Origin of the sequence: Nocardioides luti (assembly GCF_014212315.1) — a bacterium.
GTDB classification, from domain to species: domain Bacteria; phylum Actinomycetota; class Actinomycetes; order Propionibacteriales; family Nocardioidaceae; genus Nocardioides; species Nocardioides luti.
Map to the genome: position 1 here is coordinate 2256993 of NZ_JACKXE010000001.1, position 54919 is coordinate 2311911.

Annotated in this window: 60 protein-coding genes, 3 tRNA genes and 1 pseudogene (2 of these 64 only partly in view); 25 read left to right on the forward strand and 39 right to left on the reverse strand. The window is 70.3% G+C overall.

The genetic code is table 11. The annotated features are described in order from the left end of the window. Window positions 1-727: the beginning of an MMPL family transporter gene (locus H5V45_RS10730; protein ID WP_185252919.1), read on the reverse strand. Its footprint begins 1520 nt before the window's first position; the window shows 727 of its 2247 coding nt (coding positions 1-727); the start codon lies at window positions 725-727; its stop codon lies beyond the left edge, outside the window. A gap of 112 nt (window positions 728-839) precedes the next feature. Here H5V45_RS10730 and H5V45_RS10735 point away from each other — a divergent pair, with 112 nt between their 5' ends. Continuing rightward, on the forward strand, window positions 840-1454 hold the full coding sequence (locus H5V45_RS10735) for a TetR/AcrR family transcriptional regulator (protein WP_185252920.1): 615 nt from the start codon (window positions 840-842) through the stop codon (window positions 1452-1454). Window positions 1455-1869: 415 nt separating this feature from the next. Here H5V45_RS10735 and H5V45_RS10740 read toward each other — a convergent pair whose 3' ends face one another. The 12 genes from H5V45_RS10740 to H5V45_RS10795 form a co-directional block, all read right to left on the reverse strand. Next, a complete protein-coding gene (locus H5V45_RS10740; protein ID WP_185252921.1) occupies window positions 1870-2241 on the reverse strand; it encodes a nuclear transport factor 2 family protein in 372 nt (123 codons plus the stop codon). Window positions 2242-2473: 232 nt separating this feature from the next. After that, window positions 2474-3331 carry a 3-hydroxybutyryl-CoA dehydrogenase gene (locus H5V45_RS10745; protein ID WP_425491462.1) on the reverse strand — a complete coding sequence of 286 codons (858 nt, stop codon included), beginning with the start codon at window positions 3329-3331 and terminating at the stop codon, window positions 2474-2476. Window positions 3332-3336: 5 nt separating this feature from the next. Then, window positions 3337-4527: an acyl-CoA dehydrogenase family protein gene (locus H5V45_RS10750; protein WP_185252923.1), complete on the reverse strand. Its 1191-nt coding sequence runs from the start codon at window positions 4525-4527 to the stop codon at window positions 3337-3339. Further along, window positions 4524-5666 carry a CaiB/BaiF CoA transferase family protein gene (locus H5V45_RS10755; RefSeq protein ID WP_185252924.1) on the reverse strand — a complete coding sequence of 381 codons (1143 nt, stop codon included), beginning with the start codon at window positions 5664-5666 and terminating at the stop codon, window positions 4524-4526. The genes H5V45_RS10750 and H5V45_RS10755 overlap by 4 nt, the downstream gene beginning before the upstream one ends. A 178-nt stretch (window positions 5667-5844) precedes the next feature. Further along, window positions 5845-6981, reverse strand: a complete 1137-nt coding sequence (locus tag H5V45_RS10760; protein WP_185252925.1) for a sugar ABC transporter substrate-binding protein — start codon at window positions 6979-6981, stop codon at window positions 5845-5847. Window positions 6982-7070: 89 nt separating this feature from the next. Next, window positions 7071-8090: an ABC transporter permease gene (locus H5V45_RS10765; RefSeq protein WP_185252926.1), complete on the reverse strand. Its 1020-nt coding sequence runs from the start codon at window positions 8088-8090 to the stop codon at window positions 7071-7073. Then, window positions 8087-9613 carry a sugar ABC transporter ATP-binding protein gene (locus tag H5V45_RS10770; RefSeq protein ID WP_185252927.1) on the reverse strand — a complete coding sequence of 509 codons (1527 nt, stop codon included), beginning with the start codon at window positions 9611-9613 and terminating at the stop codon, window positions 8087-8089. The genes H5V45_RS10765 and H5V45_RS10770 overlap by 4 nt, the downstream gene beginning before the upstream one ends. After that, window positions 9610-10218, reverse strand: coding sequence for an amino acid synthesis family protein (locus tag H5V45_RS10775; protein ID WP_185252928.1), 609 nt, complete (start codon window positions 10216-10218; stop codon window positions 9610-9612). Before H5V45_RS10775 ends, H5V45_RS10770 begins: the two co-directional genes overlap by 4 nt. Window positions 10219-10594: 376 nt before the next feature. Beyond that, window positions 10595-11293, reverse strand: a complete 699-nt coding sequence (locus H5V45_RS10780) for a GntR family transcriptional regulator (RefSeq protein WP_221633981.1) — start codon at window positions 11291-11293, stop codon at window positions 10595-10597. 56 nt (window positions 11294-11349) lie between these two features. Continuing rightward, entirely contained in the window at window positions 11350-12951 is a 1602-nt protein-coding gene (locus H5V45_RS10785) for a bifunctional 3-(3-hydroxy-phenyl)propionate/3-hydroxycinnamic acid hydroxylase (RefSeq protein ID WP_185252929.1), read from the reverse strand. Continuing rightward, window positions 12948-13478 (reverse strand): VOC family protein, encoded by a 531-nt coding sequence (locus H5V45_RS10790; protein WP_185252930.1) that lies wholly within the window; start codon window positions 13476-13478, stop codon window positions 12948-12950. The genes H5V45_RS10785 and H5V45_RS10790 overlap by 4 nt, the downstream gene beginning before the upstream one ends. Window positions 13479-13588: 110 nt before the next feature. Then, on the reverse strand, window positions 13589-14446 hold the full coding sequence (locus H5V45_RS10795; RefSeq protein ID WP_185252931.1) for a fumarylacetoacetate hydrolase family protein: 858 nt from the start codon (window positions 14444-14446) through the stop codon (window positions 13589-13591). Between the two features lie 160 nt (window positions 14447-14606). On the opposite strand from H5V45_RS10795, the gene H5V45_RS10800 reads away from it, so the two are divergent. Then, complete coding sequence (locus H5V45_RS10800) at window positions 14607-16037, forward strand: aldehyde dehydrogenase family protein (protein WP_185252932.1); 1431 nt, start codon at window positions 14607-14609, stop codon at window positions 16035-16037. A gap of 89 nt (window positions 16038-16126) precedes the next feature. On the opposite strand, the gene H5V45_RS10805 is transcribed toward H5V45_RS10800, so the two are convergent. From H5V45_RS10805 to H5V45_RS10825, 5 genes are read right to left on the reverse strand one after another with little or no spacing between them, the layout of a single operon-like run. Then, a complete protein-coding gene (locus H5V45_RS10805; protein WP_185252933.1) occupies window positions 16127-17239 on the reverse strand; it encodes an alcohol dehydrogenase catalytic domain-containing protein in 1113 nt (370 codons plus the stop codon). Further along, window positions 17236-18486 (reverse strand): NAD(P)/FAD-dependent oxidoreductase, encoded by a 1251-nt coding sequence (locus tag H5V45_RS10810; RefSeq protein ID WP_185252934.1) that lies wholly within the window; start codon window positions 18484-18486, stop codon window positions 17236-17238. Before H5V45_RS10810 ends, H5V45_RS10805 begins: the two co-directional genes overlap by 4 nt. Further along, window positions 18483-18806, reverse strand: a complete 324-nt coding sequence (locus tag H5V45_RS10815; RefSeq protein ID WP_185252935.1) for a 2Fe-2S iron-sulfur cluster-binding protein — start codon at window positions 18804-18806, stop codon at window positions 18483-18485. Before H5V45_RS10815 ends, H5V45_RS10810 begins: the two co-directional genes overlap by 4 nt. Before the next feature lie 3 nt (window positions 18807-18809). Beyond that, window positions 18810-19976 (reverse strand): cytochrome P450, encoded by a 1167-nt coding sequence (locus tag H5V45_RS10820; RefSeq protein ID WP_221633982.1) that lies wholly within the window; start codon window positions 19974-19976, stop codon window positions 18810-18812. 14 nt (window positions 19977-19990) lie between these two features. Then, entirely contained in the window at window positions 19991-20518 is a 528-nt protein-coding gene (locus H5V45_RS10825) for a cupin domain-containing protein (RefSeq protein WP_185252936.1), read from the reverse strand. Window positions 20519-20868: 350 nt separating this feature from the next. Here H5V45_RS10825 and H5V45_RS21535 point away from each other — a divergent pair, with 350 nt between their 5' ends. From H5V45_RS21535 to H5V45_RS21885, 3 genes and pseudogenes are all read left to right on the forward strand, one after another. Then, the gene (locus tag H5V45_RS21535) at window positions 20869-21507 is read left to right on the forward strand and encodes an aldehyde dehydrogenase family protein (RefSeq protein ID WP_343061510.1); all 639 of its coding nucleotides are present in this window, start codon (window positions 20869-20871) and stop codon (window positions 21505-21507) included. A 22-nt stretch (window positions 21508-21529) separates the two neighbouring features. Further along, window positions 21530-21715, forward strand: a pseudogene (locus H5V45_RS22875) (hypothetical protein); the annotation flags it as partial. 58 nt (window positions 21716-21773) lie between these two features. Beyond that, window positions 21774-22031 (forward strand): aldehyde dehydrogenase family protein, encoded by a 258-nt coding sequence (locus H5V45_RS21885; protein ID WP_246415893.1) that lies wholly within the window; start codon window positions 21774-21776, stop codon window positions 22029-22031. An 81-nt stretch (window positions 22032-22112) separates the two neighbouring features. On the opposite strand, the gene H5V45_RS10835 is transcribed toward H5V45_RS21885, so the two are convergent. Then, window positions 22113-22185: transfer RNA gene (locus H5V45_RS10835), tRNA-Arg, on the reverse strand. A gap of 368 nt (window positions 22186-22553) precedes the next feature. Between H5V45_RS10835 and H5V45_RS10840 the strand changes: the two genes are divergently transcribed. Then, complete coding sequence (locus H5V45_RS10840; protein WP_185252937.1) at window positions 22554-24395, forward strand: phosphoenolpyruvate carboxykinase (GTP); 1842 nt, start codon at window positions 22554-22556, stop codon at window positions 24393-24395. 125 nt (window positions 24396-24520) lie between these two features. Continuing rightward, a complete protein-coding gene (locus H5V45_RS10845; RefSeq protein ID WP_185252938.1) occupies window positions 24521-25531 on the forward strand; it encodes a LuxR family transcriptional regulator in 1011 nt (336 codons plus the stop codon). Between the two features lie 217 nt (window positions 25532-25748). Here the strand turns inward: H5V45_RS10845 and H5V45_RS22385 are convergent, their stop codons facing one another. The 3 genes from H5V45_RS22385 to H5V45_RS10855 all read right to left on the reverse strand — a co-directional run bounded on the left by H5V45_RS22385 (window position 25749) and on the right by H5V45_RS10855 (window position 26736). Further along, a complete protein-coding gene (locus H5V45_RS22385; RefSeq protein ID WP_281385830.1) occupies window positions 25749-25883 on the reverse strand; it encodes a hypothetical protein in 135 nt (44 codons plus the stop codon). Window positions 25884-26075: 192 nt separating this feature from the next. Continuing rightward, window positions 26076-26169 (reverse strand) — tRNA-Ser (locus H5V45_RS10850). Between the two features lie 105 nt (window positions 26170-26274). Beyond that, a complete protein-coding gene (locus H5V45_RS10855; RefSeq protein ID WP_185252939.1) occupies window positions 26275-26736 on the reverse strand; it encodes a hypothetical protein in 462 nt (153 codons plus the stop codon). A gap of 109 nt (window positions 26737-26845) precedes the next feature. Here H5V45_RS10855 and H5V45_RS10860 point away from each other — a divergent pair, with 109 nt between their 5' ends. From H5V45_RS10860 to H5V45_RS10870, 3 genes are all read left to right on the forward strand, one after another. Then, a complete protein-coding gene (locus H5V45_RS10860; RefSeq protein WP_185252940.1) occupies window positions 26846-27241 on the forward strand; it encodes a hypothetical protein in 396 nt (131 codons plus the stop codon). Between the two features lie 72 nt (window positions 27242-27313). Further along, window positions 27314-27398 (forward strand) — tRNA-Ser (locus H5V45_RS10865). A gap of 106 nt (window positions 27399-27504) precedes the next feature. Beyond that, window positions 27505-28686, forward strand: coding sequence for an AAA family ATPase (locus H5V45_RS10870; RefSeq protein WP_185252941.1), 1182 nt, complete (start codon window positions 27505-27507; stop codon window positions 28684-28686). A 34-nt stretch (window positions 28687-28720) separates the two neighbouring features. Here the strand turns inward: H5V45_RS10870 and H5V45_RS10875 are convergent, their stop codons facing one another. From H5V45_RS10875 to H5V45_RS10885, 3 genes are read right to left on the reverse strand one after another with little or no spacing between them, the layout of a single operon-like run. Continuing rightward, window positions 28721-28951: a biotin/lipoyl-binding carrier protein gene (locus H5V45_RS10875; RefSeq protein ID WP_185252942.1), complete on the reverse strand. Its 231-nt coding sequence runs from the start codon at window positions 28949-28951 to the stop codon at window positions 28721-28723. Between the two features lie 59 nt (window positions 28952-29010). Then, complete coding sequence (locus H5V45_RS10880; RefSeq protein WP_185252943.1) at window positions 29011-30060, reverse strand: hypothetical protein; 1050 nt, start codon at window positions 30058-30060, stop codon at window positions 29011-29013. Window positions 30061-30071: 11 nt separating this feature from the next. Beyond that, window positions 30072-30836 (reverse strand): carbon-nitrogen hydrolase family protein, encoded by a 765-nt coding sequence (locus tag H5V45_RS10885; protein WP_343061511.1) that lies wholly within the window; start codon window positions 30834-30836, stop codon window positions 30072-30074. A 61-nt stretch (window positions 30837-30897) separates the two neighbouring features. On the opposite strand from H5V45_RS10885, the gene mobA reads away from it, so the two are divergent. The 4 genes from mobA (at window position 30898) to H5V45_RS10905 (ending at window position 33557) form a co-directional block, all read left to right on the forward strand. Next, window positions 30898-31467, forward strand: a complete 570-nt coding sequence (gene mobA / locus H5V45_RS10890) for an NTP transferase domain-containing protein (RefSeq protein WP_185252944.1) — start codon at window positions 30898-30900, stop codon at window positions 31465-31467. Between the two features lie 97 nt (window positions 31468-31564). Continuing rightward, complete coding sequence (locus H5V45_RS10895) at window positions 31565-31888, forward strand: DUF6457 domain-containing protein (RefSeq protein WP_185252945.1); 324 nt, start codon at window positions 31565-31567, stop codon at window positions 31886-31888. A 53-nt stretch (window positions 31889-31941) separates the two neighbouring features. Next, entirely contained in the window at window positions 31942-32916 is a 975-nt protein-coding gene (locus H5V45_RS10900; protein WP_185252946.1) for an NAD(P)H-quinone oxidoreductase, read from the forward strand. Between the two features lie 41 nt (window positions 32917-32957). Then, window positions 32958-33557, forward strand: coding sequence for a bacterial proteasome activator family protein (locus H5V45_RS10905; RefSeq protein WP_246415894.1), 600 nt, complete (start codon window positions 32958-32960; stop codon window positions 33555-33557). Between the two features lie 27 nt (window positions 33558-33584). Here the strand turns inward: H5V45_RS10905 and H5V45_RS10910 are convergent, their stop codons facing one another. From H5V45_RS10910 to serS, 5 genes are read right to left on the reverse strand one after another with little or no spacing between them, the layout of a single operon-like run. Continuing rightward, window positions 33585-34181 carry a hypothetical protein gene (locus tag H5V45_RS10910; RefSeq protein WP_185252947.1) on the reverse strand — a complete coding sequence of 199 codons (597 nt, stop codon included), beginning with the start codon at window positions 34179-34181 and terminating at the stop codon, window positions 33585-33587. A gap of 17 nt (window positions 34182-34198) precedes the next feature. Further along, window positions 34199-35020 carry a Cof-type HAD-IIB family hydrolase gene (locus H5V45_RS10915; protein ID WP_343061512.1) on the reverse strand — a complete coding sequence of 274 codons (822 nt, stop codon included), beginning with the start codon at window positions 35018-35020 and terminating at the stop codon, window positions 34199-34201. Beyond that, on the reverse strand, window positions 35013-35513 hold the full coding sequence (locus H5V45_RS10920) for a GNAT family N-acetyltransferase (protein ID WP_185252948.1): 501 nt from the start codon (window positions 35511-35513) through the stop codon (window positions 35013-35015). Before H5V45_RS10920 ends, H5V45_RS10915 begins: the two co-directional genes overlap by 8 nt. Beyond that, a complete protein-coding gene (locus tag H5V45_RS10925; RefSeq protein ID WP_343061513.1) occupies window positions 35510-36355 on the reverse strand; it encodes an HAD family hydrolase in 846 nt (281 codons plus the stop codon). Before H5V45_RS10925 ends, H5V45_RS10920 begins: the two co-directional genes overlap by 4 nt. Continuing rightward, window positions 36352-37623 carry a serine--tRNA ligase gene (gene serS / locus H5V45_RS10930; RefSeq protein WP_185252949.1) on the reverse strand — a complete coding sequence of 424 codons (1272 nt, stop codon included), beginning with the start codon at window positions 37621-37623 and terminating at the stop codon, window positions 36352-36354. The genes H5V45_RS10925 and serS overlap by 4 nt, the downstream gene beginning before the upstream one ends. Before the next feature lie 135 nt (window positions 37624-37758). Here serS and H5V45_RS10935 point away from each other — a divergent pair, with 135 nt between their 5' ends. Next, a complete protein-coding gene (locus H5V45_RS10935) occupies window positions 37759-39333 on the forward strand; it encodes a bifunctional phosphatase PAP2/diacylglycerol kinase family protein (RefSeq protein ID WP_343061514.1) in 1575 nt (524 codons plus the stop codon). Window positions 39334-39404: 71 nt separating this feature from the next. Here the strand turns inward: H5V45_RS10935 and H5V45_RS10940 are convergent, their stop codons facing one another. After that, window positions 39405-39803, reverse strand: a complete 399-nt coding sequence (locus H5V45_RS10940; protein WP_343061515.1) for a DUF4446 family protein — start codon at window positions 39801-39803, stop codon at window positions 39405-39407. 117 nt (window positions 39804-39920) lie between these two features. On the opposite strand from H5V45_RS10940, the gene H5V45_RS10945 reads away from it, so the two are divergent. After that, the gene (locus H5V45_RS10945) at window positions 39921-40766 is read left to right on the forward strand and encodes a prephenate dehydratase (RefSeq protein WP_185252950.1); all 846 of its coding nucleotides are present in this window, start codon (window positions 39921-39923) and stop codon (window positions 40764-40766) included. Window positions 40767-40778: 12 nt separating this feature from the next. On the opposite strand, the gene H5V45_RS10950 is transcribed toward H5V45_RS10945, so the two are convergent. After that, entirely contained in the window at window positions 40779-41561 is a 783-nt protein-coding gene (locus H5V45_RS10950) for a VOC family protein (RefSeq protein WP_185252951.1), read from the reverse strand. Between the two features lie 97 nt (window positions 41562-41658). Between H5V45_RS10950 and larB the strand changes: the two genes are divergently transcribed. The 6 genes from larB to H5V45_RS10980 all read left to right on the forward strand — a co-directional run bounded on the left by larB (window position 41659) and on the right by H5V45_RS10980 (window position 47073). Continuing rightward, window positions 41659-42372, forward strand: a complete 714-nt coding sequence (larB, locus tag H5V45_RS10955; protein WP_185252952.1) for a nickel pincer cofactor biosynthesis protein LarB — start codon at window positions 41659-41661, stop codon at window positions 42370-42372. Beyond that, a complete protein-coding gene (gene larC / locus H5V45_RS10960; RefSeq protein WP_185252953.1) occupies window positions 42369-43571 on the forward strand; it encodes a nickel pincer cofactor biosynthesis protein LarC in 1203 nt (400 codons plus the stop codon). Before larB ends, larC begins: the two co-directional genes overlap by 4 nt. Next, window positions 43571-44167: a TMEM165/GDT1 family protein gene (locus tag H5V45_RS10965; protein WP_185252954.1), complete on the forward strand. Its 597-nt coding sequence runs from the start codon at window positions 43571-43573 to the stop codon at window positions 44165-44167. The genes larC and H5V45_RS10965 overlap by 1 nt, the downstream gene beginning before the upstream one ends. A 62-nt stretch (window positions 44168-44229) precedes the next feature. Then, window positions 44230-45462: an arginine deiminase gene (locus H5V45_RS10970; RefSeq protein WP_185252955.1), complete on the forward strand. Its 1233-nt coding sequence runs from the start codon at window positions 44230-44232 to the stop codon at window positions 45460-45462. A 111-nt stretch (window positions 45463-45573) separates the two neighbouring features. Beyond that, window positions 45574-45948, forward strand: a complete 375-nt coding sequence (locus H5V45_RS10975; protein WP_185252956.1) for a Crp/Fnr family transcriptional regulator — start codon at window positions 45574-45576, stop codon at window positions 45946-45948. Beyond that, window positions 45949-47073, forward strand: a complete 1125-nt coding sequence (locus tag H5V45_RS10980; RefSeq protein ID WP_343061516.1) for an adenylate/guanylate cyclase domain-containing protein — start codon at window positions 45949-45951, stop codon at window positions 47071-47073. 3 nt (window positions 47074-47076) lie between these two features. On the opposite strand, the gene H5V45_RS10985 is transcribed toward H5V45_RS10980, so the two are convergent. Then, a complete protein-coding gene (locus H5V45_RS10985) occupies window positions 47077-47709 on the reverse strand; it encodes a hypothetical protein (RefSeq protein ID WP_185252957.1) in 633 nt (210 codons plus the stop codon). A 116-nt stretch (window positions 47710-47825) separates the two neighbouring features. Here H5V45_RS10985 and H5V45_RS21890 point away from each other — a divergent pair, with 116 nt between their 5' ends. Next, window positions 47826-48308: a GNAT family N-acetyltransferase gene (locus H5V45_RS21890; RefSeq protein WP_185252958.1), complete on the forward strand. Its 483-nt coding sequence runs from the start codon at window positions 47826-47828 to the stop codon at window positions 48306-48308. Window positions 48309-48453: 145 nt separating this feature from the next. Here H5V45_RS21890 and H5V45_RS10995 read toward each other — a convergent pair whose 3' ends face one another. The 3 genes from H5V45_RS10995 to H5V45_RS11005 are packed head-to-tail and all read right to left on the reverse strand — an operon-like array spanning window position 48454 to window position 50569. Then, window positions 48454-49383, reverse strand: a complete 930-nt coding sequence (locus tag H5V45_RS10995) for a DUF5926 family protein (RefSeq protein WP_185252959.1) — start codon at window positions 49381-49383, stop codon at window positions 48454-48456. A gap of 9 nt (window positions 49384-49392) precedes the next feature. Next, on the reverse strand, window positions 49393-50172 hold the full coding sequence (locus H5V45_RS11000; protein ID WP_185252960.1) for a glycerophosphodiester phosphodiesterase family protein: 780 nt from the start codon (window positions 50170-50172) through the stop codon (window positions 49393-49395). 25 nt (window positions 50173-50197) lie between these two features. Beyond that, entirely contained in the window at window positions 50198-50569 is a 372-nt protein-coding gene (locus H5V45_RS11005) for a VOC family protein (protein ID WP_185252961.1), read from the reverse strand. A gap of 92 nt (window positions 50570-50661) precedes the next feature. On the opposite strand from H5V45_RS11005, the gene H5V45_RS11010 reads away from it, so the two are divergent. Then, entirely contained in the window at window positions 50662-51150 is a 489-nt protein-coding gene (locus H5V45_RS11010) for a GNAT family N-acetyltransferase (protein WP_185254602.1), read from the forward strand. 2 nt (window positions 51151-51152) lie between these two features. Here the strand turns inward: H5V45_RS11010 and H5V45_RS11015 are convergent, their stop codons facing one another. Then, window positions 51153-51794, reverse strand: a complete 642-nt coding sequence (locus H5V45_RS11015) for an HAD family hydrolase (protein ID WP_185252962.1) — start codon at window positions 51792-51794, stop codon at window positions 51153-51155. Window positions 51795-52129: 335 nt separating this feature from the next. On the opposite strand from H5V45_RS11015, the gene H5V45_RS11020 reads away from it, so the two are divergent. Further along, window positions 52130-53380, forward strand: a complete 1251-nt coding sequence (locus H5V45_RS11020) for an HNH endonuclease signature motif containing protein (RefSeq protein WP_185252963.1) — start codon at window positions 52130-52132, stop codon at window positions 53378-53380. A 38-nt stretch (window positions 53381-53418) separates the two neighbouring features. Here H5V45_RS11020 and H5V45_RS11025 read toward each other — a convergent pair whose 3' ends face one another. Beyond that, window positions 53419-54288 carry an alpha/beta fold hydrolase gene (locus H5V45_RS11025; protein ID WP_343061517.1) on the reverse strand — a complete coding sequence of 290 codons (870 nt, stop codon included), beginning with the start codon at window positions 54286-54288 and terminating at the stop codon, window positions 53419-53421. A gap of 45 nt (window positions 54289-54333) precedes the next feature. Continuing rightward, window positions 54334-54919, reverse strand: the 3' portion of a protein-coding gene (locus H5V45_RS11030) for an AAA family ATPase (RefSeq protein WP_185252964.1). It continues 629 nt past the right edge of the window; 586 of the gene's 1215 nt are visible here — the last part of the coding sequence; the start codon falls outside the window, past its right edge; the stop codon is at window positions 54334-54336.

Here is a 54919-nt window from a genome sequence, read left to right on the forward strand (position 1 = left end):
CGATCCCCACGGCCAGCCCGAGCATCGAGCCCAGGGCGGGCGTCACCGAGCTCAGCGAGACGAAGCCGCTCAGCGTCGTGATGCCGGTGATGCCGATGCCGACGCCCAGGATGGCCGTGAGCAGCGGCATCCCGGCCGCGACCAGCGAGCCGAAGGTGATCGCCAGCACCAGCAGCGCCACGACGACGCCGATGATCTCGGCGGTCGGCGGCGCGGTCTCGACGGGCAGCGCGTCACCACCGACGGCGACCTGGAGTCCGCTGCCCTCGGCGGCGGTGCGGACGCCCTCGAGCGCGTCGACGTCACCGGACGTCAGCTCGACCGACGGCCTGGCGTAGGTGACCACGGCGTACGCCACGGTGCCGTCGGGCGACACGGTGCCGGTCGTGAACGGGTCGGTCACGGACACGACGTCCGCGGTCCGGACGCCGGCGAGGGCGGCGGCGACCGCCTTCCGGTTCGGCGCGCTCGTGAGCTGTTCCCCGTCCGGCGCCTCGAAGACGACCTGCGCCGTCGCGCCGTCGGTCGTCGCCTGCGGCGTGCGCGCCTTGATGAGGTCGAAGGCCTGCGTCGACTCGACCCCCTTCAGGTCGAAGGTGTCCTTGGTCGGGGCGGACAGGGTCGCTGCGCCCACCCCGCCGAGCAGCAGCAGTCCCACCCAGACCAGGGCGACCAGCCGTCGGTGCACGAAGGACCAGCGGCCGAGCCGGAAGAGGTGCCACGCCATGGAAGGGCCTTTCGCGAGGGGCCGGACGAGCCCCCCGTGGGCCGTCGACCACGACACTGTAGCCCGAAGTGGAAGTCACTTTCATATTGACAGCGACTGTTAGGGTCGTCACATGGGGTTGAGAGAGCGCCACGCCGCGCAGACGCGCGAGCTGATCCTGGGCACCGCGCTGACGCTGTTCACGGAGCAGGGCTACGAAGCCACGACCATGGAGGAGATCGCCGAGCGGGCCGACATCGGCACCTCGACGCTGTATCGCTACTTCCCCACCAAGGACCAGCTGGTCATCGAGCCGCTCGCGCTGCGCGGCCAGATGGCCGCCGAGGTGCGGGCCCGGCCGGCGGACGAGCCGCTCGACCTGGCCCTGGGCCACGCGCTGACCGCACTCCTGTCGACCCCGCGGCCCGACACCGAGCGGCTCGACCAGCTCGGCGCGATCATGGCGAGCACCCCGGTCGTCCAGGCCCGGCTCCGCGAGGAGTTCGAGAAGGAGCGGGTGATGCTCGGCCAGGCGATCGCCGAGCGCCTCGGCCGGCCCGAGGACGACCTGTTCTGCCTGATGACCGCCCGCTTCACCACGTCCGTGCTCGAGCTGGTCGGCAGCCGCGACTCGGCCGGCGCCGCGGCCGACAACCGGACCGCGATCCACGAGACCCTCGACTTCCTGCGCGACCTGCTCGGCCGGCTGCACGCCGAGCCCCCCGTGCTGCCGCGGCTGGGGGGCTGAGCCGTCCGGAAATGCACGAAGCCGCAGGTCCATGACCTGCGGCTTCCGTGTCTTGCGCGCCTGTAGGGATTCGAACCCCAAACCTTCTGATCCGTAGTCAGCATGGAGGCTTTCGTAACGATCCAGCGGAGTTCATGAGGGCCCCAGATCATGCTCCGATCGCGACCGGCGAGTCCTGCAGCGTCCACCACCCACCGCGTCGGTGCGACGGTGTCTGTTAGCAGACTGATAGCAGGCCGCCCCCTTGCCGCAGCTATCGCTCGGCTTCGCCGGAGAACCCGATCCCAGGTCAGATGCCGTTGCTGTCTCTGGGTTGCATGCGCGGTCCATTCGCCTGCCTCGGTGACGTCTAAGTCTCGAGCGCGTTGAACGCGGGCAGCGAGCCACCCCTCCAAGGACGACCACCGCTTGGGATCTACCGGAGGGAGGTGGACTGCCAGTTCACAACACACCACGAGCCGTCGACCTGAGACCACACGATCGTGAAGCGGTTGTGGAGATCGCGCCTCTCGCCCTTGATCTCAGCCTCCATGATCGCGATGCCGCTGAGGAGCGCCGTGCCATTGAAGGTCCGCACCGTCTCGTCCTCAACCCGGATGGAGAGATACCTGGTTGTGCCTCCACCGATGGACGAGAGGAGGTCCTTCTTCGTGTCGACCCGGGCCGTCGCGTGGATCCACGTCAGATCGTCGCTGAACAGCTCGCCCAAAAGGTCGACGTCGGCCGCCACCATGGCCTCACGACGTTTCGCGTCGAGCTCGCGGATGAGGGAAGCGGTGTCTGTCATCGTGCACTCCTGAACAATTGATGGGCGGTGCCTGGGCGCGTCGGGCGAAGTGCTGTCGGTACGTGCGGTGGGTCAGCAGTTCGTGCTGGATGAATGACTCAGGTGGAGTCGAGTTGATCTACAGGCAGAGCCACGTGGCTGGTCGGGCAACGCGGTCGGCCTACTCGGCAGGTCTGAACCGGACTATCGGGTCGTGCGCTTCGGCGAACGACCCGTCCGATCGCTGACGTAGTCACGAGTAGGTGTAGAACCCGCGTCCGCTCTTGCGGCCCAACAGCCCGGCGTCGACCATCCGGGCCAGCAGCGGTGGTGCTGCATAGAGGGGCTCCTTGAATTCCGCGTACAGGGACTCCGCCACCGCTCTCGTGGTGTCGAGCCCGATCAGGTCAGCCAAGGCGAGCGGGCCCTGCGGGTGCGCGGCGCCCTGGACCAGGCCTTGGTCGATGTCCTCGGCGGACGCGAAGCCAGACTCGAACATCCGGATCGCGGACAGGATGAACGGAATGAGCAGCGCGTTCACCACGAATCCAGCCCGGTCCTGGCAGTCGATGGCGTGCTTGTGCAGCGACTGCTCCACCCAGGCCCGCGAGCGTGCCGTGGTGTCCGCCGACGTCAGAAGCGACGGGACCAGCTCGACCAGCCCGAGCACCGGCACAGGATTGAAGAAGTGGATCCCGATCACATGGGCCGGGCGGGAGGTGGCGACACCTAATTTCATGATGGGGATTGAGGAGGTGTTACTGGCCAGGATCGCGTCGGGCGCTAGAACGATCGCGTCCAGCCGGCGGAACAGCTCAACCTTGGTTGCCTCGTCCTCGACGATCGCCTCGACAACCACGTCGCGGTCGGCCATCGCGCTCAGGTCGGTCTCGAACGTGATCCGGGAAAATACCTTGGCAGCGTTGCCGTGAGCCGGGTCGAGTCTGCCCTTGGCCTCGGCACGCTGGAGCGAATGCTCGAGACGCCCCCGCGCAGCCGTTGCTACCGCCTCCGTGGACTCCACGACCACTACGTCATGTCCGGCGCGGGCGCTGACCTCGGCGATTCCGGTCCCCATCAGGCCGGCACCGACGACGCCCACCTTGTGCACGGTGCTCATCGGAAGGCGGAATGGCCGGTCATGGCCTGCCCGACGATCAGGGTGTGCATCTCGACGGTGCCCTCGTAGGTCAGCACGGACTCCAGGTTGCTCATGTGCCGGATCACCGGATATTCCAGCGAGATCCCGTTGGCTCCGAGGATCGTGCGTGCGGTCCGGCAGATGTCCAGCGCTTCGCGCACGTTGTTGAGCTTGCCCAGGCTGACCTGCTCCGGGCGCAATGCCCCAGCGTCTTTGCGCCGGCCCAGGTGCAACGCCAACAACAGACCCTTCGTGTACTCCAGGTTCATGTCGACCAACTTGGCCTGCGTCAGCTGGAAAGCCGAGATCGGCTTGTCGAAAGCGATCCGGGTCCCGGCGTAGTCCAGCGAGGCCTCCAACGACGATCGGGCCGCCCCCAACGCACCCCAGACGATCCCGTACCGCGCCTCGTTCAAGCAGCTCAGCGGACCCCGCAGGCCCCGTACCTCCGGCAGCATCGCCGAATCCGGCAAGCGCACCGAGTCCATCACCAGCTCACTGGTCACCGAGGCCCGCAACGACTGCTTGTGATGAATCTCCGGGGCACTGAACCCTGATGTCGCAGTTGGTATGACGAACCCGCGAATCCCGTCCTCGGTCTGGGCCCAGACCACCGCCACGTCCGCGATCGTGCCGTTGGTGATCCACATCTTGCGACCATCCAGCACCCAGTCGCTGCCGTCCCGGCGGGCCCGGGTCCGCATGTTCGCCGGATCCGAACCCGCATCCGGCTCGGTCAACCCGAAACACCCGATCGCCTCGCCCGACGCCATCGCTGGCAACCACTCGTTCTTCTGCTCCTCGGAGCCGAACTTCCAGATCGCGAACATCGCCAACGACCCCTGCACCGAGACCATCGACCGAATCCCGGAGTCTGACGCCTCGAGCTCCAGGCATGCGATCCCGTACTCGGTCGCACTCATCCCGGCGCACCCGTAGCCCTCCAGATGCATGCCCAACAGCCCCAGGGAGCCGAACTGCTTGATCAACCCACGGATGTCATCAACCTGGCCGCGCTCGAACCAGTCCGCCACGTACGGATCCACATGCTCCACACACAACTGCCGCACCGACGACCGGACCGCCTTCTCGTCCTCGGTCAACAGGTCATCGATACCAGCAAGGTCCATCGGCTGGAGCCGGGGAGGCGTGGTGTCCATACTCATGAGGGGTTCTCCTTGGTGAGCCACTGACGGATGTCGTGGGTGTGTTCTCCGAGTCGCGGAGGGGCTGAGTACTGCGTGATCGGTGTGGCACTGAAGGTGATGGGGTTGCGCACCTGGGGTGGCGCCCCCGGGCCGACATCAACGGTCGGCTTCAGTCCGAGGCGCTCGGCAAGCGCGAAGGCATCGGAGATGGATCCGATCGCCCCAGCGGGAACACCGACGGCCGTGAGCCGGTCCACCCAATCGGTCACCGGCCCGGTCGCCAAGCGGCTCTCCAGGAGGGCGGCAAGCTCGAGCCGGTTCTGGACCCGGGCAGCATTGGTGGCGAAGAGCGCGTCGTCCGCCGCTTCGGGCACACCGAGGACTTCGGCCAGCTTGCGGAACTGCCCGTCGTTGCCGCAGCTGACGGCCAAGGAGCCGTCGGCCGCCGTCAGCGTTTCGTACGGAGCGATGGATGGATGTCGGTTGCCCATCTGGATGGGCGATTCGCCAGTGGCGAGGTACGCCGATGCCTGGTTCGCCAGTGAACCGAGCAGGCTGGACAGCAGGTTCACCTCCACCCGCTGGCCCCTGCCGGTGGACTCCCGGGTGCGAAGCGCTGCGAGAATGCCGACAACCGCATCCTTGGCAGTGAGGATGTCGACCAGCGCCACACCGACCTTGGTCGGTTGGCCGGGCTCGCCGGTGATGCTCATGAGCCCCCCGACCGCTTGTACCAGGAAGTCGTATCCCGCCAGATCGCGGCCGCGGTGGCTCCCGAAGCCGGTGATGGAGGCGTAGACGACGCCCGGGTTGCTCGCGCTGACCTGCTCGTAGGACAGACCCCGCCGCGCAAGGGCTCCGTCGCGGTAGTTCTCCAGCACGACATCGGCACGCCGAGCCAGCTCGATGGCCAGCGCCCGATCTGTCTCGTCTCCGAGGTCGAGCTCCACCGACTGCTTGCTCCGGTTGGCGCACTCGAAGTAGGAGCTGGAGTTGTCTGTCCACGGCGGACCCCAGTGCCGAGTGTCGTCACCGACCCCGGGGCGCTCCACCTTGATGACGGTGGCGCCGAGGTCGGCCAAGGTCACTCCGGCCAGAGGACCGGCGAGGACGCGGCTGAAGTCAGCCACGACCAAGCCGTGCAGTGGGGCGGTCATCGACCGCCGACCAGTGCGCTCAACGCGAGGGCAAGATGCGGAGCAACGACCATGGCCGTCGTACCGTCAGAGTTCCGGTGACGGGGTGGGCCGGGACAGGAGCTGTGGGCGGTGCCCACCACCCTGCCACCGGAGCTGGTGACGATAAGACGGAGCATGGTGTGTGGCCGGTCTTCGTTCAGTTGCCGGACTCGAGGAACGACGTCCAAGAACCTGCGAGGTCGTACTGCGGCTCCGTCGGGTCACCATCGGTGCCGATGTTTTCCGAGTCGATCAACTGCACCGGAGCAGCCATCGGAGGAACCTCGAGGCCGTTCATGGCGGCGATCGTCGCATAGACACCGATCCAGGCTGTCGCCTCGATGTTGGGGCCGGCGGCGACGAGGTTGGGGTTCTCGCGCATCAGGTCGATGACCCACTTGGAGTCCGCGAAGAGGCCCGTGACGTCGTCACGACCGACGCTCTTGAGGCCCTGCACGAAGGCCGGCGCCCAGTCAGCCTGCATGGTGAAGAAGTAGTGCGCGTCGGGGTGCTTGCGCAGGAGGCCTGCCACCTTCTGCACCGCGGCCGTACCGGCCTGGTCAGCCGGCGTCGCTTCAGTCTCTTCGACCACCTTGAAAGCCGCACCGCCCTTGGCGAGCTCGGCCTTGAAGGCCTCAACTTCGCCCGCGAGGCAGAAGAACTGGGCATTGGTCTGCACGATGACCTCGGCGCCTTCAGGGGAATCCGCCATCACCCAGTCGGCGAGGAGCTTGCCCTCGGCCTCACGAGTCTCCGGAACCTCCATGCTGACTCCGTCCGGCTTGGGCGTCTCGCAACCGAACACGGTGGTGAATGGCACATCCTGTGCCGCCGCTGCCTGCGCTGCCTCGGGAACCAGGGACGGTTCAGCAGCAGACATCACGATCGCCTTCGCGTTGGCGTTGAGTGCCGTGCGTACCGCCTTGTCCCAGCCAGCCGGGCTGCCCTGACCGTCCAGGACGTCGGCCTTGAGGCCGAGTGACTCGAAGGCTGCCTTCGAGATCATCCCGACGTCGTACGGCAGGGGCGCCGCGTTGAGGGCCGTGACGATGGAGACGAGTTCGCCCGTCGGGATGGGGCCAGCAGGAGCAGAAGGTGCGGTGAAGTCGGTGATGGGTTCGCGTGCGGCCTTGACAGCCGCGGTAGCGGCGTCGATCACGGCCTGGTCCACAGGGGCCCCTGCCGCTGCGTCGCTGCTTGCGGTGTCCGTCGAGGAACCGCAGGCGCTCAGAGTCAACGCAAGCAGGGTTCCCGCGGCGATTGCCGCCGCGGGCCGGAGGCGGGTCGGTGTCATGGCTTTTCCTTTCGAGCATTCTTGGTCACTTCTTGCGCGGGTGCGCTGAGCTCCGAGACGAGAGGCACTGCAGGGTGAAGCGTCGAGAATCAGCCCGACCGCTTGCGAGCGAGTTGAGACAGGAGAACGGCGGCGAGAAGCACCACCCCGTTGAAGAAGTTCGTCACCCAAGAGGCTGCGCCCATCAGCTGCAGCCCGGTGACGCCGACCGCGACCAGGAGGATCGCCAGAATCGTGCCGGGAACGCTGTAGGTACTGGACTTGCTCCCGGTCGCACCGAGGAAGGCGGCCGCGTATGCCGGCAGGAGGTACATCGGGCCCGACGTGGAGTCGCTGGTACCAGTCCGCGCAGCATCGAGCAGCCCGGCGAAGGCCGCCAGCACGCTGGCCACGAGCAGGGCGACCACCAGGGCCCGCGTCGTCCGCAGCCCGCTGAGGCGAGCGGCCACCCGATTCGCTCCGGTGGCACGCATGGTGCGGCCAAACGACGTGTAGTCGAGCACGACCCACAGCAATGCGGCGACCACCAGGGCGACCCACACCGACAGTGGAATGGTCAGTATCTGGTTGTTGCCGATGGACGTGAACGATTCGGGCGCGCCCGCAAAGATGGGCTGATTACCGTTCGAGACCAAGGTGGCCAACCCGATCAGTGCGGTCTGGACACCGATCGTGGCGATGAACGAGTTGACCTTCGCACCCACGATGAGCGCGACGTTGATCAGTCCTACCAGCGCACCCAGCACCAGCGATAAGAGCATGGCAGCGACCACCGAGACACCGTGGTCGATCATCATCTGCAGGGCTATGTACTGCGTGATTCCGAATGTGGCACCGAGGGAAAGGTCGAACTCGCCGACCACCAGTACCAGCACCGCGGCGAGGGCGAGAACCAGGCTGGGCGCTTGCCCGGCGATCAGGTCATGAAAGGTGGACCACTGCAAAAAGGTGTCTGGCAGCCTGATGGAGAAGAACACGATGGCCAAGATCAGGACCAGCAGCAGACCCCAGCGGTGCAAGAACTCGGCATAGTGAAGATGAGAAGCCCTCGCGTGAGCGACCGGCGTGGTGGCGGGTTCGGACGACGTGGCCGTGTCAAGGGAATTCATCGAGCTGCCTCCGGCTCTGAGGGGACACTGGTCTTCATGGATTCGGCGGCCACCCGGGCCTCCGTGATGTCTGCACCGGTGAGCTCGACGGCAGAACGGCCGCCACGGAAGACCACCACGCGGTCGCAGAGCTCAGCGATCTCCTCGGAGTCCGTGGAGGTGATGATCACGGAGGTTCCGGGTCCGACTGCATCGCGCAGGCGCTGGTGAATAGTGCGCCGAGCGCCGACATCCACTCCCGCGGTCGGCTCCTCGGCGACGAAGACCAGCGGGCCGCTGTTGAGCCACTTGGCCACCAACAGCTTCTGCTGGTTGCCCCCGCTCAACGATGACATGGGTACACGCGCGGACTTCGCGACCACTCCCCACTCGTCGATGACCGAGGAGGTCTCACGACCCTCAGAGCTGTGGCGGATCAACGGACGCGTGCCGTCAGCGCGCAGGTGGTAGTTCTCGACACACGTGAACGGCATGACGGCCGACTCGCGAACCCGGTCCCCGGCCAGGAAGACAACCTTGCTGTCGTGTGCTCGGCCGGGAGAGCGAGGGTCGTACGTCTCGCCGGCCAGAGTCATGCTGCCCCCGCGTGCGCGGTCGATGCCGGCGATGATCCGTCCGACCTCCTGATGCCCTGCACCTTCGAGGCCGACCAGTCCCAGGATCTCGCCGGCGCGAACCTCGATGGTGGCGTCCGAGAGGGCCCGCCCGGCAAGGTTCTGCAGAGACAGAATGCCCGCTGTGCCTGCGCGACGCGCGACAGCAGCCGGCCGTTCCGCCGGTTCCTCGCCGACGACAAACCGGACCAGGTCCGCGTGCGGCGTCGCGACCACGGATCCCTGTTCCGCGACCGAACCATTGCGCAGCACGACGAAATCGTCGGCAACGCGGACGATCTCGGAGAGGCGGTGCGTGACATAGATGATGGCGACGCCGCTCTCGCGGACACCCGCCACAGCGGCGAGCAGTCGGTCCACCTCGGGTGCGGGGAGCGAGGCGGTGGGCTCGTCGAGCACCACACAGCTGGCCTGCGTCGAGAGCGCCCGGGCAATGGCTACCAGCGAACGGTTCACCTGGGAGAGCCCGCTCACCTGCTCGGTGGCACTCAGTTGCAGGTCCCACTCGTCGAGAAGTTCCTGGGTCTGCCGGTGGAGTCTTGACCAGGAGATGAGGTACTTGCCACGAGTCGGGTAGCCGCGGTCGAACGCGATGTTCTCCGCCACGGTCATCGAGTCGATGAGGCCGAGGTCCTGGTGGATGAACGCAAGACCGGTCCGGACACCGGGCCCCGGCGTGATCGCGTTCCCGGCAACTTCCATGCTGCCGGAGTCCGGGCGCTCCACACCGGCGAGAAGCTTGATCAGGGTGGACTTGCCAGCGCCGTTGCGTCCGAGCAGTGCAAGTCCGCCGGCGGGCGGCACCTCGAGGCTGACGTCGCGAAGTGCAACGGTGGGCCCGTACGCCTTGGTCAGGTTGCGGACGACCAGTGCGGGCGCTCGGAGCGCCTCTGGCCGGGTGAGGCTCATCGCTGACCGTCGTGGTCGTGGATCGCATCGGCGCGGAGGCCACCGAGGCGCTCATGGATCCTGCCGCCGTCGGCCATGGCCAAGCCGAACACGATCTCGTCGGGTCGGGGTGCGTCCTGAACGCCGATCTCGGCCACGTTGAAGTGGCTGCGGACATACGCAGCGTGGATGTGGCCGATCGGGAACACCAGTCGGAAACCCGTGGCCGCGACCGCCTTGCTCGAAGGCACGATGGCTTTCGGCTCGCCCAGCACGTGGCGCATGGCCCAGCCACCGGCTTCGTGCCACACCGCGCCGTGCTCGAGTTCGCCCTCGGTGCCGACGATGGCGGCCTTGCCGTAGGCCTGGATCTGCTCAACCCCACCCAAGGCTGCGACCAGTTCGGTCGCCAGTTCCTCACCGAGAGCGCGGAGCGCGGACATGAACGGCGTCAGGTCCTGCTCGTAGCGCCCGGCATAGGGGTTCGCCACCACGGCGCAGACGGTGGCGACACGCAACGGAGTGGCTGCCACTGGTCCGTTCTCGTGCAGCACCGTCTCGATGCTGAGCACCCGCTTGCGGACGCGCACCGGACCGTCGGTTCCAGTGTTGCTGAGTGCACTCATCCTGGCGCCACCACCTGATCCCTCGAAGACAGCCCCACCGAAAGGTGGTGCTCGTCACGTCCTGCAGGATGCTGCCACACTTTTACGCACAAAACAACCGTTTCCGCACGAACGACGCCTAATGCACAACGCACTTGACCGTCGCCAGGCCCGGGGCCACGCCTGAGTGAACCGACGTACGCAATCGCCGGTCCGGGCAGTCACCTGCTTCCGCATCCTCGCCACCACTGATGGAGAGGGCCGACCCGCCGGCTCCTGACAGGTCTTGGGCGCGCCAGCCCGAGTCCGCACCCTGAGCGAGGGCGGGGCCACTCAGCTCAGCGACAGGGGAACTCCCCGGTCAGTGGACTGTCACGAGATTTCAGCCGGCGCACGCCTAGATAGCGTTTGACTCCAGCAGGACGCCCTGCTCGAAGAGGTCGGCGATGTTCGTCTGGGTCCGTGAGATGTGGGCGGTCAGCAGCCTGATCGCCTCGGGCTTGTCGCGCTGCATCGTTGCTTCCAGGATCGCCTTGTGCTCGTCCGACTTCGAACGGGTCTGGGAGCGATACTTGGCCGAGTAGCGCCGATAGCGCTCCGCCTGGTCGAAGAGGTTGGAGCAGATCCCCATCAGCCGCGGGGACGGCGTCCCCGAGAGCAAGGCCATGTGGAATTCTTTGTGGCGCGCACTCCACTCCGCATTCAGGACGAGGGGCCCTTCGGGGAAGCGGGCCTCGACCTTCTGCAAGCGGTGGAAGGCCGCCACGGAGCGAACCTCCCACTCGTCGTCACCGTGCTCCATGGCCTCTTCGAGTGCCTGCAGGTCGACGAACAGTCGAAGGCGGGTGATGTCGGCGAAGTCCTCGGCAGACATCCCGGCGACCCGAAAGCCCCGTCGCTGGTCGACAGCGACCAGGCCCTCCTGCGTGAGCCGGTTGAGCGCCTCGCGCAGAGGGCTACTGGAATAGCCGTACTGGGCGCGCAGCATGTCGACCTTCAGCTTCGTCCCGGGGCCGTGCACGCCGGACAGCAAGTCCTGGCGCAGCTGGTCCACCGCCTGGTCAACGAGCGGCTCCGGAACAGCGATGACGGTCACCCCCACATTCTATGCACAAATTGGTCCCGGTGGAGATGGACGTCGGGGCGGCCACTTCAATCGCCGCGCTTCGGCCGGCCACAGGTAGCCACCAGGTCGTCCAGCAGCGCCACCGCTTCAGCCGTGGAACTCGCCGTCGCGTAGATGTAGTGGTCCGGACGGGCGATCGCGATCGTGCTGCCCACGGCCTCCAGCCACCTGGTGAGCACGCCGTCGCACTCGATGAAGCTGCCCGGCTGCCCGGCTGCGGCTTCGGCGAGCGCGGTTTCCCCGATCCGGATCACAGACCCCCCGAGTGGCGCCACGGCGGTGCGCAACCGGTTCAGCTCCACCTCGGCTGCCGCCGCCACTACCACCCGGAAGCCAGGGCTCACGAGGTCGTCGAGGCGAACCGCGGCCTCGCCCCGCTGAACGAACGGCTGAGGAAGGACCTGACCGGCGCCGGGCGTGTCCCGGGCGATGAGCCCATCGACCAGAGGCGGCAGGAACTCAGTGCGATACGTAACCGGCACCTCACCCCCGTGCTCGGCGAACAGTTGCGCGTCCCTGGCTCGTGCAGCCGCTTCGTCCCGCTCCCCGATGACCCGGCCGAGCGAGATCGTGTACTGCGTCGTGGTGATGACGTGGGGGCGGCGCTCCAGCTGGTAGGTGTCCAGCAGGGTCTCGGGGGCTCCTCCGTCCAGCACGGAATTCAACTTCCAGGCCAGGTTCTGAACGTCGCGCATACCCGCCGCCATCCCTTGGGCACTGAACGGCGGGGTCATGTGCACCGCATCACCGGCCAGCAGGATGCGTCCACGACGCCACTCGTCGGCGACCAAGCCATGGAACAGGTACGCGGCCGCGCGCCAGAGACGCGCTTCGCCCGGCTTGACCCATCGATCCAGCCACGGCCAGACATCCTCGACATCGACGGGGCCGACGGGAAGCTCACCCGGCTCCAGGGAGATTTCCCAGCGCCGGTGTCGATCCACCAGGTTCACGAACGTGGCGGGGCGCTGAGGATCGCAGTACTGCACGTGCGTCTGGGGCAGCCGGGCCAGGACGTCGTCATCCTCGATGATGGCGTCCACGACCAGCCAGTTCTCGTGAAACTCCAGATCGGTCATGGTGATGCCCAAGTTCGTCCGAACCGGACTGCTACCCCCGTCACAGGCCACGAGGTAGTCGCCGCGGATGCGGCGGAGCGCTGCCGCATCCGGCTGCACCAGATCCACCCACACCCCGTTTGCGTCCTGACCGACCGCTGCAACAGTCGTCTCCAGCTCGACGCTCACCGAGGGCAGTTCAGCGATGCGGTCGCGCAGAGCAGTCTCGAAGGCGGGTTGGTTGAAGGCGAACATGGGGTCCCAGCCCAGCCGGTGCGGCGGCGGCGGGGAATCGAAACGTTTGATGACCTGACCGTCGACACCGTGATACACACTCGGACGATAGGGCGCCACGTGACCGTCCAGTCGCGAGGTCACGGTCAGCTCCTGAGCGATCCGCATGACCTCCTGGTCCATCCCGATGGCACGTGGCAGCGGGTATAGCGAGGGCTGCTTGTCCAGGACGGCGCAACGCACGCCGCGTTGTCCCAGCAGGCCGGCCAGGGCGGCCCCCGTGGGTCCCATCCCGACGATCAGGACCTGCACGTCGGGGCCGGTTTCGGTGCTCACGCCTCCGAGAACTTCCGCTGCCACTCCTCGACCGTCATGAAGCTGGGATCCCGGCGGCACATCGCTTCGGTCTCCATCCAGAGCTCTTCGTCAGGACGCGAGAGGTCGAGGGGATCAGCGTGAGGCTGGCTGACGTACCACGGGGTGTCGAGGTAGACCTCCACCGTGTTGTCCTCGATGTCGGAGAAGTAGATCGACAACGCGTTGCCGTGGTTGAGCGCGCGCAGAGCGGGCGCCTGGCGCGCCTGCGCCCGTCCCTGGATCTCGCGAAGCCCATCGAGGTTCTTGACCTTGAAAGAGATCTGCATGACCGTGCTGGGGTCGTTGGCTCCCCGACCCGACGCGAGGGCGAGCTGGTGGTGCTGATCGGGAACGCTGGACATGAAGGCGATCGTGAAGGGCATCGTGTGCCCCTGGCCGCGATCGGTCATGGTCATGCCGAAGACCTCGGAGTAGTACGCGACCATCGCGTCCAGATCACGACAGAACACCCCGAAGTGGGAGAGGACCGGCCTGGTTTCACTCATGCGCATGTGCTCCTTTCAGGGGCGTCGAGCTGTGGGGTAAGAGCGACGAACTCGCGAACGTCTGCATGGCAGGGGTCGGGGCCGACCGTTCCCGCACGGTCCCGATCAACTCAGGCCTGTTGTTCGACGGGATTGCGCAGCACTCCGACGGCCTCGATCTCGACCTCGACGATGTCACCCGGCTTCATGAAGACCGGGGGCTTGCGGCTGAAGCCGACACCGGACGGGGTGCCGGTGAGAATGACGTCTCCGGGCGCGAGCGTGAAGACCGTGGACGCGTAGTTGATCAGCGCTGGAATGTCGAAGATCATCTGCCCGGTGTCGCCGGACTGGACGACCTCACCGTTCAAACGGGTCTCCAGCTTGAGGTTCTGACCGGGTGCTATCTGGTCGCTCGTCACCATCCACGGGCCGAACCCACCGGTCGACTCGAAGTTCTTCCCAGCCGCGATCTGCTTGGCGTGGAACTGGAACTCGCGCACCGAGGCGTCGTTGTAGCAGGCATAGCCAGCGACGTGGTCGAAGGCCGATTCGACCGGGATGTCGCGACCGCCTTCTCCAATAATGACCGCAAGCTCGCCCTCCCAGTCCAGGGACTCCGAGGCGTTGGGCCGGACGATCGGCGCCTCGTGCGCCACTTGAGAGCGCCAGACCCGCAGGAAGATCGGCGGGAAGTCGGACAGCTCTCGATTCAGCCCCGAGGCCAACGCCTCTTGGTGGTGGTCCATGTAGTTGCGCACACTGCAGACGATTTTCTCTGGCTGCGGAATGACAGGAAGCCAGGTGATGTCGCTGAGCGGCGTGGCACTGCCCTCGGCCACGAGGGCGTCCCGGTCAGCCCACTCGGGACTGCCCAGGAAGGAGGCCAGCGTCTGGTGGCCACTCACGTCGGTGAGGTCGACGACGGTGTCGTCGACCACGGCGCCGAACAGGGCACGACCGCCGTGGCGGTAGGACGCTAGCTTCATTGGTGCTCCTCAATTGTTGACCGCGGAAAGGGCGGTGGACCGCCAGGTCCGACTCTACCTATTTTGTGCATAAGATGGAACCCTTGCACAATTAGTCGCCCCTGCTCGGCCCCTGCACTTGGCTCAGCACCCCGTCTCGCGCACCTTCAACGGAGGCCCCATGTCCTACCTCAACTTCATCGACGGAACGTGGCGCGAGGGCGTGACCATGGCACCGAACATCAGTCCCTCGGATCTCTCGGACGTGATCGGAGAGTTCGCGCGCGCCGATGCCGCCCAGGCCGAGGAGGCCATCGGGGCCGCGGCCGCAGCCCAACCCGGGTGGGCAAGCCTGCCCCCGGGTGAGCGGTTCGCCGTCCTGGATCGCGCCGGGGACGAGTTGCAGGCGCGCGCCGACGAGCTCGGCGAACTTCTGGCGCGCGAAGAGGGCAAGACCCGGACGGAAGGCACCGCAGAGGTGAAGCGCGCCTCCCAGATCCTGAAGTTCCAGGCCGGGGAGACGCTGCGCAATCCTGGCGAGGTGCTGCCCTCGGTGCGTCCGGGCGTGGAAGTCCTGGTCAGCCGTGAGCCGGTGGGCGTGGTCAGCATCATCACTCCGTGGAACTTTCCCATCGCCATCCCGGCGTGGAAGATCGCACCCGCGCTGGCGTACGGCAATTGCGTGGTGTTCAAGCCCGCTGAGCTGGTGCCCGCTTCTGCGTGGCACCTGGTGGACATCCTGCACCGGGCCGGCCTGCCCGCCGGAGTCCTGAACCTTGTCATGGGGCGTGGTCGGGACATCGGCGACATCCTGGTCGGAGATCCCCGGGTCGACGCGGTGTCCTTCACAGGCTCGGTCGACACTGGGCACCGCGTGCTCGCCACCGCCCAGGCACACGGCGCCCGGGTCCAACTCGAGATGGGCGGGAAGAACCCGTTGGTGATCTGTGACGACGCCGACTTGGACGCTGCTGTCGCGGGCGCCAGGGAGGGAGCATTCGGCTCCACCGGGCAACGCTGCACCGCATCCTCGCGACTGATCGTCACCGCCGGCGTGCATGACGCGTTCGTGGACAGGCTGAGCAAGGCCGTCGACCAGATCACGGTCGGCCACGCCCTGGATGCCGAGACCACGATGGGCCCGGTCGTGGACGAGAGTCAGCTGGCCCAAGACCTGCGCTACATCGAGTTGGCGACCCAGCAGGGCGCGACCCTGGTCGGCGGTGACCTGGTGGAGGGACGGACCAAGGGCCACTACCTGAGTCCGGCGCTGGCGCTGGACACGCGCAACACCGACACGATCAACCGTGAGGAAGTCTTCGGCCCCGTCGCGTCGGTCATCCGGGTCGACGACCTCGATGAGGCCATCGAGGTGGCCAACGACACGGAGTTCGGGCTGACCTCGGGCGTCTACACCAGCTCGTTGTCGACCTCGACACGATTCCGCCAGCAGTCAACGGCAGGGATGGTCATGGTGAATCTCCCGACTGCGGGCGTGGACTTCCACGTTCCATTCGGTGGACGCCGGGGCTCCTCCTATGGGCCACGCGAGCAGGGGCGCGGAGCTCGGGATTTTTACACCACGACGAAGACCACGTACGTCGCCAGCTGACTCGCTCATGCAAAGCCGGTGCGGCTGCCCCCTGGCAGCCGCACCGCGCTGGGCTTGTTCGCGGTGACCCTTGACGGCCGGTGGGCCCGTCAGCTCTGCGGGTCGATGATGAAGTTCGAGAAACCGCCGTTGCGCTCCGCGATGCCGCTGATCGCTTCGTTGACGTCAGTCAGCGGGTAGACCTTGTGCTCCAGCCACGACAGGTCGAAGTCGCCGGAGGCCACCATGTCGGCCATGTTCTGACCGTCACCGGCGGTGAACCACGCGGAACCGATGAGGGTCTGTTGCTGGTTCATCATGCGATGGATGTCGATGGGAAGGTCGCCCATGGCGGCACCGATGTCGACGGCGACGGCGCCACGGGCAAGGGAGCGCAGCCCTTGACGGAAGGTCTCGTGCTGCGCGCCCGGACCCAAGGCATCGACATAGATGTCCACGCCGTGGCCGTTGGTGCGCTCGTGGATCCACTCGTCGACGGGCCCGTCCTCCAGGGAGTGGACCTCGATGCGCTCGGGGCAGATCTTCTTGACCTGCTCCAGCAGGCCCTTGTCACGCCCGGTGCCGTAGAGCTTGGTGATGCCGAACCCCCGCGCGAAGAGCGCCGCGCTGATCCCCAGCGTTCCGCTGATGCCATTGACCAGCACCGACTTGCCGGGGCCGGCCTGGGCCTTGCGGAGCGCCGAGTACATGGTGCCGAGGTAGCCGAACCGGGCGGCCGAGTTGAAGTCCAAGTTGTCCGGGATACGCACCAAGGAATACGCAGGCGCGAGCATTTGCTCCGACAGGCCGCCAGGGTAGCGGTCCAGCAGGTCCAGTGCGGTGGCTGAGAATCCGAAGTAGCCGGAGAACGCGTAGCTGGCGCAGTTGATCAGGTCGCCGTTGCGGCAGGCACGGCAGGAGAGGCAGTAGCGCCCAGGGTTGACGTACACGCGGTCACCCACGGCGAAGTCCTGGACGCCCTCGCCAACGGCGTCCACGACGCCGGCCGGGTCGAGCCCGAACACTGCCGGCAGGGTAGGCAGTGGGTCTTCGGGGAACCACGTGGTCCACATGTTCAGGATGTTGCCCAGGTTAGGCACGATGTTGACGGCGTGGACCTGGACCCTGACCTCGCCGAGGCCCGGGGTGGGCAGTTCGATCTGCTCCAGCCGCATCGGCTCGCCGATGGCGTGCATCCGCGCAGCGCGCATGGTGGTGCTCATGATTCCTCCGGGTGATGTGAACGCGCAGGGGCACTTCGACGTGCCCTCAGCAGGTCGCTCAGGGTTGATTTCTGGATGACAGCTGTGGGGATGTGCTCATCGCTCGACAACACCCGTCGAGCGGCTAGGTGCTCAGCGGCCCAATCAAGGGTCTCGACGGCGACGACGTGGCCGTCGCGGGTGGCGTAGACGACGTGGCGTCCGGTGCCGTCGGTGTGGTGGTGCAGATCGTCGTCCGGCAGCCGCAATCCGGCGACTTGAATCTTCAGGTCTCCCTGGTCGCTCCAGAACCACGGCAGGTCGGTGTACGGCGAGGCGTTGCCCATGATGGCGCGGGCCACCGCAGCACCCTGATCGCAAGCGTTCTGGACCGACTCCAACCGCATCTGGGCCCCACTGCGAGAGTCGGGGAAGCGGGCGCAGTCACCGGCAGCGTAGATGTCGTCATGCCCAAGCACCCGCAGCTGATCGTCAACCACGATGCCGTTGTCGGTCAGGATTCCGGCCTCGTGAGCGAGCTCGTCGCGAGCCAGTGCGCCGATCCCGATCAGCACGCAGTCCGCTTCGAACCGCCCAGAATCGGTGACGACCGCGGTCACGTGGCCATCGCCTTCCAGTGCTTGGACCGCTGTGCCCGTCACGACACGAACGCCCCTGATTCGATGACGTGCCGCGACCGCCAGCGCGAGTGGCTGCGAGAGCACCCGGCCCAGTAGCGTGTCGGCTGCTTCGAGGACAGTGACCTCGCAGCCCGCGGCGTATGCAGCACTGGCAATCTCCAAGCCGACAAAACCGCCACCAACCACGACCAGGCGACGCCCGGGCTGAAGTGCCGCCCTGAGGCAATCTGCGTCCTGGCGGGTGCGAAGCGAGTGCACGCCGGACAGATTGGCCTCAGCCCAGTCCGGTGTCCGGTTCCGCGAGCCCGTCGCGAAGACCAGCGCCTCGTACGAGACGACGTCGCCCGCGGACGTGGTCACCCTGCGCTGTGCCGCGTCGACTCGGACGGCCACGACACCGTTGCGAACGTCGATGTGCTGGGTGATGTACACGTCGGAGTCATGGAGGACAACCGTCGACGACGGGTCTGTCAGGTATCCCTTGGACAGAGGGGGCCGCTGATACGGCAGGGCACTTTCCTCAGCCAGGATCGTGATCGGCTGCTCGCAACCGAGTTGACGCAAGGTCACGGCAGTGCTGACCGCAGCCTGGCCGCCACCAATGATCACCGTCCGGCCCCGGCTCATACCTGAGCCCCGGGGACCTCGACGGTCAGCCCTTCGAGCTGGTCGCCAACCTGCACCTGACAGCTCAAGCGGCTGTTGGCCCGCCGTGGCGAAGCGGTGAAGTCCAGCATCTCGTCCTCGACGCTGCCGTCCGGACAGGCCAGGGCCACGTCCTCGGTCTCGAGGTAGACGTGACAGGTGGCGCAGGAGGCGTTGCCCCCGCACTCGGCCACGATGCCCGGGACCAGGTGGCTTGTCGCCGCCTTCATGAGCGAGCCACCCGGCGCTGCGTCAATGGCGCGGGTGCTCCCGTCCGGCAGCGTGAAGTTGATCTTGACCACTGGTCAGCCCACCGCTTCCCACTCGACCGGAAGCGACTTCAGACCGCGGAAGACCCAGCCGCTGATCTCCGGCTCGAAGCCCTCCACCAAACGCAGGCCGCGCAGTCGATCGAAGACCGCGGGCCAGGCCAGCGCGCCGATCTGATGGCGGGCTACCCAAGCGCCCATGCAGAAGTGCGGTCCGCCACCGAAAGCGAGGTGCGCGACCGGTTCCCGATCGATGTCGAAAACATCTGCGTTCTGGATGACGGCGGAGTCGCGATTGCCGGACCCGATGACCAACGCAACCCGGGACCCTGCCGGCAGGCGGATGCCAGCCACCTCGTACTCACTCAGGACCTGGCGCGGATAGAGGCCGATCGGCGAGATCCACCGTGCCGACTCCTCGAAGACCTTGCGCCACAACGCAGGGTCATCGACCAGCCTCGCGCGCAGTGCTGGGTCGGTCAGCGCCTGCCAGGCTCCTGTGCCGAACACGTGCAGGGGCTCGTTGATACCCCCTCCGATGATCACCTTGACGTTGTTCTGCACTTCATCAAGGGGAAGCGGATCGTCGGCGTGCACCATCGCCGAGATGATCGAATCGTCGGCACTTCCCTGAACTCGATCCACGGCCAGTCGCACGTACTCATCGATCTCGGCCGTTGCCGCCTTTGCACGGGCCCAAATCTCCTGGTCGTCGGCGTAATTGCCGTTGCCTGCCATCATGTGCGCCGACCACTGGGTCATGGTCCCGCGGGGCACCCCACCGATGCCCAGCACCGCAGCGAGGTTGAGCTCGACCAGCGGGGAGATGAAGTCGGCGATGAGATCGCCCCGACCTCGAGGCGCCAAGTCCTCGAGCACGCGCCCACAGTTGGTGGCGAACGCCGTGCTCCAGATGTCTCGAACCTGGCGGGGCCGCGTCGGCGGCTCCGCCGCACTCCGAATCCGATGGTGAGGCGCGTTGTCCTCCCGCAGCATGTTGTGCCCGACGACACGAGTGAGAAGTGAGTCCTCCTCGCGAGAGCTGAACACCTCGGGCGTCTTCTCCAGCTCGACGATGTCCGCGTAACGCGTGACCAAGTACCGCTCCAGCGACGGTGAGTACGCGACCGGCGCTTCCGCCCGCAGGCGGGCCCACATGGGGTAGGGGTCCCGAGACATGTCGTCGAGCGACAGCTCGACCACAGGTGCCACAGAAGTCACACCCGGGCTCCCATCAGGGACACGAAGATGGTGACCGGCTTGTCGCCTGGGTTGCGCCAGGCGTGCCGCGTGGCGTTCTGCACCACGATGTCGCCCGCGTTGAGCTGCACGGTCCGACCGTTGTCCAGCTCGAGGACCAAGGTGCCATCCAGGACCACCACGTAGTCAACGGTGGGGGTGGTGTGCATGCCGGGGGCGTCGGGCTCGAAGAGCTCTGCCAAGCCTGGGGTGTTGGCCAAGTTCTCCGGCACAGCCTTCATGGGGTCCCAGCTGGGGTCACCGAAGACGCTGTCGGGAGGGAAGGTCACGGTGAGCGCGATGGTCTCGCCTGGGCCAGGCACGTAGCTGGTGACGTCGGTGGCTACGGCCTCGTTGACCGGCTCAGGAGTCTGGCCCGTTCTCCAGACCAGGGCAGCGGCAAATCCGGGGGTGTGCGCGTACTCCTTGCTGACGGGAGACTCTCCGTCACTCACGACGCACGCGGTGCCTGCTTCATCAAGACCGGTGACGATTCGACGGACCATGACGTACTCCTCCACGCAGTGTGACGCGCGTCTCGCGCCTCTCGAAGTTTATGCACAAAACGCGGGTCTTGCATAGACCTGCGCATCGCCAACTGTGCCGGGGGGTCCGATCCCGCCGAGCAGCGGCCGTTGGAGTCGAAGCCGTACCCGACCCCGGGGCTCGCCGTACCAGCAGTCCATGTGTAGAAGTCGATGCACGCGTTGCTCCTGGTCCGCGTCCCTCAACGACTTGTGGGAGCAGTCGGACACGCACCAGCGGGAGGGCCCGAAGGCGTCACTGGCATCGCGGCGGCGAAGAACTGAGCAACGCTTCCCCGTGACCAGTTCGAACCATCCGTCGGGCGACACGGGTGGGGCTGTTGCAGACGAGAGCGGGGCAGCGTCTCCTGAACCGCTTGGCCGACCTGATGGAGGCCAACGCCGACGAGCTCGCCGCGGCCGATTCGCGGGACATGGGCAAGCCCCTGAACCTGTGCCACCACGACGTCGCACGGGCAGCGCTCCACTCCGGCTTCTTCGCCGACCACGCCAAGATGGCGACCGCGGAGTCGTTCACGATGGACACCGGGCACCACGCCTACTCCAGCTTCGAACCGGCCAGCGTCGTCTTCGCGATCGCACCGTGGAACTTCCCGCTCATGCTCGAGTCCTGGAAGGTCGCCCCTGCCCTCGCCTGGGGCAACACCGTGGCGCTCAAGCCGGCCGAGGACGCACCTGCCAGCGCGACGGTGATGGCGCGGCTGGCGACCGAGGCAGGGTTGCCGGACGGTGTCTTCAACGTCGTGCACGGCTACGGCGCCGACTTGGTGGGGTCGGAGCTCACCGAGGACCCCCGGGTGGACCGGATCACCTTCACCGGCGAGACCGGGACCGGGAAGATCATCAGCCGGGCGGCCTCCGCGAACCTCACCCCCGTCTCGCTCGAGCTCGGCGGCAAGAACTGCAACCTCGTCTTCGCGGATGCCGACCTCGAGAACGCCGTCCACTAGTCGATCCAGTCGATCTTCCGCAATGCCGGGCAGATCTGGAGACCGACTTCGGACCGCTGGCCCCGAGGAGCACTTCCACAAGGTGAGGGGCTACATCGACACGGTCGGTGAGTACGGCGGTCGCATACTCAGCGGCGGCGTCGGTGAGGGGTGGCAGGTCAAGCCGACCATCCTGGTCGACATGCCGCTGGACAGTCCGCACGTGACGGAGGAGATCCTCGGACCGGTCGTGGTGATCCACCCGTTCGACACCGAGGACGAGGTGGTTGCGTGCGCTGGCCAACGAGAGCGACTACGGCCTCGACGCGCAGCTCTTCACCGAGAACCTCCACACAGCCCATCGCGTCTCTGCGCGACTCCAAGCCGGCACCGTCTGGGTCAACTGCTTCTTCATCCGGGACCTGCGGGCCCCCTTCGGCGGGGTCGGGAGCTCCGGCGTGGGCCGCGAGGGCGGGCACTTCTCCCGTGAGTTCTTCACCGAGCCCAAGGCCGTGATCATGCAGATCAACGACCGCTCGGCCTGACGGGCCGACCGGGCGCCGCCGTCTGGAAACGCTTCAGGCCTCTCCCCCGCGCGTCCGCGGGTGAGAGGCCTGAAGCATCTGCGCGCCTGTAGGGATTCGAACCCCAAACCTTCTGATCCGTAGTCAGATGCTCTATCCGTTGAGCTACAGGCGCCCGTGGCCCGGCTTGCTTCGCAGCGCGCCGAACGACTGGTCGAGGATAGCGGACCGCACCGGCGATGCCGAAATCAGTGCCTCCCGGCCCGGGCGGAACACCCCTGCGGGTGGGGCTGTGACGACGCACACCCACCGTTGAACGATCCAATAGGACGCCCCGGCGCGCCAGAGTAGCCTCAGCGCAACCTCGGGGGTGCCACCCCCGTTCGAGCACGGCCTCGAGCAACTTTCGGGGACTGCACACGTCGCCGCCAACGAAGCCGAGCGATCCACACACAACTCCACGACAGCTCCGTCGACACGCTCGACGGCTCGGCCCGCGGCCCACCCGGCAGCACCGTGAATGCGCGAGAGGGAACACGAACGATGGCAGACGTTGACGCAGCACTGGACGCAGCAGGGGTCACCAACCCGCAGGTCCGCGAGTACGTCCACTACTACGCCGAGCTCACGGGCGCCGAGCGCATCGAGGTGGTCAGCGCCGCGGACGACGCACGCCTGATCCAGGAGGCGCTCGACGCGGGCGAGCTCGAGCCGGCCGGCGAGGGACGCTACTACTCCCGCAGCTACCACAAGGACACCGCGCGCTCCGAGGAGCGCACGATCGTGGCCACGAGCAACCCCGAGGACAAGGGCGTCTACAACAACTGGCGCCCCGCCTCGGAGATGAAGCCGCTGCTCCACGACCGGATGCGCGGCGCGTCGGCGGGCAAGACGATGTACGTCATCCCCTACCTGATGTCGCCCCCCGGCAACGAGCTGGCGCCCTGGGCCGCCGGCGTCGAGCTGACCGACACCCGCACCGTCGTGCTCCACATGATCCGGATGTCCCGCGTCGGCGTCGAGTTCGTCAACGACCTCGAGGACCCCAACAGCTTCGTCCGCGCCGTGCACGTCACCGGCGACCTGGAGAACCTCGGCCAGGGCACCCCGGACGACCAGCGCTACTTCGTGACCGTCGCCGACGAGCGCACGATCCTGCACTTCGGGTCGTCGTACGGCGGCAACGCGCTGCTCGGCAAGATCGCCCACGGCCTGCGCCAGGCGGCGTACGACGGGTGGGCGTCGAAGAAGTTCCTCGCCGAGCAGTACATGCTCATCGGGATCCACGACAAGGAGACCGACAAGACGTACCACATCTGCGGCGGCTTCCCGAGCGCCTCGGGCAAGACCAACCTGGCGATGATGCTGGCCCCCGACGCGCTCGGCGACCGCTACCACGTCTCCTTCTACGGCGACGACATCGCGTGGCTGTGGGTCGACGAGAACGACGGCAAGCTCTACGGGATGAACCCGGAGTACGGCGTCTTCGGCGTCGCCAAGGACACCAACGAGGTCACCAACCCGACCGCGCTGCACTCCGTGGACGACGGCACCGGCACGATCTTCACGAACATCGCCTACAACCCGAAGACCCAGGAGGTCTGGTGGGAGGGCAAGACGCCCGAGCCGCCGGCCGACACCGACGGGTGGCTGGACTGGATGGGCTCGCCCATCGCGGACCGCAAGGACAGCGACACCTCGCCGTGGGCGCACCCGAACAGCCGCTTCACCACCACGCTCGACAACATCCCGAACATCGCGCCGGACTACAACGCCGCCAAGGGCGTCCCGATCGACGCGATCATCTTCGGCGGCCGCACCCGCGACCGTGAGCCGCTGATCCGCGCGATCACCGACCTCGCCGAGGGCGTGTACGACGGACTGACGCTCGGCGCCGAGGCCACGGCCGCGGCCGAGGGCGTCGAGGGCCAGCTGCGCTACGACCCCATGTCGAACCGCCCCTTCATGGCGTACGGCGAGGGCGACTACGCCGCGCACTACCTCAAGATCGTGGGCGCCGCGAAGGACCAGCCGATCTTTGCCCACGTCAACTGGTTCCAGCGCGACCCGGAGGACGGCCACTTCCTGTGGCACGGCTACCGCGACAACCTCCGCCCGCTCCTGTGGCTGCTCCAGCTCAAGAACGGCGAGGTCAAGGGTCGCCAGACCCCGGTCGGCATCATCCCGACCGAGGAGGAGCTGCAGCTCTCGGGCATGAGCACCACGCCCGAGGACCTGGAGACCATCCTGTCGATCGACGTGCCCCGCTGGCAGCAGGAGATGGGCTTCCGCGAGGAGCACCTCAAGCAGTTCGACCGGCTCCCGGAGGAGATCTGGGAGGCGCACCGCCGCGTCGCCGCCGCACTCGACGCCGACGAGGGCTGAGCGACCCGCCCACCACGCAGCAACGAAGGCCCGTCCGACACCGTCGGACGGGCCTTCTGCGCGCCTGGCGTGTGGAATCATCTGCCACGACATCGACTCGGGGTGGTCGGGAGGAGAACGCACGCGTGGACACCTACGGTCCGGACGACCGTGCCCTGTTCGAGACGGTGGCGACGACGCTCTACGAGGAGATCGTCGCCGCGGGTGAGCTCTCGGCGACCGACCCCCGCATCGTCCCCGGCGGCGAGCTGGAGCGGGCCTTCGCGCTCCTCGTCGAGGTCGGGCTGGTCACCGCCGGCGCCGCGCCCGAGACCTTCACCCCCGTGGACCCGACGAGCGTCCAGTCCCGCGTGGTCGCGCCGCTCGGCCAGGAGGGCGCCCGCCTGATCGATGAGTCCTCGCAGTGGGCGCGCGCCTTCGGCAACCTCGCGCACGCGTGGCGCCGGGCGCCGCAGACCACCGAGCGAGGCCCGTTCACCTACATCCGCAACGAGGGCATCGACCCCTTCATCGCCGGGCTGGTGTCCGACTGCGAGGAGGAGATGCTGACCGCCCAGCCCCAGGCCGGGCGTGACCCGCGCACCCTCGCCGCGGCCGCGCTGCGCGACACCGCGATGCTGGAGCGCGGGACGAAGATGCGTACGCTCTACCAGCACAGCGCGCGCCGTTCGGCAGTCACCCACAAGTACGTCACCGCCGTCACCGAGCGCGGCGCCGAGGTCCGCACCCTCGACGAGTTCTTCAACCGGATGATCGTCATCGACCGCCGGGTCGCGGTCATCCCGGCGCAGGAGGACCTCAAGTCGGCCATCGCCATCCGCGAGCCGTCGGTCGTGGAGTACCTCGTCGACATCTTCGAGCGCACCTGGGAGCGGGCCCGCCCGTTCACGAACCGCGAGACCTCGATGATGAAGGACATCGCCGCCGAGCAGCGCGCGATGACGATCCGGATGCTCATCGAGGGCCACGCGGACCCGGTCAGCGCGAAGCGCCTCGGCGTCAGCCCGCGGACGTACGCCGGCTACGTGGCCGACCTCAAGGAGGAGTACGAGTCGGAGACGCGCTTCCAGCTCGGCTACACGATGGGCAGCCAGGGCGTCTCGGGCAACGAGCAGCCGCCGCCCGACGAGGACTGAGCGCGCCGGACCGACCCGGCGCTGCCGGCGGGCCGGCTGCAGGAACCTGCAGGCGGAGCCTGGCGGAGGCGAAACATTCACGAGGGCAGCGACCTGGCGGTCACTGCCCTCGTGTGATTGAGACGGGCCGGGGGGTGGCACTGGGACCGGACAATGTGGGGGGGTGGTCGGGTCCCCGTCTCAAGCTCTCTTCAGTTGGTGCAGGCGTGGCGCTGGGTCAGCGACCGACGCGCACGCAGCCGCCGCAGCCCCAGCTGCTGTCCAACGCCTGCGCAGGCGCGGAGATGCCGAGGAGGCCGAGGCTCAGTCCGGTGGCGGCCAGCGCGATGGCCACCTTGCGTCCAATGTTCATGATGGTCCCACCTTCGTTGTCCTAGACCCACGGAAAGGTCTCTACGAGGAGTGTGGGCGAGTTCCGGAAGAACTGCGCCCGCTTTGTTGGCTCATAAATCTGCATTGCACAATCCTGCAGTCCTGCTGCCGGACGGACGTCTCCGGAAAACGGACGGTCCCTCCCGAAAACTCTCCCGGGAGGGACCGACGCTGGCGGAGGCGGAGGGATTTGAACCCTCGATGGGGTTGTAGCCCCAAACCCGCTTAGCAGGCGGGCGCCATAGACCGGACTAGGCGACGCCTCCCCGACAGCGGACACAGGTTACAAGGCCACCCGGGTCGCGCACGAATCAGGGTTCGACACGCCGGAGCCGGCCCGAACGGGTGGGTCCGGGCCGTGGGCCGGCGGTTCAGAGCGGGGTCAGGCCCTGGCCGTGCTGCAGGTGGGCCTGCAGGTCGCGCACGAAGTCCTCGCGGTCGGCGGCGAGGGCCGCGACCGGGATCGTCGTGGTGCGGCCGTCGACCAGCGTCAGCACCACGCACGGGATCCCGTGGGGAGTGCCGGTCGAGGCGTCCTCGACGTCCTTCCAGGCGGCCCCGCTCACGCCCGCGCCCCGGATCAGGCGCACCCGGTAGCCGGCCTCGTCCAGGCGGACGACGTACGCCCGGCGCGTCAGGAGGTAGCCGGTGCCGAACACCCCGACCAGGCCGAGCAGCACCGTCACGACCAGCACGTCGGGCGGCAGGTGCAGCAGCGCGACCACCGCGGTGACCGCGAACAGCAGCACCGCGAGCACGACCAGCAGCAACCCCATCAGCCGGGCGTTCATCGACGGGGAGAGCCGATAGTCGGACGGGGTGGGGACAGCCATGCAGATGATTGAACAAGACACCGGATTGGGGCGCCAATCGGGCTTGTCGCCGGGGCTCCCGCGGGGTCATGCTCGAAGGCCCACCCCACCCGGGATGCCGGAGGTTGCCATGACCGCGACGCCGTCGAGGAGCACCACGGGGATGCCCGGCGCCCTGCACGCCCTGGCCCTGGTCCTGGACGCGTCGCCGACCGCCGGGGTCCCGCTCGGCAACTGGCGCTGGGTGGTGCGCCAGCGGCTGGCCGTGCTGCGCGACCTGCTCGTCGTCGAGGGCGAGCATCCCGAGGACGGCTGGCTGGCCGCGCGCGGCGGCGCCGCGCTCCGCGAGCGCAACACGCTGCTGACCCGGATGAGCCGCCTGGCGCCCCGCGTCCTCGAGGACCCCGACCTCGGGGCGGTGCGCGCCGACCTGCGTCGGCTGCTGCTCGACGTGACGCACCACGTGCAGCGCCTGCACGACCTGGCGTACGACGCCGTCGAGCTCGAGCTGGGCGGCTCGGAGTAGCCGCACCGGCCGCGAGGAGACGTGGGCGGCCAGCGAATACACTGCGTCCGTGCTCGCCCCACGGGGCGACACGGAGGGGTGCCGGAGCGGCCGATCGGAACCGCCTTGAAAGCGGTCGTAGGGAGACCTACCGCGGGTTCGAATCCCGCCCCCTCTGCTGACGGGTCGCACGACTCCGACGCCGGATCTCGCGGCTTCTCCGCGATCATTAGGAATACTAGCTGCTACTTATCTTTCTACAAGTATGGGCTAGCATTCGCTAGGTGAGAGCGGCACTCAACCCCTTCAGCCCCGGCTCCGGGCTCCGCCCTCCTGCCCTCGTGGGACGCGACACAGAGCTGGAGGCCCTCGACGTACTGATCGAACGAACGCGCAACGGCCTGGACGGACGAGGCATCATCCTCAGCGGCCTCCGAGGCGTGGGCAAGACCGTGCTGCTGAACGAGATGCGCTTTCGTGCCGAGGACGCGGGTTGGTTCGCGGTCAATCTCGAAGCCCGTCCCGACAACGCTGGAGCGCAGAACGCCCGGCGCATCCTGGCACGCGAGATCACCACGCAGGCACGTCAACTCAGCCGCCGCAAGGCGATCAGTGACCGGGTTCGCACCGCTTTGCAGTCAGTGACCGCGTTCAACGTGAAGATCGGCGCTGCCGGAATCGACCTCGGCGTCGAGATCGAACCCGGTCGAGCCGACTCCGGTGACATCGAGATCGACCTTCCCGAGCTCGTCCACGACCTCTGCGCGGCGCTGCAGGAAGAAGGCAACGCCTTCGGGCTCTTCATCGACGAACTTCAAGACCTCGACCCCCTACTGCTCCGTGCCCTCCTCGTGACTCAACATCAAGCCGGGCAACGTGGCTGGCCCTTCTTCCTCGTCGGCGCCGGACTGCCCCATCTGCCGGGCATCCTCGCTGAGACCCGCTCCTACGCCGAGCGCCTCTGCGACTACCGCACGATCGCGCGGCTTCCCGACCCGGAAGCGCGCGCAGCCTTGGAAGATCCGGTCGCCAAGCACGACGTGTCCTTCGACCCAACCGCCTTGCAGCTGCTCCTCGATGCCTCAGGCGGCTACCCCTACTTCTTGCAGGAGTACGGTCGATCGGCCTGGGAAGTCGCGGCAGGACCAGTCATCACCCTCGGCGATGCCCAGGCCAGCGCCGTCATCGGCCTCGAACGCCTTGATGCCGGATTCTTCCGCTCACGATGGAACCGAGCCACCCCCGCCGAACGCCGACTGCTCGTCGCTATGGCCGAAGACGGCTTCGGGCCCTCCGCCTCCAGTGAGATCGCCCGCCGGATGGACCTCAAGCCGAACAGCCTTGGTCCTTACCGCGCCAACCTCATCAGCAAGGGCCTCGTCTACGCCCCGGACCACGGACAGCTGGCCTACACCGTCCCCGGCATGGACGCCTACGTGCGCCGCCATCGCGAAGACCTCACCTAGGGGCCGCCCTCCGACGACGGAGAGGGCTCCGGGCTCAGCCGGTGAGCTCGACGAGCACGTCGCCCTCCTGGACGACGTCGCCGGACGCGACCTTGACGGCGCGGACCGTGCCGGGGTGCTCGGCGATGACGGGGATCTCCATCTTCATCGACTCGAGCAGCACCACGGTGTCACCCGCCGCGACGGCGTCCCCCGGGGCCACGGCCACGCTCAGGACGTTCGCCACCATCTCGGCGACGATCTCGTTCACCAGTTCACGGGCCATGCCTGCGAACCTAGTCGTTACCGGTGCGTACCCCGAACCAGCACGTCGGCCGGGGTGCCTCAGAGCAGCGGGCTGGTCCGCGCCGGCTCGGGGCGTACGGCGCCCGCCTCCTCGGCCCGGCGCCCGCGCCGGCCGCGGGGGGCCGTGAAGGCGAGGTCGACGCGGATCACCACGAACCCGATCACCAGGCCGGCCACGAGGCCGTAGGCGACCGACAGGCCGACCTCGAGCAGCGAGATCGCGGGGTTGAGCAGGCTCTGGGCGACGGGCGCGGTGGCGGCGACGCCGAAGGCGCAGACCCACCAGCCCTGGCGGCGCCGGGCCCGCATGTGGGTGCCCCAGGCGAGCGCCGGGACGCCGAGGACGGTCTCGATCGGGCGGGGGAAGGCGCCGAGGTGGTCGCGGCTCCAGTGCACGGCGTCGAGGAGCGAGGTGACCAGCCCCGGCGAGCCGTAGCGGCGCAGGAGCTCGGCGTACGCCAGCGTCAGCGCGAGCACCCCGGTCCCGACCAGCACGGTGAGCACGCCGCGGCGACCGAGGCCGTGCAGGCCGGCGCCGAGGCGGTAGACGACGCCGAAGGCGCCGAGCAGGGCCAGGCCGAGGGTGGCGTACTCGAAGCGCGGCAGCGTGATGACCGGCTCGAAGCCCACCGTGGCGAGCCCGCCCACGGCCGCGACGAGGACGGCGATCGCCGACTCGCGCGCGGCGTGCACGAAGCGGACCGCGGGCACCGTGGCCATCACCGCGAGCACGGCCGTGACCACGCAGGTCAGGACGGCGGCGCCGGTGCGGAGGCGGGCGTCGTCGACGACGAGCACCCCGACCCCCATGGCGACGGCCAGCGCGCCGAAGACGACGGGGCGGCCGCCCGAGCGGGCCGCGAGCGCCCACGCGTAGCCGCTCGAGACCGCCACGCTGCCGGCGCCGGGCAGCCAGTCGGGGCCGACCGGCACCATCGCCGCGACGAGCGCGGCCAGGCCGGCGAGGACGAGCACCGTCCACAGTGCGAGCGGGACGCGGGAGTCCGCGACCGTGCGCGCGCGGGTGCCAAGCCGCGACCACCGCGACGGCGGGCGTTCCGCTCGGCGGCGCGGGACAGGCGTGGACACGGGGAGGAAGGCTACAGACGTCGGTTGGCGAGCGACGGGTTGGTCCTGCGGGCCTCGTCGAGCACCGCCCGGTCCAGCGTCGCGGTCAGCACCTCGGGCCCGTCGCCGGCCTCCGCGAGCACGTCCCCGAGCGGGTCGACGACGAGCGAGTGGCCGGCGTAGCGCGGCGCGGGCTGGCCGGCCGCCGCCACGAAGACGGTGTTCTCGATCGCGCGGGCGCGCACGAGCGTGCGCCAGTGGTCGACCTTGCGCGGGCCGGCGACCCAGGCCGCCGGGACGACGAGCACCTCGGCGCCGGCGTCGACCAGCGCACGGGCCAGCTCGGGGAAGCGCAGGTCGTAGCACGTCATCAGGCCGACGGCGAAGCCCGCGACCTGCACCACGACGGGCTCGGTCGGGCCGGCCGTGAGCCGGTCGGACTCGCGGTAGCCGAACGAGTCGTAGAGGTGGATCTTGCGGTACGCCGCCTCCGCAGCGCCCCGCAGCAGCAGGGTGTTGAACGGCCGCTCGGGATCGGGCCCGGCCTCGAACATGCCGGCCACGACGGTCGTGACGTGCCCGCTCGCGGCTCGCGTGACCTCGGCGTCGAACGGACCGCCCGGCTCCTCGGCGTACGCACTGACGTCGGAGCCGGCCTCGCCGAAGTCCCGCGCGAACGCCTCCGGGAAGACCACGAGGTCGGTGCCGTCGGGCGTCAGGTCGGCCACCCGGGCGCGGTTGTCGGCCGGCTCCAGGCCGGACGCCTCCTGGACCAGGGCGATGCGCAGCGTGTCCACGCCCCCAGAGTGCCAGCCCCCGGCCCGGCACGCAGGTCCGGACCGGTGGGAGACTCGGGGGGTGGACCTCCCTCCCGGCACGACCGGCTTCTGCGCGGTGATCCTGGCCGGCGGCACCGGCGCCCGCCTCGGCGGCGTCGACAAGGCCTCGGTCGAGCACCGCGGCCGGACCCTGCTGGCGCACGCGATCGACGCGTTGGTCGACGCCTCGGAGGTCGTGGTCGTCGGCGAGGCCGTTCCGACCGAGCGTCCGGTGACCTTCACCCGCGAGAGCCCCCGCTTCGGCGGCCCGGTGGCCGGGCTGCTGACCGGCCGCGACGCTCTCCTGCGCGCGCCCGGGACGCTCGGGGTGCTGGCGGTCGACATGCCGTTCGTCTCGCCGTGGACCTTCCGGCGCCTGCACGAGGCGGCGCTCGGGCACGACGGCGCCTTCCTGACCGACGCGGAGGGCCGCCGGCAGCTCGCGGGCGTGCTCGACGCGGCCCGGCTCGACGCCGTACGCCCCGACCTCGAGGGGCAGCACGGGATGCCCCTGCACCGGCTGCTGGCCGACCTCGACCTCGCGCTCGTCGCGCCCGAGGGCAACGAGGCGCGCGACGTCGACACGTGGGCGGACCTGCGCGACCTCTAGCCGCGTGCGCCGGGGTCCGGGAGGCGTCGGAGAAATCGCCGCCGGACCGCGCGTCGGGGGTTGCGGGGGCGGCCCCGGTGGGGCAAATGTGGGCTCCGTGAACCTGCACGACTGGATCGACGAGCTGTGCGACGTCCTCGACCTCGACGTGGAGGTCGACGAGGCACTGGTGCTCGACCTCGCCCGCGCGGCGGCCCACAACGTGACCCGGCCGGCCGCGCCCATCACGACGTACCTCCTCGGGTACGCCGCCGGCTCCCAGGGAGCCGACCTGGAGGGCATCGAGGCCCTCGCCGCGCGCGCCCAGAGGCTCGCCGAGGGCTGGGACCGGCCGGCGGACGCCCCGGACCCGCTCGACGTCGACGACGAGGTGCCCGACGACAGCGTGGTCGACCACACCGCAGACGCCTACGAGGCCTGAGCCGACGCCCCGCTGCCTCGCGGGCCGAGGGGACCACCCCTAGGGTGGCCAGCATGCGTGCCGTCATCGCCTCCGGGGCCGGAGGGCCCGACGTCCTGTCCGTCGCCGAGGTCCCCGACCCGATCCCCGCTCCCGGTGAGCTGGTGCTCGACGTCGCCGCCGCGGGCCTGAACCGGGCGGACCTCCTGCAGCGGCAGGGCTTCTACCCGCCGCCGCCAGGTGCGTCCGACGTGATCGGCATGGAGTGCAGCGGCACCGTCCGCGCCGTCGGCGAGGGCGTCGAGGGCTGGGCCGTGGGCGACCACGCCTGCGCGCTCCTCGCGGGGGGCGGGTACGCCGCCCAGGTGGCCGTGCCGGCCGGGCAGGTCATGCCGGTGCCGGACGGGGTCGACCTGGTCACCGCGGCCGCACTGCCCGAGGTCGCCTGCACCGTCTGGTCCAACGTGTTCATGGTCGCCGGGCTGCAGCCGGGCGAGTCCCTGCTCGTGCACGGCGGGGCCGGCGGGATCGGCACCATGGCGATCCAGCTCGCCCACGCGCTCGGCGCCACCGTCCTCACCACCGGCGGGACGGCCGAGAAGCTCGCGGCCTGCGCGGCGCTCGGCGCCGACGTCACGATCAACTACCGCGACGAGGACTTCGTCGAGGTCGTGAAGGAGCGCACCGAGGGCGGCGCCGACGTCATCCTGGACAACATGGGGGCGTCGTACCTCTCCCGCAACGTCGCCGCGCTCGCCACCGAGGGCCGGCTGGTCATCATCGGCATGCAGGGCGGCACCAAGGCCGAGCTCGACATCAACGCCCTGCTCCGCAAGCGCGGCGCGGTCATCGCCACGTCGCTCCGCGCCCGGCCCACCGAGGAGAAGGCCGCGATCTGCGCGGCGGTCGTCGAGCACGTGTGGCCGCTCGTCGCCGCGGGGCTCGTGCAGCCGATCGTGCACGGCACCATGCCGCTCGAGGAGGCGCGCGCCGCGCACGAGCTGATGGAGTCCGGCGACCACACCGGCAAGATCCTGCTCACCGTCTGAGGGCCGGCGGGGCGCTTCGCCCGGCCCTCTAGGGTTGGCGCATGAGTGAGTCGTCCGAGCAGGAGCAGCAGGTCCTCGTCATCGGCCCCGACGGGCAGCCGATGGGGCACGTCCCCGCGTCCGCGATCCGGCCGGCGGCCGACGCCGCCGGTGCCGGCGCGGCCAGCCCCGGGAGCGACGACGCCGACGGCGACGAGCGCGCGATCACCGACCTGGTCGAGCAGCCCGCCAAGGTGATGCGGATCGGCAGCATGATCCGCCAGCTGCTCGAGGAGGTGAAGGCCGCGCCGCTCGACGAGGCCAGCCGCAACCGCCTCAAGGAGATCCACCAGGCGTCGATCAAGGAGCTCGAGGCCGGGCTCGCCCCCGAGCTGGTCGAGGAGCTCGACCGCCTGACGCTGCCGTTCACCGAGGACAGCACGCCGTCCGAGGGCGAGCTCCGGATCGCTCAGGCGCAGCTGGTCGGCTGGCTCGAGGGTCTCTTCCACGGGCTGCAGACGGCGATCTACGCCCAGCAGATGGCCGCGCGGGCGCAGTTCGAGCAGATCCGCAAGGCGCTGCCGCCCGGGATGATGCACCAGCCCGAGGGCGAGGACGAGGGGCAGCAGCGGCCGGGCGAGTCCGGCGGCATGTACCTCTGAGAGCCCCTGCAGGTCGGGGCCCGCTGCTCAGGAGTGGCGGCCCACCCGGCGTACGACGACGAGGCCGAGCAGCCCGACCAGCGTGAGCGCCGCCCCCGGGGCGGCGAGGCGGGTGAGCGACGTGGTCGTCGCGTCGCCGACGCGGGTGAAGACCGCCTTGTCGGGCTCCGGCGGCACCGGGGCGCGACCGCTGCCGAGCAGCTTCTCGACCTCGGCGCGGAAGTCGCCGCTGGCCCGGGCCGTGCCGTCGGCGCGGGTGATCGACAGGTCGTCGCCGGACTGGTCACCGGCCTGGGCGAAGAAGACGTAGGTGCGGCCGACGGTCAGCTCGACGCCGGTGCAGGAGCGGGCCGCGGCCGACGTCGTGACCTGCACGTCCTCCGAGGCGACACCGCCCTTGTAGACCCGGTCCACCGTCACGTCGTACGTCACGAGCTCGTCGGTGCGCGACTGGGCGGTGACGTCGCCGAGGAAGACGTCGCTCGCGTCCTTGGTGTGGTCCTGGGTGCTGCCGTTCGAGCCGCCCGAGGCCGGGCAGGCCGACGCCGGGCCGGAGCCGAGCAGGACCAGGCCGAGACCGGCCAGGAGGAGCGCCGCGAGCAGGCGGCCGACAGAGGCGAGCACCCGCCCATCGAAACAGATCACAGGCCGAACACACCAGCCAGCACGCGCGCCACCCCGTCGTCGTCGTGACCGGGCGCGACGTGGTCCGCGGTGGCGGTCACGGTGGGGTGGGCGTCGGCCATGGCGTACGACGTCCCCGCCCACCCGAGCATCGGGAGGTCGTTGGGCATGTCGCCGAACGCGATGACGTCCGCCGCGTCGACGCCGAGGTCGGCGCAGAGCAGCGCGAGGGTCGAGGCCTTCGTGACGTCGGCGGCGCTGATCTCCAGCAGCGTCGAGGACGACGACCAGGTGATCGTGACGCGGTCGCCGACGGCGGCCTCGGCGGCGTCCCAGTACTCCTGCGGGGCGAGCTCCTCGTGGCGCGCCAGCAGCTTGACGGCCGGGGCGTCGAAGAGCTCCTCGAGCGCACCGCGGTGGCTGTCGGGCGGCGGCGGGAAGCGCTCCATGAAGCCGGGCTCGAGGCCGATGCCGGTCACGGTCTCGACGGCGAACGCCGAGCCGGGCACCGCCTCCCGGATCAGGCGGCAGGTCTCCAGCGCGACGGCCTGGTCGATCGGGCGCACCAGGTGCGGCGCGGACCGCTCGACGTCCCACACCAGGCCGCCGTTCGAGACGATCGCGAGACCGTGCTCCCCGACGTAGCCGAAGACCTCCTCGGCCCAGCGCAGCGGCCGGCCGGTGACGAAGACGACCGGGACGCCGCGGCGCTCGACCTCGAGCAGCACGTCACGGGTGTAGTCCGACACGCTGCCGTCGGAGCGGACCAGGGTGCCGTCGAGGTCGGTGGCGACGAGCCGCGGTTTCGAGACGGGCGCCAGGGCGCCCTCCTCAACCACCGGTGGGACCGGTCAGCGGACGGGCCATCACGAGGTTGCCGTCCTCGTCGGAGCCGCGGAGCTCGGTGAAGCCGCACTTGGCCAGGACCCGGATGCTGGGCTTGTTGGCCGGCTCGACGCTGGCGCGCACCCGGACGCCGGCCCGGTCGGTCTCGGCGAGCAGCGCGCGCAGGGCCTCGGTCGCGAAGCCCCAGCCCCGCGCCTCCCCGACCAGGCCGTAGCCGACCTCGGCCTCGGGGACGTCGCCCTCGGCCGGCTCGTCCGGTGGGCCGAAGAAGCCGATGGTGCCGAGCACGGTCACCCCGCGCACGATCGTGCGGGAGCCCCACGGGTCGCCGGCACGGTGCATCGACACCCCGTCGCGGTCGTCCTGGCGCGGGAAGTCGGGGTGCCACCCCGGGCGCCGGCGGCCGGCGACGATGTCGGCGGCCTCGTCGGGCGCCAGCAGCGCCAGCCGGAGGCGCTCGGTCGTGACCACCTGGGGCAGCGTCATCCGAAGTGCCGATCGATCTCGAGGGCGGCCCCGTCGTCGTACACCGAGGCGGTGACGTCGTCGGCGGCGTCGAGGACCTCCTGGACGGCCTGGCCCATCGCGACCCCGCGGCCGGCCCACTGGAGCATCTCGATGTCGTTGCGGCCGTCGCCGATCGCGAGCGCGTCCGCGGCGGTGACGCCGAGCTCGTCGGCGACGTGCTGCAGGCCGGAGGCCTTGGAGACGCCCACGGGGGCGAGGTCGAGCCAGGCGGTCCAGCCGACGACGTAGTTCGTGCCGTGCAGGCCGAGCCGCTCGGCCAGCGCGACGAAGTCCTCGGCCGTGGCGTCGGGGTCGCGGATGATCACGCGGCTGACCGGTCCCGCGACGATGTCCTCGACCTCGGTCAGCGTCATCTCGCCGGACAGCTCGCCGTCGGGGAAGTGCCGGTTGACCCGGTAGCCCACGCCGCGCTCCTCCACCGCCACCAGCGCGGTCGGGTGGTGCTCCAGCACCTGCGCCACGGCCTCGCGGGCGTCGAAGGTCTCCTCGTGCACGACCTCGAGCGGCGGGTAGCGGAACACCACGGCCCCGTTGCTGGCCACGATCCACAGCGGCTCGGCGCCCTCGCGGTGCAGGCCGAGGAGGTCGGCGATGCCGGTCATGCCGTGCGGCGAGCGACCACTGGCGAGGACGACGTGCGCGCCGGCGTCCTGCGCCCGGCGTACGGCGTCGCGCACCGCCGGCGCGACCTCCTCGTGCGTGGTGCCGGCTCCCTCGACCCACTTGAGCAGGGTGCCGTCGATGTCGAGGGCGACCAGGCGCGGGCGCCGAGCGGCGCCCGCCTCCACGGCACCGGTCACGGGGCGACGACCGGCTTCAGCACCTCGCGGCCCTGCAGCCACGGCTGCAGCGCCTTCGGGACCCGGATCGAGCCGTCCGCCTGCTGGTGCGTCTCCAGGATGGCCACGATCGTGCGGGTCATCGCGCACAGCGTGCCGTTGAGCGTCGCGACCGGCTTGACGTCGCTGCCGTGCCGGGCGCGGGTGTCGAGGCGACGGGTCTGGAACTCGGTGCAGTTGGAGGTCGAGGTGAGCTCGCGGTACTTCCCCTGGGTGGGGATCCACGCCTCGCAGTCGAACTTGCGCTTCGCCGACAGGCCGAGGTCGCCGGCCGCGACGTCGATGACGCGGTAGGCCAGCTCGAGGCTGTCGAGGAACTGCTTCTCCCAGCCCAGCAGGCGCAGGTGCTCGGCCTCGGCGTCCTCGGGGGTGGTGTAGACGAACATCTCGACCTTGTCGAACCAGTGCACCCGGATGATGCCCTTGGTGTCCTTGCCGTGCGAGCCGGCCTCCTTGCGGAAGCACGGGCTGAACGCGGCGTACCGCAGCGGCAGCGCGGCGCCGTCGAGGATCTCGTCGGAGTGGTACGCCGCCATCGGGACCTCCGAGGTCCCGACGAGGTACATGTCCTGGCCCTCGATGCGGTAGACGTCGTCGGCCGCCTGGCCGAGGAAGCCGGTGCCGTCCATCGCCCGCGGCTTGACCATCGAGGGCGCGATCACCTGCGTGAAGCCGGCGTTGCGGGCCTGCTCCATCGCGAGGTTGATGAGCGCGAGCTCGAGCTCCGCGCCGATGCCGGTGAGGAAGTAGAAGCGGCTGCCCGAGACCTTGGCGCCCCGGTCGAGGTCGATCGCGCCGAGCATCCGGCCCAGCTCGATGTGGTCGCGCGGCTCGAAGTCGAACTCGGCCGGCGTGCCCACGGTCTCGATCAGGACGAAGTCGTCCTCGCCCCCGCTCGGGGCCTCGTCGGCGGCGAGGTTCGGGATGCTCAGCACCGCGGCCTGCCACTCCGCCTCGGCGGCGGTCTGGGCGGCCTCGGCGGCCTTGACGTCGCTCGACAGCGTCTTGGTGCGCGCCAGGAGCTGGACCTTCTCGTCGCCCTGCGCCTGCGGGATCAGCTTGCCGAGCTGCTTCTGCTCCGCCCGCTTGGCCTCGAAGTCGACGATCGCCGCGCGGCGGGCCGCGTCGGCGGAGAGGGCCCGGTCCACGACGTCGTCGGACAGGCCGCGCTTGGCCTGGGCGGCACGCACGCGGTCGGGGTCGTCTCGGAGCACCTTCGGGTCGATCATGAGCACAGGCTATCGGCCGGTGGTGGCGCGGCTCACCTGAGTTCGCACCACCCTTCGGGGTACGGCGTCCCGGCGTACGCGCCCGTCATACTGGGGCGCGCCGTCCGCGCCTCCCCCGACCCTCGAAGGACCTCCGTGCTCGACCGACCTCGTCTCGTCACGCTGAGCTGGGCCCTGGCCTGCTTCGCCGCCTTCGCCGTGGTCGCGGTGCTGGTCACCCAGGGGTGGGGCCCGCTGACGGCGATCGACGACCGGGGCAACGGCCTGGAGGGCTGGGCGGTCAACGAGCACTGGCTGCGCCAGCCGCTCAAGGTGATCGAGCTGTGCTTCGCCACCATCGGGATGACCGTGCTGACCACGGTCCTGGCCGGGGCGATGCTGCTCAAGGGCCACCGCCGCGCCGCGATCTTCGCGGTGGTCGTGATGATCGCGACGTCGCTGCTGACGACCTTCCTCAAGCTCGAGATCGGCCGCGGCCGGCCGCCGTGGCAGAACAAGAACGGCCTGCTCAGCAGCCAGTCCTTCCCGTCCGGGCACGCGTCGTCGATCACCGCATTCGTCGGGATCATCCTCGTCCTGGTGGTGATGCTCGTGCGCCGCTCGAGCACCCGCCGCACGGCGTACGTCGCGGGCGCCGCGCTCGTGCTGCTGGTCTGCGCCGACCGCGTGCTGCTCGGCCGGCACTACCCGAGCGACGTGACCGCCGGCGCCCTGCTCGGCGCCGGGATGGTGCTGCTCGGCCTCACCGTGCTCAACCCGCTCCCGCGCAGCCACGCCCAGAAGTCCGACCCTCTGCCCGAGGTGCTCTCCGGCGGCCGGCGGCTCGCGGTCGTGCTCAACCCGATCAAGGTCGAGGACGAGGGCCAGTTCCGCGCGATCGTCGGGGCGATGGCCGCCGAGGCCGGCTGGGACGAGCCGACCTGGCACCGCACCACCATCGAGGACCCCGGCACCGGCATGGCCGAGGCGGCCTCGATCGCCGGCGCCGACCTGGTGCTGGTCTGCGGCGGCGACGGCACCGTGCGCGAGGTCTGCGCCGAGCTCGCGGGCACCGGCATCCCGGTCGGGATCGTGCCGGCCGGCACCGGCAACCTGCTGGCCCGCAACCTCGACATCCCGCTGTACCTGCGCGCCGCCATCGACGTCGCGCTGACCGGCCAGGACCGGGCGATCGACCTGGTCCGCGTCGGCGGCGACGGCATCGAGGACACCCACTTCATGGTGATGGCCGGCATGGGCTTCGACGCCGCGATCATGGAGGGCGTCAACGAGGACCTGAAGAAGAAGGTCGGCTGGGTCGCCTACGTGCTCTCCGGCCTCAAGTCGCTGATGTTCCCGGCCGTCAAGGTCGAGGTATCGGTCGACGGGGGCGAGTTCACCAAGCACCGCGCCCGGACGGTCGTCGTCGGCAACGTCGGCTTCCTCCAGGCCGGGCTGCCGCTGCTGCCCGACGCCGCCATCGACGACGGCCTGCTCGACGTCGTGATCCTGCACCCGCGCAACTTCTTCTCCTGGATCCCGCTGGCCTGGCGGGTGCTGCTCAAGCTCAAGCGCTCCGACGACCTGGTGAACCGGATGACCGGCGCCACCGTCGTGGTCCGCTCCAGCACCGACACCCCGCGCCAGCTCGACGGCGACTCGATCGGCCTGGGCCGCGAGCTCCGGATGGAGTGCGTGCACGGGCGCCTGCTGGTCCGCGTCCCCCGCTGACCCTGCGGTCGGCGTGTGCAGATGCGCCGACTCGACCTCTGAGGCGTGTGCAGATGCGCCGACTCGACGGGTTACCGGCGGGCGCCGGCGATCGCCTCGTCCTCCTCCGGGGACAGCTGCTGCTCGCAGGTCCAGCCGGAGATGCTCTTCGCGTAGGTGCGGGCCTCGCTGCGGCCGTGGATCGAGGTCAGCACGACCCCGTTGCCGCCGTCGTCGAGCAGGGCCAGGGACCAGGAGAGGTGCCCGCCCATGTCGCCGAAGGCGTCGTAGCGCACCACCGCGAGGTGGCGCAGCGCGTCGCGGGTCTCGGCCCGCAGGGCGGCGACCTCCTGGCGCAGGCCGAAGACGTCCTCGGGCAGGGCGTCGGCGCCCGAGCCCCGACGGCTGGCGTTGAGCCGGCGCAGCGCGACGACCGCGAGAACGGCGGCGCCGAGGGCGACGAGCAGGGCGAGCGACGCGAGGATGACCACGCGCAGAGCCTAGGGACGCCGGGGCCCCGATCGTCGGTGACCCGCCCGGGACGGCCGCGACGGTCAGCCGGTGGTCGGCGGCCCGGGGCGCCGGTGGCTGCGTGGGACCATGGCGCGGTGACCGACAGCAGCCCCCGCAGGATCGCCTACCAGGGTGAGCCCGGCGCCAACTCGCACATCGTGTGCCGCGAGCACTACCCCGACTGGGAGGCGGTGGCCTGCGCGTCGTTCGAGGACGTCTTCGCCGCCGTCGAGTCCGGCGAGGCCCAGCTGGCGATGATCCCGATCGACAACTCGATCGCCGGCCGGGTGGCCGACATCCACCACTTCCTGCCGGACTCCGGGCTGCACATCGTCGCGGAGCACTTCCTGCGGATCCGCTTCCACCTGATGGGCGTGCCCGGCGCGACCCTGGACTCCATCCGCACCGTGCACAGCCACGTGCACGCGCTCGGCCAGTGCCGCAAGATCATCCGCGAGCACGGCCTGAAGCCGGTCATCTCGGGCGACACCGCCGGCGCGGCCCGCGAGGTCGTCGAGGCCGGTGACCCGACCCAGGCCGCGATCTCGCCGCCCCTGGCCGCGGAGATCTACGGGCTGGAGGTGCTGGCCGAGGACATCGAGGACGAGGACCACAACACCACCCGCTTCGTGGTGCTCTCCCCCGACCTCGTCGAGGCGCCGGCAGGCAACGGCCCCGTGGTCACCAGCTTCATCTTCAACGTGCGCAACCTGCCGGCCGCGCTCTACAAGGCGCTGGGCGGCTTCGCGACCAACGGCGTCAACATGACCAAGCTCGAGAGCTACATGGTCGGGGGGAAGTTCACCGCGACGCAGTTCCTCGCCGAGGTCGACGGCCACCCCGACGACGTCGGGGTGAGGAACGCGCTCGAGGAGCTGGCGTTCTTCACCACCGACGTCACGATCCTCGGGGTCTACCCCGCGGACGCCTTCCGCGCCTGAGCCCGAGCGGCCTCAGGACTCGTCGGAGGGGTTCTCCATGAGCGCGAACATCGCGCCCTGCGGGTCGGCCAGGAAGGCCATCCGGCCGACACCGGGCACGTCGAACGCCGGCGCGAGCATCTTGCCGCCGAGCTCTTGGGCCTGCGCCACCGTCTCGTCGCAGCTGGCGACGTTGAAGTAGACGTTCCAGTGCGGGGGGATGCCCTCCATCATCGGCGCCGTCGCCCCGCCGACGGTCCGGCCGCCGACGCTCAGGCAGGTGTAGGAGCCGCCCTCCATCGGCATCTCCTCCCAGCCCACGCCGAGCACCTCGGTGTAGAACGCCGTGGCGGCGGCGACGTCGGGGGTGACGAGCTCGTTCCAGATGGGGGTGCCGGGCTCGTTGGCGCGGCCGGTGCCGATGTGGGCGTAGGCCTGCCAGAGGTTCACCCGGGCGTCGGTCGGGTCCTTGATCGCCACCATCCGCCCGTGCGGCCCGACGTCGAACGGCCCGGCCTCGACGCTGCCGCCCGCTCCCGCGACCTTCGCGGCCGCCGCGTCCACGTCGTCGACGGCGAGGTAGACGCCCCAGAACGCCGGGTGGCCCGCGAGCTGCGGCATCTGGCCGGCCAGCCCGGCGACGACGTCGCCCTCCAGCGTGGCGCGGACGTAGTAGTGGCCCTCGTCGTCGAGGGGTGCGTCCTCGCTGCTCCACCCGAACAGGGCGCCGTAGAACGCCTTGGCGGCCTCCTGGTCCGGCGTCTGCAGCTCGACGTAGCTGGGGGTGCCCTGGGCGTAGGACTCGATCTTCGGCATGGCGTGCTCTCCTCGGTGATGTGGGCGTCGACCCCGGTCGTCCCCACACAACACCCGGGCACCGACAGTGGCAACGCCGCCCCGGTAAGTTCCTCGTGTGGACCAGCCCGACCCCCGCACCGCCGACCTCGGTTTCGCACGTGTCGACCTGGACCGCGCGGAGCGGACCGGCGACGCCGAGGTCGTGTACGGCGCCGGCAAGACGCCCGACCAGGTCGTCGCGATCCTCCGGGCCCTCCACGACCGGCACCCCGACCGGGCCGTGCTGGCGACCCGCCTCACCGACGCCGCCCTCGACCTGGTCGTCGAGGCCCTGCCCGACGCCGTCGCCGACCGGGTCGCCCGCGCGGTCACCCTCGGCCCGCTGCCCGAGCCGCGCGGCACCGTCGCGGTCGTCGCGGCCGGCACCTCCGACGCGCCGGTCGCGGCCGAGGCCGCGCTGACGATCCGCGTGCACGGCGCCGGCGTCGACCGCATCGACGACGTGGGGGTCGCCGGCCTGCACCGGCTGATGGCGGTCCGGGACCGTCTCGCCGAGGCCGACTGCCTCGTCGTGGTCGCCGGCATGGAGGGCGCGCTCCCCTCGGTGGTGGGCGGCCTCACCGGCGTCCCCCTCGTGGCCGTGCCCACGAGCGTCGGCTACGGCGCCTCCTTCGGCGGCGTCGCCGCCCTGCTGGGCATGCTCAACTCCTGCGCGCCGGGCGTGACGGTCGTCAACATCGACAACGGGTACGGCGCCGGCGTCTTCGCGGCCCGGGTCGCCCGCCGTGCCGAGCCCCGTCCGGAAGCTCGCTCCGAGGCCGGCGCGTGACGATCTGGGTCGACGCGTCGTCGGGGGCCAGCGGCGACATGCTGCTGGGTGCCCTGCTGGGCGCCGGCGTCCCCGTGGACGTGCTGCAGTCGGCCGTCGACGCCATCGCCCCCGAGCCGGTGACGCTGTCGGTGGAGCGGGTGCAGCGCAACGGCTTCGCCGCCACCCGCTGCCACGTCGGGCTCGCCGACTCCGCCACGCACCGCACCTGGCGCGACATCCGGGCCCTGCTCGCCGACGCGGCGCTGGCCGAGCCGGTGCGCGACCTGGCCACCCGCACCTTCGAGCGGCTCGCGGTCGCCGAGGCGGCCGTGCACGGCACCGAGCCCGAGGACGTCCACTTCCACGAGGTCGGGGCGCTCGACGCGATCGCCGACGTGGTCGGCGTCTGCGCCGGGTTCGTCCACCTGGCGTCCGTCGAGGTCGTCGTCAGCCCGGTCGCCGTCGGCTCCGGCACCATCCGCGGCGCCCACGGCTCGATGCCGGTCCCGCCGCCGGCGGTCGCCGAGCTGCTCCGCGGCGTCCCGTCGTACGCCGGCCCGCCCGGCGCCCCGGCGATGGAGCTGTGCACGCCCACCGGTGCGGCGATGCTGACGACCCTGGCGACGTCCTGGGGCGCCCAGCCGCCGATGGTGACCGACGTCGTCGGCGTCGGCGCCGGCGGCCGCGACCCGGAGGGCCACGCGAACGTGCTGCGCCTGCTGGTCGGCACCCCGGTCGACGCGGCCCCGGCCCCCGCCGCCGCCCCGCCGCTGCTCATCGAGACCAACGTCGACGACCTGGACCCGCGGGTCTGGCCCGCGGTCATCGCGGCCCTGCTCGAGGCCGGCGCGTCCGACGCCTGGCTGACGCCGATCCTGATGAAGAAGGGCCGCCCGGCCCACACGCTCAGCGTGCTCGTCGCGGCCGCCCGGGCCGCCGAGGTCCGCGCCACGATCTTCCGCCAGACCTCCACGATCGGCCTGCGCGAGCAGCCGCTCGGCAAGCACGCCCTCGACCGCGAGATGGTCGCCGTCGAGGTCGGCGGCCACGAGATCGCGGTCAAGCTGGCCCGGCACGACGGCGTGCTGGTGAACGCCCAGCCGGAGTACGACGACGTGGCCCGCGCCGCGGCCGCCCTCGGCCGCCCGGTGGTCGACGTCCTCGCCGACGCCGCGGCCCTGAGCCGCGCCTTCCTACGAACGGACACCACCCCCTGATGGACATCGTCGTCATCGCGCTCACCTTCGCCGCGATCTTCGTCGTCGAGCTGCCGGACAAGACCTTCGTGGCGACGCTGGTGCTCGCGACGAAGTACCGCCCCCTCCTCGTCTGGATCGGCGTCGGCCTCGCCTTCACAGTGCAGACCATCGTCGCCGTGGCCCTCGGGCACGCCGTGACGTTCCTGCCCGAGGACCTCGTCCGCGGCGTCGCCGGCGTGATCTTCCTGGCCGGTGCGGTCCTGCTCTTCCGCGAGGGCCGCAGCCACCACCTGGCCAGCGAGGACGAGGAGGCCTTCGCGGCCAAGGCGACCGCGGCGACCGGCTGGAAGGCCGTGCTCACCTGCTTCCTCATCCTCTTCGCGGCCGAGTGGGGCGACCTCAGCCAGCTGCTGACGATCTCGCTCGTCGCGAAGTACGAGGACCCGGTCTCGGTGTTCATCGGTGCGCTCGGTGCCCTTCTCACCGTCAGCGGGCTGGCCGCCGTCTCCGGTCGCGCGCTGATGAAGAAGATCCCGCTGCACGCCCTGCACTACGTCGGGGCCGCCGTCTGCCTGCTGCTCGCCGCCGTGACGGCGTACGAGCTCCTGGCCTAGGCGACCACGCACCCGTCGTACGACGACTCGGCGCGAGCCCGGCGAACAACTAGGCTGCGGCCATGACGCAGACCTCGATCCCGCACGGCGCCGACAGCGAGGTCGGCACGCTCCAGACCGTGATGCTCCACCGGCCCGGTCCCGAGCTGAAGCGCCTCACGCCCCGCAACAACGACAAGCTGCTCTTCGACGGGATCCCGTGGGTCGCCCGCGCGCAGGAGGAGCACGACGCGTTCGCCGAGGCGCTGCGGGCGCGCAACGTGGAGGTGCTCTACCTCACCGACCTGCTCACCGAGACGCTCGCGAGCCCCGACGCCCGCAACCACGCGATCACCACCGGCCTCGCGGGCCTGCACCTCGGCGACACGATGCGGACCTACCTGGCCCACGCGCTGCGCGACGCGTCGCCGGAGGAGCTCACCGGCTACCTCACCGCCGGCATCCGCAACGACGAGGTCCGCGGCGGTTTCGGCCTGGTCACCTCGCTCTTCGCCAGCGACGACTTCCTCATCGACCCGCTGCCCAACCTGCTCTTCACCCGCGACTCCAGCGTCTGGATCCAGGACCGGGTCGCGATCACCTCGCTGGCGATGCCGGCCCGCTCGCGCGAGACCCAGCTGACCGAGCTGATCTACACCGAGCACCCGCGCTTCCGCGGCACCCGCAAGATCCACGGCTGGCACCACGAGCACGTCGAGGGCGGCGACGTCCTGCTGCTCGCGCCCGGCGTGATCGCGGTCGGCGTCGGCGAGCGCACCACCCCGGCCGGCGTCGAGCGCCTGGCCCGCCAGGTCTTCCACGCCGACCTCGCGCACACCGTGCTCGCCGTGCCGATCGCCCAGGAGCGGGCGACGATGCACCTCGACACCGTCTGCACGATGGTCGACGTCGACAAGATCGTGATGTACCCCAACGTCGCCGACTCGCTCCGCGCGTACGCCGTCACGGTGGCCGACCGCGGCGAGCGCGACACCGACCTCGTGCTCGACGTCGCCGACGCCGAGCCGTTCCTGGTCGCCGCCGCGAAGGCGATGGAGATCGACACGCTGCACCAGATCGACACCGGCCTCGACCCCGTCACCGCCGAGCGCGAGCAGTGGGACGACGGCAACAACACCCTGGCCCTGGCGCCGCGCGTGGCCGTCGCCTACGAGCGCAACGACGAGACCAACGACCGCCTCGAGGAGGCCGGGATCGAGGTCGTCCGGATCGCCGGTTCCGAGCTGGGCTCGGGTCGCGGGGGGCCGCGCTGCATGAGCTGCCCGATCGCCCGGGAGCCGCTGCCGGTCGACTGACCTCGCGGTCCGGCCACAAAGTGACGCACGGTACTGGACCATTGCTGGACACGCCCCCCGCGGTCGGGAAGGATCCGGCCGCAGGGAGCACCCCACTGCGAAAGGCTCGACATGGCTGTCTCGTTCTTCGACGCGTTCACCCCGCAGGAGGTCGCCCGCATCAGCGCGGCCGGCACGCACGTGAAGGTGCCGCAGGGATGGTCGCCCATCTGGGAGAAGACCGGCGCCGACAAGGCGTACATCCTCCTCGACGGCACCGCCTCGGTCCGCAAGAAGGGTGAGGAGATCGCCCAGATCGGCCCCGGCGAGATCATGGGCGAGGCCGCGATCGTCAACCACTCGCTGCGCACCGCCTCCATCGTCGCGCTGACGCCCCTCGAGCTCATCCACTTCACCGCCGAGGCCGTGCGCACGCTGTGCGACGAGATGCCGTCGTTCGCCCAGGCCCTGAAGGCGGCGGCGGACGCGCGGCTCGGCGAGAGCTGAGTGGTCCCCTCCCAGGACGGGACCGGGTCCGGGACCGATGCCGGGTCCGGGGACGGGGCCGGAGCGGCCACCCCTGACGCGGTCCCGACCGACGGGACGGGCGACCTGCCCGACCAGGTCTCCCCGGAGCTGCTCGAGACCATCGAGGAGTACCTCCTCGGGGAGAAGCCGACACTGACGCGCGTCCAGGTCGCCGAGCAGGCCGGGATGAACCAGACCGTCGCCGAGGAGCTGTGGCGCCTCCTCGGCTTCCCGCAGCAGACCGACGAGGCGGTCGCCTTCACCGAGGCCGATGTCCAGGCGCTGCGCGAGACCGACGCCCTGATGCGGCTGGGCATCCTCAGCCCGGACTCCCAGGCCGCCCTGGTGCGGACCTGGGGCCGCAGCTTCGCCCGGCTCGCCGAGTGGGAGACCACCCTGCTCGCCAACGTCGCCACCGCCGGCCCGGACCCGGACCCCGAGGCGCGGCTCACCGAGCTCGCCGCCGAGGTGCTCCCCCGCGTCGAGTCGCTGCAGACCTACGTCTGGCGACGGCACCTGGCGGCCTCGACCAGCCGGATGTTCGCGGTGCAGTCGGTCGGCGCCACCAAGGTCCAGCTCGCGGTCTGCTTCGTCGACATCGTCGGCTACACCTCGCAGAGCAAGAGCCTCGACGAGGCCGAGCTGGTGTCCTGGCTGGAGAACTTCGAGTCCGAGACCACCGGCCTGGTCGTCGACCACGGGGGCCGCATCATCAAGACGATCGGCGACGAGGTCCTCTTCGTCGCCGACGACATCGAGGTGGCCGCCGAGATCGCCCTGAAGATGGTCGAGAAGGGCGCCGACGAGGACGACTTCTTCCCCGCCGTACGCGCCGGAGTGGCGTACGGCGAGGTCGTCAACCGCCTCGGCGACGTCTACGGCCCCACCGTCAACATCGCCTCCCGGCTCACCTCCGTGGCCCGCCCCGGCTCGGTCCTCGTCGACGCCGGCGCCTACGAGCAGCTCTCCGGCCGCACCTCCGACGCGGACGGCGACGAGCGCGAGAGCGACCCCGGCTCGTCGGCGTTCCGCTTCCGCCGGATGCGACGCACGTCGGTCAAGGGCTACTCCCGCCTGCAGTCCTGGGTGCTGCGGCGGGGCTGATCCTCAGGGCTCCGACAGCGTCAGGTCGACGCGTCGGAGCCGACCGGTCCGGTCCGCCACGAGGGCCAGTGCGAAGTCGCCGGCGCACGAGCGACGGGCAGGTGCGGGCCGGAGCACGACCAGCCGTCCGGATGGGATCGGCCCGCTCCGCGCCGGGGCGCAGACGACCTCGCCGGGGATCGACGAGACGACGAGGCGGGTCCCGTTGGCGGCGGAGTTCCTGATCGGGCCGAGCAGGTCGACGGGGCACGAGGCGGCGGCGTACGACGACCATGCGGCCGGACAGGTCCGCCAGATCCTCCGGTCGGGCAAGCGCGGCGGCGACGTCGCGATCGCGACCACCGTCCGTCCGCCGATCGCCAGCGACACCGAAGTGGCGACGGGGAGGACGTCGACCTCGCCCGTGGCGTAGCGGACAAAGGCCCGGGCCAGTCGCCGCAGGTCCGGGGCGACGGGCGGAGCCGCGGCCCGGAGCGGGTGCGTGCGCCGTACCAACGGCTGGGCCGGCGCGGCCGCTGCACGGCCAGTAAGGAGTGCGGACGGCGGAGCCGGGTCGGGGCGGCTCGACGTCGAGCTGCACGACGAGGCTGCGAGGACCAGCGCGACGGCGAACGCCACCGGTCCGGCGGCGGGCACGCGCGCGGGCGACGTCGTACGACGGTGGTGGGCGCAGGTCACACGTCTGGGACGCGCGAGGGGCGAGCCCGGTTGTCCCGCGCCGCGGCGCGACGGACGCGTGCGACGATGCCCGCGTGCCTGACCGGGACCCGACGCACCTCGTCCGCGACGCCGAGGCCGCCGACGTGCCGGCGATCGTCGCGCTCTACGCGGACGACCCCCTCGGCCGGGAGCGCGAGGAGGCGGTCGACCCGCTGCCGGCGCCGTACTGGCACGCCTTCGAGGCGATCCGGGCCGACCCCCGGCACCGCCTCGTCGTCCTGGACGACGGCGAGGTCGCCGCGACGCTGCAGCTGTCCTTCGTGCCGCACCTCGTCAGGCGCGGCGCCGAACGCGCCCAGGTCGAGGCGGTCCGGGTGGCCTCCCACCGGCGCGGCGAGGGCCTGGCCCGGGCCCTGCTGGAGTGGGCCGTCGACGCGGCCCGCGAGCGCGGGTGCGGGCTGGTCCAGCTGACGACGGACGCGACGCGCCCGGACGCGCACGGGGTCTACGAGGCGCTGGGCTTCCGGCCGACGCACGTCGGGATGAAGCTCCTGCTCGACCCGTTTGAGGACTGACGACACCCTCGGGAAATGTAGAAGCCCGGCCGTTGTCGACGGGGGACACAACAACGACCGGGCAGCGAGAAATCTACGTGACGTGCCGGGTGCGGCACAACCGTTCAGGCCGATGAACCGACGTGATCCAACGCATGTTCGGCATTCACCTGATGGTGACCTGGCGGTTCGCGAGGCCGGAGCGCGACGAGCGCTGGGCGGGCGTCAGGTCGGAGTCGTCGGCCAGGGCCTCGGCGAGTGCCTTCGCGAACGCCTCGGCCGGCTCCTCGAGCGGCTCGGGGCCGGTGCCGACCGGCACGTCCCAGACGGGGGCGAGCAGGCCGTGGGCGCGGAACATCCCGACGAAGCGGGAGTCCGGCACGAGCTGGTCCTGGCCGGCCTCGTGCAGGCGGGCGAGCGCGTCGAGCAGCTTGTCCTCGGGCTCCGGCATCACCCAGCGCAGGTGCTCCTTGGGGCCGACGTTGGTCCAGTACGCCGCCTCGACGGTCGTCAGCCGGGCGGTCGGGGAGGCCGCCTCGTTGGCCTGCTCGAGCGCGGCGGCCATGCCGTCACGGTCCTCGACGTCGGCGATCCAGTAGTCGAAGCCGTCGTGCACGGTGATGTCCAGCGTGTCGCCGGTGATCAGGTCCTGCAGTCGCGGGCCGGCGCCGGGGTCGTCGGTCAGTCCGACGATGCCGGTCTCCGCCTCGAGCGCCTTGAGCAGCACGGCGCCGAGGTCGCGGGCCGGGTCGCCGAAGCCGTGCTGGACCTGCAGGCCCAGCCAGATGTCGCCGTTCTCGCGCACCATCGCGGGCGCGGCCATCGGCAGCAGCGAGCAGAGCTGGACGGTGCGGTCGGAGTCCTTGAGCGTCAGCGGCGCGGTCGCGGCCGGGACCAGCTCGCGCAGCGCGACGACGTCGCACTCGGACGGCAGTCCCTCGAAGGGCCGGTTCACGAAGACCGTCGGCGCGCCGCCGGGGGCACCGTGGCACGCCTTGTAGCGACGGCCCGAGCCGCACGGGCAGGGCTGGCGGGGGCCGACCTCGCCGGCCGCGGGCGCCTGGTCACGGGTCTTGGTGCGAGAGCTCTTTCCCATGGGGGGAACCTATCGGTCGAGCAGCTCGCGCATGTACGCCGGCCGGTCGCTGATGACCGCCTTCACGCCGAGCTCCAGGCACAGGTCCAGCTCGTCCTGGGTGTTCACGGTCCACACGTGGAGGTCGTGGCCGCTGTCGACGATGCGCCGTCCCAGCTTGGGGTGCTCCTGCAGCTCGACGATGCCCGGCCCGACGATCCAGTCCTCGCCGATCACCCGCCGCAGCATCGGCCAGTGGTGCGCCCGCTCGACCAGCATCACCACCGGCAGCCCCGGCGCGAGCCGCTCGACGCGCTGCAGGGCGGTGTAGGAGAAGCTCATCACCCGCGCCGGCGAGCCGAGCCCGGCCCAGCCGAAGTCGCGCAGCATCTCCACGACCCGGCGCTCCACGAGGCCGCCGTACCGCGTCGGGTGCTTCGTCTCGATCGCCACCTCGATCCGGCGGTCGTAGTCCGCGGCCGTCTCGAGCAGCTTGCGCAGCGTGAGCACGGTGTCGAGCTCCTCGTCGCGCTCGGGCGCCTCATCGTCGAGGTCGGCCCACGGGTGCTTCCACGACGCGAAGTCGAGCTGGTCGAGGTCGGCCAGCTCCATCGTCGAGATGACGCCGGGCCGGCTGGCGGTGCGCCGCAGGTCGCGGTCGTGCACGCAGACCAGGTGGCCGTCGGCGGTCAGGCGTACGTCGCACTCCAGGCCGTCCGCGCCCGCGTCGAGGGCCGCGACGTACGCCCGCAGCGTGTGCTCGGCGTTGTCCTCGCTCGCACCCCGGTGTGCGACGACCTGCGGCCTCATGGGTTCATTCTTGCGGGTGAGGTGCTCAGGCGCGGGGACGCTGCTCCACGAGTCCCACCAGGTTCCCCTCCGGGTCGCGCACGAAGGCCTGCCACTCGTCGGTGCCGGCCGGCCCCAGCGTGTCGTCCTCGTGGCCGAAGATGACGTGCGGCTCGCCCTCGACCGGCGCGCCGCGCTCGCGCAGCCGGGTGAGCGTCGCGTCGATGTCGTCGACCGCCAGGTAGATCGTCGCCGGGGGCGCATTGCCCTCCAGCATCAGCCGCACCCCGTCGAGGTCGAAGAACACCAGCCCGGGCGGGTCGTACGTCGCTCGCGGCGGAGCACCGAGGAGGTCCTCGTAGAACGCGGCGGCCCGGGCGAGGTCGTCGGCGTGCTGGGCGATCTGGACGAGGCGCATGGCGCCGATGCTGCTGGCTCGCAGCCGTGCCGCGCAAGAGCGCGCGCCGCGGCCGCTGGGGGCCGCCCCCGGCGTACGGTCCACCGGTGAGCATGCAGCCCGTCGGGCCCTCCCCCTCCCTGAACCTGCGGCTCGCGACCGAGCGCGACATCGCCTTCCTCACCGACCTGGTCGTGGTCGTGACCCGGGCGCAGGGCAGGGTCCCGGACGACTTCGACGAGGCGGAGTACCGGAACGGCTTCGCCGGCTCGACCATCGAGCAGGTCGCCGGTCGGGTCGAGGACTCCACGACGTACGTCGTGGAGATCGACGGCGAGCGCGCCGGACGCCTGCGCGTGGTCCGCTTCCGTGACCGCCACGAGATCGCCGGCATCCAGCTGCTGCCCGCTCACCAGGGCCGCGGCCTCGGCACCCACCTGATCGAGCAGCTGATCAGCGAGGCGCGCGACGCCGGTCTGCCCGTGCGGCTCGGCGTCGAGCACGACAACCCGCGGGCCCGCTCGCTGTACGAGCGCCTCGGGTTCGTCAAGGTCGGCTCGACGGACCAGGAGGCCTTGATGGAGTGGCGCGACGTCGGCTGACCTCACAGCATCCCGAGGACCTCGGTGAGCGTCGTGACGGCGCCCTCGTGGCCGGCGTCGCTGGCGCCCGTTGACCGGTCGATGCGCACGGCGCGGATCCCCACCGCCTCGGCGCCGGCGCAGTACGCCGCCTGGTCGTCCACGAGGACGGTGCGCCCGGCGTCTGCCGCCAGCATCGCGAGCGCGTGCCGGTAGATCCCCGCGTCGGGCTTCGCCGACCCGACGTCGCAGGACAGCACCACCCCGTCGACCAGGTCCGCCAGGCCCACGTGCGCGAGCAGCGGGCCGGCGTTCGGGGCGCAGTTGCTGACCAGCCCGACCCGTAGCCCGCGGCGGTGGCACTCCTCGACGAACGGGACCACGTCGGGGAACACCGTCACGTGCTCCTGGAGCAGCTCGCGGTCACGGAGCACGAGCCCCTCCGCGCCGTCCGGCGAGACACCACCTCGCGTCAGCACCTCCGCGAACGCGTCCCGGGGCGAGATCGCGCCCGTCATCAGCGCGGGCCCGTGGTCGCTCCCCGCGGCGACCCACGCCGACACCGGCAGCCCGGACGCCTCGGCGAGCCCCGTCAGCGCGGCACCGAAGTCGACCGTCAGCACGGTCTCGAAGACGTCGAGCAGCACCGCGTCGGCAGGTGTCATGGTCGCCACCCTAGATCGAAGGTGCGCCTCCGGTGGTTGAGGAAGGCGCGCTAGCGCCTGTCTCGAAACCACCTCACCCCTGCCGCGACTCGAGGCCGTCTGTGGTCCGGCCTGTGCGCGCCTGGACGTAGTTCCGGTGTAGGGGATTTATTGAAGATGTGGTTGCCGTGGGTGCCGGGGCTACTACCCCTTGCGGTTGCTTTCAGGGTTGCCGTGGCTGCCACTTGCCCGCCGTGGTCACCGTTCGAACATTTGTCCTGATATTTTACCTTCAGGGTCGCTTTCCGGCTCATTCTGAGCCCTGGATTGTCGGTGGTCCCTGATTGACTTTCTCCATGACCAGCTCCCAGACCACGGCTCCGCAGCACGCGATCTCGCGCGCCGTCGCAGCCATGGACGAGCAGGTCGACAACGTTCTTGACGCACCCGTGTGGTCGATGTCGGACGACGAGGCCGCGGCCACGTTGGTCCGGCTCACCCGGCTCAGCTCACGCATCAGCGAGCTCGAGGCCCGCGTCGCGTTGCAGGCGGTTGCGGTAGGGGTGGGCTCGTCGGTTGGAGCGACCTCGACCCAGGCGTGGTGGGCGACCCGGACCAGCCAGACGCATCGGAGCACTGCCGCCAAGATGCACGTCGCCGAGGCCCTCGGCCGCTGGGACCTCGTCCGTCAGGCCTTGTCCTCCGGAGCGATCCTGACCGAGCAGGCCCAGGTCATCGTGCGGGCCCTGGACGACCTCCCCGACGACGTCAACCCCGAGACCCGGGTCCTGGCGGAGAAGCACCTCGTCGACCTGGCCGCCGACCACGACGCCGTCGACCTGCGCCGCCTCGGTCGCGGACTTCTCGACGTCATCGACCCCGCCGCTGGCGAGGAGGAAGAGCGCCGCCGCCTCGAGGAAGAGGAGCGCAAGGCACGCCAGCGGATGCGGCTCACCATGAGCGACGACGGGCACGGGTCCTGCCACGGCCGATTCACCATCCCCGCCGCCCAAGGGGCCATGCTCAAGAAGATCCTCCAGGGCCTCTCGGCCCCGAAGCACCAGACCGCGATCCATGGAGCGGGGGTTGAGCGGAAGCCGAGCCCGGAGCGGATGGGGGCCGCGTTCTGCGAGCTCATCGAGCGCTACCCCACCGACCGGCTCCCCAACGCGGGTGGCGTCAACGCGACCGTCGTCATCACGATGCCGCTGGAGACCCTCCTCGGTGCCGAGAAGGCCGCCACCCTCGACACCGGCGACAAGATCACCGCGAGCCAGGCCCGCCGCCTCGCCTGCGAGGCCGGGATCGTCCCGGCCGTGCTCGGCGGGAAGTCCGAGGTCCTCGACCTCGGCCGCACCCGCCGCTTCTTCTCGAAAGCCCAGCTCCTGGCCCTCGGCATCCAGCAAGGCGGCTGCACCGCCGATGGCTGCGACTGGCCACCCAGCATGTGCCACGCCCACCACGACACCTTCTGGAGTCACGGCGGCAACACCGACCTCAAGGACGGCCGCCTCCTCTGCCCACGACACCACGCCCGCGCCCACGACCCCACCTTCACCATGACCATGCTCCCCGGCGGGAAGGTCGCCTTCACCCGGCGGACGTAGGCCGACCCCTGCCCCGCGCCCGACCACCGGCGCGCACGTCAGCTAGCCCGCTCGACCAACCAGTCGAGCGCGGACGACGCGTGCCGCAGCACGGAGACGTGACCCTCGTCGGGGACGATCCGCAGCTCGGCGCCCGGGACCGTCGCGGCGAGCCAGCTGGCGTGGCCGGGCGGGATCATCCGGTCGGCGGCGCCGTGCAGGACCAGGGTCGGGGCCGCCACGTCCGCGACGGCGAAGCCCCAGGGTGCGACGAGCGCCAGGTCGTCGTCGACGGCCGCGGCGGGGCCGGCGGCGATCGCGGGGCGGACGACCTCCATGAACCAGGCCCAGTCGCCTGCCAAGGCCTCGCCGTCGGCCGCGACGAAGCCCGGGTCCAGCTCCTCGTCGGCGTCCTCGAGCGCCTCGCGGGCGGCTCGTCCCGCGGCGGCTGCGCGCAGGGTGGCGACGCTGCCCTCGGCCATGCCGGCGAAGAAGTCGAGGCCGTCCGCGTCGTAGGGCGCCGGGCCGGACGCGCCCACGACGGCCTTCACCCGCTCCCCGAGCAGGGCGGCGCAGGCCAGGGCGTGTGGGCCGCCGCCGGAGTGGCCGAAGGCCGCGAAGCGGTCGACACCGAGCGCGTCGAGCACCGCGGCGACGTCATCGGCTGCCGAGGCGATGCTGCGGCCGGGCGCGGGGGTGGAGCCGCCGTACCCCGGCCGGTCGTAGCCCAGCCAGCGCAGCCCCAGGCGCCGGGCGTCGGCGAAGAGCGGGCGCGGCGGGGTGCCGACGTTCGGCGTGCCGTGCAGCCACAGGACGGGCAGCAGCCCGTCCTCGCGCGCGCCGGTGTCGTAGGCGTGGAGCACCCGCCCGTCGGGCAGCGTCACGTCGGTCTCGGTCATGGAGGTCTGGGTCACGGGGGTCTCGCTCACGGGAGTAGGTCGGAGCCGGTCGGCGTCGTTCGACATGCCCGCGGGTCAGGCGTGCTCGCGGAGGTAGCGTCCGAAGTGCGGCACGGTGAAGGCGATCCGGCCGCGCTCGCCGGAGTAGATCAGCCCCTTCTTCAGCAGCGCGTCGCGCGCCGGCGAGAGCGACTGCGGCTTCTTGTCGAGGGCGGCCGCGACGTCCGCGGTCGGGACGCTCTGGATGTCGTCGAGCTGCTCGTCGCCGCGCTCGGCGATGGCGACGGCGGCGTCGGCCATGGCGCGGAGGTACTCGCGCTCCCCCGGCGTGGCCCGCTCGTAGCGGCTGCCGAAGAAGCCGACCGCCAGCTCGCCCTCGGCCTCGGGGGCCGCGACCGCGACGTCCTCGGCGGTGATCGGCGAGCGCGGGGCCAGGTCCCACACGACCTTGCCGTAGGCCTGGATGAAGTAGGGGTAGCCTCCGGTCGCGGCGTACATCGCGGCCAGCGCCTCCTCGTCGTACGCCGCCTCCTCGCTCTCGGCCGGTGCGCTCAGCGCCCGGTCCGCCGCGTCGCGGGCGAGCCGGTCGATGCGCTGGTAGCGGAACAGCCGCTCGGAGTAGGACTTGCTCGCCGACAGCACCGCCGGGAGGTGCGGCAGG

Excerpts from the sequence above, each read along its gene's own strand:
- H5V45_RS10905 (WP_246415894.1), top strand. The coding sequence starts at position 32,958 with ATGAGTGAGTCGTCCGAGCAGGAGCAGCAGGTCCTCGTCATCGGCCCC.
- H5V45_RS10860 (WP_185252940.1), top strand. The coding sequence starts at position 26,846 with ATGACCGCGACGCCGTCGAGGAGCACCACGGGGATGCCCGGCGCCCTG.
- H5V45_RS10755 (WP_185252924.1), bottom strand. The coding sequence starts at position 5,666 with ATGACCGCCCCACTGCACGGCTTGGTCGTGGCTGACTTCAGCCGCGTC.
- H5V45_RS10975 (WP_185252956.1), top strand. The coding sequence starts at position 45,574 with ATGGCTGTCTCGTTCTTCGACGCGTTCACCCCGCAGGAGGTCGCCCGC.
- H5V45_RS10840 (WP_185252937.1), top strand. The coding sequence starts at position 22,554 with ATGGCAGACGTTGACGCAGCACTGGACGCAGCAGGGGTCACCAACCCG.
- H5V45_RS10750 (WP_185252923.1), bottom strand. The coding sequence starts at position 4,527 with ATGAGTATGGACACCACGCCTCCCCGGCTCCAGCCGATGGACCTTGCT.
- H5V45_RS10735 (WP_185252920.1), top strand. The coding sequence starts at position 840 with ATGGGGTTGAGAGAGCGCCACGCCGCGCAGACGCGCGAGCTGATCCTG.
- H5V45_RS10875 (WP_185252942.1), bottom strand. The coding sequence starts at position 28,951 with ATGGCCCGTGAACTGGTGAACGAGATCGTCGCCGAGATGGTGGCGAAC.
- H5V45_RS10770 (WP_185252927.1), bottom strand. The coding sequence starts at position 9,613 with ATGAGCCTCACCCGGCCAGAGGCGCTCCGAGCGCCCGCACTGGTCGTC.
- H5V45_RS10740 (WP_185252921.1), bottom strand. The coding sequence starts at position 2,241 with ATGACAGACACCGCTTCCCTCATCCGCGAGCTCGACGCGAAACGTCGT.
- H5V45_RS10810 (WP_185252934.1), bottom strand. The coding sequence starts at position 18,486 with ATGAGCCGGGGCCGGACGGTGATCATTGGTGGCGGCCAGGCTGCGGTC.
- H5V45_RS10760 (WP_185252925.1), bottom strand. The coding sequence starts at position 6,981 with ATGACACCGACCCGCCTCCGGCCCGCGGCGGCAATCGCCGCGGGAACC.
- H5V45_RS10995 (WP_185252959.1), bottom strand. The coding sequence starts at position 49,383 with ATGGGAAAGAGCTCTCGCACCAAGACCCGTGACCAGGCGCCCGCGGCC.
- H5V45_RS10790 (WP_185252930.1), bottom strand. The coding sequence starts at position 13,478 with ATGAGTGAAACCAGGCCGGTCCTCTCCCACTTCGGGGTGTTCTGTCGT.
- H5V45_RS10825 (WP_185252936.1), bottom strand. The coding sequence starts at position 20,518 with ATGGTCCGTCGAATCGTCACCGGTCTTGATGAAGCAGGCACCGCGTGC.
- H5V45_RS10920 (WP_185252948.1), bottom strand. The coding sequence starts at position 35,513 with ATGACGCTGCCCCAGGTGGTCACGACCGAGCGCCTCCGGCTGGCGCTG.
- H5V45_RS10965 (WP_185252954.1), top strand. The coding sequence starts at position 43,571 with ATGGACATCGTCGTCATCGCGCTCACCTTCGCCGCGATCTTCGTCGTC.
- H5V45_RS11010 (WP_185254602.1), top strand. The coding sequence starts at position 50,662 with ATGCAGCCCGTCGGGCCCTCCCCCTCCCTGAACCTGCGGCTCGCGACC.
- H5V45_RS11000 (WP_185252960.1), bottom strand. The coding sequence starts at position 50,172 with ATGAGGCCGCAGGTCGTCGCACACCGGGGTGCGAGCGAGGACAACGCC.
- H5V45_RS10795 (WP_185252931.1), bottom strand. The coding sequence starts at position 14,446 with ATGAAGCTAGCGTCCTACCGCCACGGCGGTCGTGCCCTGTTCGGCGCC.
- serS (WP_185252949.1), bottom strand. The coding sequence starts at position 37,623 with ATGATCGACCCGAAGGTGCTCCGAGACGACCCCGACCGCGTGCGTGCC.
- H5V45_RS11020 (WP_185252963.1), top strand. The coding sequence starts at position 52,130 with ATGACCAGCTCCCAGACCACGGCTCCGCAGCACGCGATCTCGCGCGCC.
- H5V45_RS10765 (WP_185252926.1), bottom strand. The coding sequence starts at position 8,090 with ATGAATTCCCTTGACACGGCCACGTCGTCCGAACCCGCCACCACGCCG.
- H5V45_RS10950 (WP_185252951.1), bottom strand. The coding sequence starts at position 41,561 with ATGCCGAAGATCGAGTCCTACGCCCAGGGCACCCCCAGCTACGTCGAG.
- H5V45_RS10800 (WP_185252932.1), top strand. The coding sequence starts at position 14,607 with ATGTCCTACCTCAACTTCATCGACGGAACGTGGCGCGAGGGCGTGACC.
- H5V45_RS10775 (WP_185252928.1), bottom strand. The coding sequence starts at position 10,218 with ATGAGTGCACTCAGCAACACTGGAACCGACGGTCCGGTGCGCGTCCGC.
- H5V45_RS11015 (WP_185252962.1), bottom strand. The coding sequence starts at position 51,794 with ATGACACCTGCCGACGCGGTGCTGCTCGACGTCTTCGAGACCGTGCTG.
- H5V45_RS10970 (WP_185252955.1), top strand. The coding sequence starts at position 44,230 with ATGACGCAGACCTCGATCCCGCACGGCGCCGACAGCGAGGTCGGCACG.
- H5V45_RS11005 (WP_185252961.1), bottom strand. The coding sequence starts at position 50,569 with ATGCGCCTCGTCCAGATCGCCCAGCACGCCGACGACCTCGCCCGGGCC.
- H5V45_RS10855 (WP_185252939.1), bottom strand. The coding sequence starts at position 26,736 with ATGGCTGTCCCCACCCCGTCCGACTATCGGCTCTCCCCGTCGATGAAC.
- H5V45_RS10805 (WP_185252933.1), bottom strand. The coding sequence starts at position 17,239 with ATGAGCACCACCATGCGCGCTGCGCGGATGCACGCCATCGGCGAGCCG.
- H5V45_RS10900 (WP_185252946.1), top strand. The coding sequence starts at position 31,942 with ATGCGTGCCGTCATCGCCTCCGGGGCCGGAGGGCCCGACGTCCTGTCC.
- H5V45_RS22385 (WP_281385830.1), bottom strand. The coding sequence starts at position 25,883 with ATGAACATTGGACGCAAGGTGGCCATCGCGCTGGCCGCCACCGGACTG.